General features: G+C 41.4%; 36 protein-coding genes (1 of these 36 running past the window's edge). 13 read left to right on the top strand and 23 right to left on the bottom strand.

Annotated features, from left to right (window positions below):
- The 3 genes from OQX61_RS15270 to OQX61_RS15260 form a co-directional block, all read left to right on the top strand.
- Positions 1 to 703, top strand: a 703-nt coding sequence (locus tag OQX61_RS15270; protein ID WP_265842633.1) for a DUF6266 family protein, incomplete at its 5' end; no start/stop codon positions are given.
- Positions 704 to 899: 196 nt separating this feature from the next.
- Positions 900 to 1,883: an aldo/keto reductase gene (locus OQX61_RS15265; RefSeq protein WP_265842632.1), complete on the top strand. Its 984-nt coding sequence runs from the start codon at positions 900 to 902 to the stop codon at positions 1,881 to 1,883.
- A 154-nt stretch (positions 1,884 to 2,037) separates the two neighbouring features.
- Positions 2,038 to 2,430, top strand: coding sequence for an SRPBCC family protein (locus OQX61_RS15260; RefSeq protein ID WP_265842631.1), 393 nt, complete (start codon positions 2,038 to 2,040; stop codon positions 2,428 to 2,430).
- Between the two features lie 170 nt (positions 2,431 to 2,600).
- Here the strand turns inward: OQX61_RS15260 and ccsA are convergent, their stop codons facing one another.
- Positions 2,601 to 6,047, bottom strand: a complete 3,447-nt coding sequence (gene ccsA, locus OQX61_RS15255; RefSeq protein WP_265842630.1) for a cytochrome c biogenesis protein CcsA — start codon at positions 6,045 to 6,047, stop codon at positions 2,601 to 2,603.
- A 561-nt stretch (positions 6,048 to 6,608) separates the two neighbouring features.
- Between ccsA and OQX61_RS15250 the strand changes: the two genes are divergently transcribed.
- Complete coding sequence (locus OQX61_RS15250) at positions 6,609 to 7,592, top strand: glycoside hydrolase family 43 protein (protein WP_265842629.1); 984 nt, start codon at positions 6,609 to 6,611, stop codon at positions 7,590 to 7,592.
- A 61-nt stretch (positions 7,593 to 7,653) separates the two neighbouring features.
- On the opposite strand, the gene OQX61_RS15245 is transcribed toward OQX61_RS15250, so the two are convergent.
- On the bottom strand, positions 7,654 to 8,865 hold the full coding sequence (locus tag OQX61_RS15245) for an aldose epimerase family protein (protein ID WP_265842628.1): 1,212 nt from the start codon (positions 8,863 to 8,865) through the stop codon (positions 7,654 to 7,656).
- A gap of 146 nt (positions 8,866 to 9,011) precedes the next feature.
- Here OQX61_RS15245 and OQX61_RS15240 point away from each other — a divergent pair, with 146 nt between their 5' ends.
- The 4 genes from OQX61_RS15240 (at position 9,012) to OQX61_RS15225 (ending at position 13,409) form a co-directional block, all read left to right on the top strand.
- Positions 9,012 to 9,533 (top strand): hypothetical protein, encoded by a 522-nt coding sequence (locus tag OQX61_RS15240; protein ID WP_265842627.1) that lies wholly within the window; start codon positions 9,012 to 9,014, stop codon positions 9,531 to 9,533.
- A 188-nt stretch (positions 9,534 to 9,721) separates the two neighbouring features.
- Positions 9,722 to 10,057 (top strand): zf-TFIIB domain-containing protein, encoded by a 336-nt coding sequence (locus OQX61_RS15235; protein WP_265842626.1) that lies wholly within the window; start codon positions 9,722 to 9,724, stop codon positions 10,055 to 10,057.
- Between the two features lie 412 nt (positions 10,058 to 10,469).
- Positions 10,470 to 11,765 carry a hypothetical protein gene (locus OQX61_RS15230; protein ID WP_265842625.1) on the top strand — a complete coding sequence of 432 codons (1,296 nt, stop codon included), beginning with the start codon at positions 10,470 to 10,472 and terminating at the stop codon, positions 11,763 to 11,765.
- Positions 11,766 to 12,002: 237 nt separating this feature from the next.
- Complete coding sequence (locus OQX61_RS15225; protein ID WP_265842624.1) at positions 12,003 to 13,409, top strand: DUF3472 domain-containing protein; 1,407 nt, start codon at positions 12,003 to 12,005, stop codon at positions 13,407 to 13,409.
- Between the two features lie 149 nt (positions 13,410 to 13,558).
- Here OQX61_RS15225 and OQX61_RS15220 read toward each other — a convergent pair whose 3' ends face one another.
- From OQX61_RS15220 to OQX61_RS15210, 3 genes are all read right to left on the bottom strand, one after another.
- Complete coding sequence (locus OQX61_RS15220; protein ID WP_265842623.1) at positions 13,559 to 14,812, bottom strand: DNA cytosine methyltransferase; 1,254 nt, start codon at positions 14,810 to 14,812, stop codon at positions 13,559 to 13,561.
- Positions 14,813 to 14,884: 72 nt separating this feature from the next.
- A complete protein-coding gene (gene vsr / locus OQX61_RS15215; RefSeq protein ID WP_265842622.1) occupies positions 14,885 to 15,313 on the bottom strand; it encodes a DNA mismatch endonuclease Vsr in 429 nt (142 codons plus the stop codon).
- A gap of 121 nt (positions 15,314 to 15,434) precedes the next feature.
- Complete coding sequence (locus tag OQX61_RS15210; RefSeq protein ID WP_265842621.1) at positions 15,435 to 16,406, bottom strand: NAD(P)H-quinone oxidoreductase; 972 nt, start codon at positions 16,404 to 16,406, stop codon at positions 15,435 to 15,437.
- Positions 16,407 to 17,014: 608 nt separating this feature from the next.
- Here OQX61_RS15210 and OQX61_RS15205 point away from each other — a divergent pair.
- The gene (locus tag OQX61_RS15205; protein ID WP_265842620.1) at positions 17,015 to 17,179 is read left to right on the top strand and encodes a hypothetical protein; all 165 of its coding nucleotides are present in this window, start codon (positions 17,015 to 17,017) and stop codon (positions 17,177 to 17,179) included.
- On the opposite strand, the gene OQX61_RS15200 is transcribed toward OQX61_RS15205, so the two are convergent.
- From OQX61_RS15200 to OQX61_RS15150, 11 genes are all read right to left on the bottom strand, one after another.
- Complete coding sequence (locus OQX61_RS15200; RefSeq protein WP_265842619.1) at positions 17,172 to 19,232, bottom strand: carboxy terminal-processing peptidase; 2,061 nt, start codon at positions 19,230 to 19,232, stop codon at positions 17,172 to 17,174. The genes OQX61_RS15205 and OQX61_RS15200 overlap by 8 nt on opposite strands.
- Before the next feature lie 111 nt (positions 19,233 to 19,343).
- Entirely contained in the window at positions 19,344 to 20,558 is a 1,215-nt protein-coding gene (locus OQX61_RS15195; protein ID WP_265842618.1) for a thioredoxin domain-containing protein, read from the bottom strand.
- 23 nt (positions 20,559 to 20,581) lie between these two features.
- Positions 20,582 to 22,318 carry a S8 family serine peptidase gene (locus OQX61_RS15190; protein WP_265842617.1) on the bottom strand — a complete coding sequence of 579 codons (1,737 nt, stop codon included), beginning with the start codon at positions 22,316 to 22,318 and terminating at the stop codon, positions 20,582 to 20,584.
- 93 nt (positions 22,319 to 22,411) lie between these two features.
- The gene (locus tag OQX61_RS15185; RefSeq protein ID WP_265842616.1) at positions 22,412 to 23,635 is read right to left on the bottom strand and encodes a hypothetical protein; all 1,224 of its coding nucleotides are present in this window, start codon (positions 23,633 to 23,635) and stop codon (positions 22,412 to 22,414) included.
- 27 nt (positions 23,636 to 23,662) lie between these two features.
- Positions 23,663 to 24,826: a retropepsin-like aspartic protease gene (locus tag OQX61_RS15180; RefSeq protein ID WP_265842615.1), complete on the bottom strand. Its 1,164-nt coding sequence runs from the start codon at positions 24,824 to 24,826 to the stop codon at positions 23,663 to 23,665.
- On the bottom strand, positions 24,823 to 25,806 hold the full coding sequence (locus tag OQX61_RS15175) for a TlpA disulfide reductase family protein (RefSeq protein ID WP_265842614.1): 984 nt from the start codon (positions 25,804 to 25,806) through the stop codon (positions 24,823 to 24,825). Before OQX61_RS15175 ends, OQX61_RS15180 begins: the two co-directional genes overlap by 4 nt.
- A 39-nt stretch (positions 25,807 to 25,845) precedes the next feature.
- Positions 25,846 to 26,760, bottom strand: a complete 915-nt coding sequence (locus OQX61_RS15170; protein ID WP_265842613.1) for a hypothetical protein — start codon at positions 26,758 to 26,760, stop codon at positions 25,846 to 25,848.
- An 18-nt stretch (positions 26,761 to 26,778) separates the two neighbouring features.
- A complete protein-coding gene (locus OQX61_RS15165) occupies positions 26,779 to 28,332 on the bottom strand; it encodes a RagB/SusD family nutrient uptake outer membrane protein (RefSeq protein WP_265842612.1) in 1,554 nt (517 codons plus the stop codon).
- A 10-nt stretch (positions 28,333 to 28,342) separates the two neighbouring features.
- Positions 28,343 to 31,921: a SusC/RagA family TonB-linked outer membrane protein gene (locus tag OQX61_RS15160; protein ID WP_265842611.1), complete on the bottom strand. Its 3,579-nt coding sequence runs from the start codon at positions 31,919 to 31,921 to the stop codon at positions 28,343 to 28,345.
- Positions 31,922 to 32,200: 279 nt separating this feature from the next.
- A complete protein-coding gene (locus tag OQX61_RS15155; RefSeq protein WP_265842610.1) occupies positions 32,201 to 33,394 on the bottom strand; it encodes a FecR domain-containing protein in 1,194 nt (397 codons plus the stop codon).
- Between the two features lie 105 nt (positions 33,395 to 33,499).
- Positions 33,500 to 34,111: an RNA polymerase sigma-70 factor gene (locus OQX61_RS15150; RefSeq protein ID WP_265842609.1), complete on the bottom strand. Its 612-nt coding sequence runs from the start codon at positions 34,109 to 34,111 to the stop codon at positions 33,500 to 33,502.
- A 292-nt stretch (positions 34,112 to 34,403) separates the two neighbouring features.
- Between OQX61_RS15150 and efp the strand changes: the two genes are divergently transcribed.
- On the top strand, positions 34,404 to 34,964 hold the full coding sequence (gene efp / locus OQX61_RS15145) for an elongation factor P (RefSeq protein ID WP_265842608.1): 561 nt from the start codon (positions 34,404 to 34,406) through the stop codon (positions 34,962 to 34,964).
- A gap of 144 nt (positions 34,965 to 35,108) precedes the next feature.
- On the opposite strand, the gene OQX61_RS15140 is transcribed toward efp, so the two are convergent.
- Positions 35,109 to 36,281 carry an MFS transporter gene (locus OQX61_RS15140; protein ID WP_265842607.1) on the bottom strand — a complete coding sequence of 391 codons (1,173 nt, stop codon included), beginning with the start codon at positions 36,279 to 36,281 and terminating at the stop codon, positions 35,109 to 35,111.
- Positions 36,282 to 36,454: 173 nt separating this feature from the next.
- Here OQX61_RS15140 and OQX61_RS15135 point away from each other — a divergent pair, with 173 nt between their 5' ends.
- Positions 36,455 to 36,658 (top strand): hypothetical protein, encoded by a 204-nt coding sequence (locus OQX61_RS15135; protein WP_265842606.1) that lies wholly within the window; start codon positions 36,455 to 36,457, stop codon positions 36,656 to 36,658.
- A 12-nt stretch (positions 36,659 to 36,670) separates the two neighbouring features.
- Here OQX61_RS15135 and OQX61_RS15130 read toward each other — a convergent pair whose 3' ends face one another.
- Positions 36,671 to 38,455, bottom strand: a complete 1,785-nt coding sequence (locus tag OQX61_RS15130) for an SGNH/GDSL hydrolase family protein (protein WP_265842605.1) — start codon at positions 38,453 to 38,455, stop codon at positions 36,671 to 36,673.
- 29 nt (positions 38,456 to 38,484) lie between these two features.
- Positions 38,485 to 40,038, bottom strand: coding sequence for a sulfatase (locus OQX61_RS15125; RefSeq protein ID WP_265842604.1), 1,554 nt, complete (start codon positions 40,036 to 40,038; stop codon positions 38,485 to 38,487).
- Positions 40,039 to 40,178: 140 nt separating this feature from the next.
- On the opposite strand from OQX61_RS15125, the gene OQX61_RS15120 reads away from it, so the two are divergent.
- Positions 40,179 to 42,452: a family 20 glycosylhydrolase gene (locus tag OQX61_RS15120; RefSeq protein WP_265842603.1), complete on the top strand. Its 2,274-nt coding sequence runs from the start codon at positions 40,179 to 40,181 to the stop codon at positions 42,450 to 42,452.
- 69 nt (positions 42,453 to 42,521) lie between these two features.
- On the opposite strand, the gene OQX61_RS15115 is transcribed toward OQX61_RS15120, so the two are convergent.
- The 3 genes from OQX61_RS15115 to OQX61_RS15105 are packed head-to-tail and all read right to left on the bottom strand — an operon-like array spanning position 42,522 to position 46,126.
- Positions 42,522 to 44,681: a peptidase domain-containing ABC transporter gene (locus OQX61_RS15115; protein ID WP_265842602.1), complete on the bottom strand. Its 2,160-nt coding sequence runs from the start codon at positions 44,679 to 44,681 to the stop codon at positions 42,522 to 42,524.
- Positions 44,682 to 44,683: 2 nt separating this feature from the next.
- The gene (locus OQX61_RS15110) at positions 44,684 to 45,859 is read right to left on the bottom strand and encodes an HlyD family efflux transporter periplasmic adaptor subunit (RefSeq protein WP_265842601.1); all 1,176 of its coding nucleotides are present in this window, start codon (positions 45,857 to 45,859) and stop codon (positions 44,684 to 44,686) included.
- A gap of 60 nt (positions 45,860 to 45,919) precedes the next feature.
- Positions 45,920 to 46,126, bottom strand: coding sequence for a hypothetical protein (locus OQX61_RS15105; RefSeq protein WP_265842600.1), 207 nt, complete (start codon positions 46,124 to 46,126; stop codon positions 45,920 to 45,922).
- Between the two features lie 615 nt (positions 46,127 to 46,741).
- On the opposite strand from OQX61_RS15105, the gene OQX61_RS15100 reads away from it, so the two are divergent.
- Entirely contained in the window at positions 46,742 to 47,653 is a 912-nt protein-coding gene (locus OQX61_RS15100; RefSeq protein ID WP_265842599.1) for a patatin-like phospholipase family protein, read from the top strand.
- Here the strand turns inward: OQX61_RS15100 and OQX61_RS15095 are convergent.
- Positions 47,650 to 48,642, bottom strand: partial view of a hypothetical protein gene (locus OQX61_RS15095; RefSeq protein ID WP_265842598.1) — the 3' portion only. Its footprint extends 615 nt past the window's final position; 993 of the gene's 1,608 nt are visible here — the last part of the coding sequence; its start codon lies off the right edge, out of view; it ends in the stop codon at positions 47,650 to 47,652. The two genes, OQX61_RS15100 and OQX61_RS15095, sit on opposite strands and share 4 nt — an antisense overlap.

The raw sequence follows: 48,642 nt of genomic DNA, 5'->3' as shown, positions 1-48,642 counted from the left end.
TGACCGCATGACCATTGTTAACAATTTTCTACGTCCCATTCAAAATTTCATTAAACCCGGATTCAGGCTGAAAGTAGTGGGTACCGACAGAAACTACTATAACGAAGCCGTTTCCTATAATAAAAAACACGCGGTAAGCGGCGAATTTCCTAATGCGCAGCTGGATTATCCTAAAGCAATGTTGAGCATGGGAACACTGTTAAAAGCAGAAAAACCGCAAATCCAGGTTATAGGAACTGAAATTGAATTCAGCTGGGAAGTCCCTGCTGATCTCCCATGGCGAAATCTAAACGACCGTGCTATGGTATTGCTCTACTGGCCGGATCAGCATCAACACACCCATTGCCTCAGTGGATCCCACAGAAAAGATGGAAAACACAGGATCCAGATTGCCGCTAATCTGGCCAATCAAAGCGTAGTGGCCTACATCTCCTTTATCAATGATGATGCTTCAGAAATTTCAGACAGTGTTTATGCAGGAAGTATAGCTAAGCAAGAGCTGTTAACTATACCTGTATTAGAAGTTGCTGATTCCAATCCAAAAGAAGCCAAAACCCTGAGAAAACACCTTACAGTTAAGGTAAACACGGCAACCAGCTCTAAAACTACGCTTAAAAACACAGGAACTGGCAGACTAAACACAAAGTTAAGAGCTCAGCTACAGCCTCATCCAAAGGTCAAAATTCCCGACAAACCGAATTAGCTATAATTTCGGCAGCTTTAATGGACTGAATATGAATTGACAAGACAAGCATTTCCTTGTTAGCTGGCGAAGCTATGGAAGAAATCTTTCATTTAACCTGAGTACTATCATTTAAATGATACAAAGCTAGAAGTTATGTTATTTTGACGATAGCACAATTTTGAGGATTTTTGTGCCTTCAATAAACAATAACAAAATGGAATATAGAAAATTAGGAAATACAGAACTTGAATTGTCGACGATTACTTATGGTGCTTTTGCGATTGGTGGTACCATGTGGGGTGGAAATGAGCAGAAAGATTCTATTGAAGCCATCCATGCTTCACTGGATAATGGCGTGACAACTTTAGATACCGCTCCTTTTTATGGTTTCGGATTAAGTGAGGAATTGATCGGCCAGGCTTTGAAAGGAAAAGACAGGACTAAAGTGCAGCTTTTAACCAAATTTGGTTTAGTATGGGATGGTAGCAATCAAGGTAAAGGAGAACATTTTTTCGATATCCCTGTAGATGGAAAGAACGTTCCGATCTATAAATTATCATCCAAAGCGAACATCATTAAGGAAGTAGAAGAAAGCCTGAAGCGTTTAAACACAGATTATATCGACTTAATCCAGCAACACTGGCCTGATGCAACTACTCCTATTGATGAAACTATGGAGGCTATGGAAAGCTTAATCCAGCAAGGAAAGGTTCGTGCGGCGGCAGTTTCGAATTATAGTTTAGATCAATTGAAAGAAGCAGGAAAGACTTTTGTTCCGGCAGCAAATCAAGTGGCTTACAGTATGCTGAACCGCGGTATTGAAAAGGACCTTGTCCCATATACGGTAGAAAACAACATTGGTATCATTGTATACAGTCCGATGGAAAGAGGTTTGCTATCCGGTAAATATTTCCAGAATGAGAAGCTGAAAAGCGACGACCATAGAAATGGATATTTCGGCCAGTTTGACCTGGATAAAGTGAAAACATTCCTGGAAAGTATTCGTCCGATTGCAGAAAAGAAAAACGCAAGTCTGGCACAATTGGCTTTACGTTGGACAACTTTGCAAAAAGGGATTACGATCGTATTGGCTGGTGCTAGGAATGCTGAACAGGCGATTTCTAACGCACAGGCGATGAGCTTTGATTTAAGTGCAGAAGAGTTGAGCTTTATCGATGCTGAACTGAATAAGATCTAAGTTTATTTGTTTACATAAGAAGAAGGCATGGAGCAGATTTGTTCCATGCCTTCTTTGTTTATAAGTGTATTTATACACACCCTTTACGTTTCTATTTAGATTTTCATTAAGTTCAACCGATGAACGTACCATCAGGTCACCTAAAACAATTACGATGCCTACCATTTATCTAAACACCTTTATTCTGGCAAAACCAGGTGTTGTATTTGACCTTTCAAGAAGTATTGATTTACATCAGTTATCTACAAAACACACCCATGAAAAAGTAATCGCAGGAAGGATGTCCGGCTTAATAGAATATGGTGAATCTGTTACCTGGCGGGCAAAGCACTTCGGTGTTTTTCAGGAGCTAACCTCCCGGATTACTGCTTTTGATAAACCACGTTCATTTACTGATGAGATGGTGAGCGGCGCATTTAAATCTTTTGAGCACCTTCATAAATTCGAGCCTAAGGATAATGGAACAAATATGATTGATATCTTTTCTTATGTATCCCCATTAGGGATTTTGGGAAAACTTGCGGACGCTCTGTTTCTTAAGAGCTAAATGGAAAAGCTGCTGGTGAAACGTAATTTAATCATCAAGGATTATGCAGAAAATGGAAATCTAATACTTTAAGGCTCTCCTATTCAATTAGCGTACATATTGTTAAAAATGTATAAAAAAAAGGCATGGAACTAATTTGTTCCATGCCTTTTTTACGAATGCTTGCTTAATTATTTCTTGCGCATCTTGTATCTCTTATAAGAGATAAAGGCCAGCACAAAAATCACCCCTACTGTTACATACACCCATGACGGGATTGGAACAGGATCACCTTGTGCATAAGAATGCAGTCCGGTTAAATAGTAATTTACGCCGAAATACGTCATGATAATCGTGGAGAAACTCAGCAACGACAATAGATTAAACAGGTATTTGGTTCTTAAACCTGGAATCAGACGAACGTGTAAAACGAAGGCATAAATGATCACAGAGATAAATGCCCATGTTTCTTTAGGGTCCCAGCTCCAGTAACGTCCCCAGCTTTCATTGGCCCATATACCGCCTAAGAACGTACCTACAGTAAGTAAAAACAGTCCTACTGTTAAGGACATCTCGTTCACAATCGTCAATTCTGTGATAGAAGATTTCACTTTCGCAGAGATCTTATTATTGTCAATAATGTATAAAATTAAAACTACCGTTCCCATCAGGGCACTTAGTCCGAAGAAGCCATAACTAGAGGTGATAATTGCTACGTGAATCATCAGCCAGTAAGATTTAAGTACCGGAACCAGTGGCGTAATCTGTGGATTCATCTGTGATCCACCATGTGCAAATCCCATTAAAATCACGGCGATTAAACAACCTGCTGCAGGGATAAAAGCATTACTGTTTCTATACATTCCAAGGCCGGAAAGCACGCCGATCCAACTGATAAACAAGACCGCTTCGTAACCATTACTCCATGGCTCGTGACCGGAAATATACCATCTTGTCGCTAATCCAAATCCTTGAAGAAATGCAGCAATACTGATTAAAATCAACACGAATGTCACCAGTTTATCCAGCATTTTGGAGTTCTTAAACAATTTAAAGAACGCTAATCCAAGAATTACCGCACCTAACATGGCATAAGTAATCATCAGGTTCAGGAAGATGTTCCATGAGTTATAGCTCACTTCCCAGAACACTTTGGTATCGGAAGGCATTACTTCTTTACCGAACTTCAATTGAATGTCTTTGATTTTATCTAAAGCTGCATTTGCCGCATCCCAGTTTCCGGTTTGCTGGCCATCTTTAATGCTTTTAGCATAGCGATCAATCGGGTTTAATTCCCCTACTAATGTCGATCCCGGAAGCGCAGAAGGCATAGCGATCCAGGTATTATTCGCGTCACCTGCAATAGGAAAGATGCGTAAATATTGTCCGTTGATTAGGGATTGCATCGCCTGTAACTTATCATTCAGGTCGATAATCTCTTTATCGTAGTTGTTTTGCTCTGCTGGTTTCTTAGCGAAAGCTTTTGAATAATCGTCTTTAAGGATAAATTGAAGCGTTCCATCTTCACCTACCTTTAACAGGTTAATCATGGAAGTATAACCTCCTTCGTTTGCTTTAACCGCTTTTAGTAGGCCCGGACCACCTTTTGCACCGATTTTAATGATCGGAACATTCACCCAGATGAAAGGCGTTGTAGACACAGAAAGGAAGAATTGATTGGCGTTTAAGCTGTGGAAACGATCCTTACGGTGGAGTTTTCTCAGGATTTCTAAAGCCATCGTATTGATTGGCTCTACCCTTCCGTCGATATTTTGAACAGGCAAATGACCGAATTTATCGGCGTGTGCCAGGTCGATTTTTATAGAAGCTGCAAACTGAACCGGGTCTACAGATTTTGCAGACAACAGCATTTGCATTTCTGCTTTGCTTGGTTGTTCGTGGTTGTGCGCTTGTCCGACAGGTGCTGCTGCATCTGCTGAATGGTCATGACCATCGCCAGGGGCATGATTATGTCCATCGTCCGCAGGCATTTGCGCTTGTCCATTGGCAGCTGCATGATTATGTCCGTCATCTGCTGAATGATCGTGCCCATCGCCTGGTGCATGATTATGACCGTCGTCCGCAGGCATTTGCGCTTGTGGTTTTACAAGGCCAGGAATCGCGGTTGATCCGTTTTTGCCGTGCATATCGATCTTTTGACTAAACGCTGCACCTAAAGGAAGGAATAAAAACGCCAGTAAAAGTGATTTTGATTTTGCTGATTTAGAGATGGCTCTCAATTGCTCATTTAGTTTAGAAAAATGAGTGCCTTTCCAGAATAAGGTAACGAACATGCCCAGGAATAATAAGGTATAACCGATATAAGTAACGTTTGTACCCAGTTCGTCATGATTTACAGAAAGAACTGTTCCTAGCTCATCGTCGTCAAAACTGGCCTGGAACAAGCGGTATCCTGCTTTATCCAACACGTGATTCATGTATATTTTGTAAGGTGTATCTTGTCCGCCGTCCTGAATTAACACATCAGAAGAGTAAGATGCAGGGCTGCTACTACCTGGATATTTCTCCATTTTAAAATCTACCAGCTTAATTGAGAAAGGCGTTTTGTAGATTTTAGAACCGTAGGCCATCGAGATTCTTAGTCCGCCGATTTCACTTTGGTGCTGGAAATTAGTGATTCCTTTTCCGCCGTAGAAAGAAACGGTGTCGACTACATTTCCAGTCGTAACCTGTACTTTAACCAGGTCCAGATCATGTTCATGTTTGATTTTATCACCTTCCAGATAGATGATATCACCTGAAACCGGTGCTTCCGGAACTACAAATCCTAGTCGGCCGAAAGTATATAAGCTTCTTAAATTGAAGGGTTGTGCAGGGCTTTCCGCAGGGACAGTATTCTTTTCCTGAGTGGCCATGATCATATAATTACCTTCAAAAGGACTTGAAATTTGCAAGGCTCCATTTGCATCGGAAATATTGATTGCGCCCGCTGTTTCTTTATTATAGCTGACCAGCATATTTGAGATCAACTGTACTGTTCCTGAAGGAATGTATTTATTTACTCTCTTTTCATTTTCAGAAATCACCAGGTGTAGCGTCGGTTTTCCGGTAGCGCTGCGAACTAAAGAGTCTTGTGCTCTGGCGTAAAAATCGATCACTTTGATTTTAACCCGTTGTCCCTGGTAGTCGTATTCTCCTTTAAAGGTCTTTTTGAAAGGCTTCAAATAGCTTGGAATGCGGTTAGAGATTAGAATTGCCGGTTGATCATCGTAAGCTAATGCCTCATCACCTTTTCCGATTTGCATTTTGAAAAATGTTGCATCCGAAATGATTTCATCCGTAGACTCCCCTTCTCTGATGTGCATCGATCCTTCAAAACTCACATATCTGGTAATGTATCCACCGATAAAGATGACAACAAATGCAAGGTGAAACACCAATAGCGGCCATTTCTTACGTTGTGTCAATTGGTACCTACCGATATTACCGATAAAGTTGAGGACCAATATGACCATGACCAGTTCGAACCACCAGCAGTTGTAGATCAATGCTTTGGCGACTGCCGTCCCATAATCATTTTCAACAAAGGTGGCCATGGCCATGGAGAAAGCGTATAACAATAACATAGCACCCATCATTCGGGTGGAAAAGAGAATTTTGCCTAACCTTGTAATCATTCGTGTGTTTTTCTTTTTCTTTTGTACCGGTTTATTCACCAGCATAAGGAGCTGTTCCTTATCAATTCCGACAAAGATGACCCGAGAGATTTAGAAAAATGAGGGTTAGTAATTTTATGGCAAAAAAAAGACGAAACTAAATAGGAATTGAAGCTGAGCAGTGCTTATTTCAGTGTTTTTGTTACAGTTGAAAGTGCTGTGATCCGGTTTGCCGGGTTTTCTTATGATTTTTGCTCCTTGCTCCTTCCGGTTGTCCCCCATTGCCTGTTGCATTTGTTGCGATGAGCGTACCCGTTTTTGAATTGTCGGATACTTGTTACGCTTCTTCAATGATTTTTATATTATACTTGTTTAAAGATAATGCTAAATTGTTTTTCTATGCCTTGAAGATTGATTTTTTCGCTGTGAGTCTGCTTGTTAAAGCAGTGTTGATTTTGATCACAGCTGATATTGACCCTCTTTGGATACTATACATTGAATTGAGAAATGATGATTGAACCACAAAAGTTCCGGCAAAGCAAAGTATCAAATTGTTAAAACAACCTAATATATAACCATAGCATGAAGAAATTACTCCTGGCGCTAATTTTACTTCCAATTGTAAACAGCGTAGACGCTCAGACTAAAGAATCAAAAACCCATTCCGGAAACCCGGTATTTAAAGGCTGGTATGCAGATCCGGAAGGTGTCGTTTTTGATAAGAAATACTGGATTTATCCTACTTTTTCTGCGCCTTACGAAAAGCAGGTATTTTTCGATGCCTTCTCCTCACCTGATTTGGTAAACTGGACCAAACATCCGGGGATATTAGACACTGCAAGCATCAAATGGGCAAAAAAAGCAATTTGGGCACCCTCCATCATTAAGAAAAAAGACCAATACTTTTTATTCTTCGGGGCAAATGATATTCAAAGCGACAAGGAATCCGGGGGAATTGGAGTCGCAGTTGCAAATAATCCAGCCGGTCCATTTAAAGATCATCTGGGAAAACCTCTGGTAGACAAATTTCACAATGGTGCGCAACCGATAGATCAATTTGTTTTCAAAGATAAAGACGGCAAATATTACCTGATTTATGGTGGCTGGAAACATTGCAATATTGCCAGGCTAAATGAGGAGTTCAGTGGCTTTTTACCGATGGCAGATGGCAGCACATTTAAAGAAATCACTCCTGATAATTATGTGGAAGGGCCTTTTATGTTCATGAAAAACAACAAGTATTACTTTATGTGGTCGGAAGGTGGATGGACAGGACCAGATTACAGTGTAGCTTATGCCATTGCTGACTCTCCTATGGGACCATTTAAAAGAGTAGGTAAGATCTTGCAGCAGGATTCAAAAATCGCTAATGGCGCTGGCCATCATTCTGTGATCAGGAATGAAAAAACCGACGATTGGTACATTGTGTATCACCGGAGACCGTTAGACCAGACCAATGGAAATGCAAGAGAAACTTGCATAGATAAAATGTATTTTGATAAAGATGGATTCATTAAACCGGTCGTGATGACTACAAAAGGGGTTTCTTCTAACTCTTTGCGTTAACACCAAAAGCAAAGCGCCATAGGACTGTCTGGTCATATGGCGCTTTAATTTACCCCCCGTTTTATGGAGCTGTTGTGAATTTGTATATAGATTCAGATTGGTACTGCTCCCCTGGTTTCAATATTGTGGTTGGAAATGAAGGTTGATTCGGGCTATCCGGGAAATGCTGAGTTTCCATGGCGAAAGCCGTTCTGTAATCATCCTTATGATTGCTTTTCATATTGTTTTTACCCTTCATAAAATTACCGGTATAAAACTGTAAGCCCGGCTGATCGGTATAAACACTCATGACGATTCCGCTTTGATCACCGGTCACAATCGCGACAGGCTGATCCGCCTGATGAGGATTCAATACAAAGTTATGATCATAACCTTTTCCATTCTCTATCTGTTCGTGCTTCGCATCTATCCTTTCCCCAATGGTTTTAACCGTAGTGAAATCGAATGGTGTTCCTTTTACTGAAGCAAGGATTCCGGTTGGAATTAAGGTCTTGTCGACCGGCGTATACTTATCTGCATTAATTTTCAATTGATGGTTCAGGATAGAGCCTGCATTTTCTCCGTTAAGGTTGAAATATGCATGGTTGGTTAAGTTAACCGGTGTGTTTTTATCTGTTGTTGCCTGATAGCCAATTTTTAACTCATCATTGTCGGTTAAGGTATAAGTAACAATTACGTTTAGTTTTCCGGGATAACCCTCTTCCATGTCTTTTGATAAATAGGTCATCACTAAAGTCTGCGGATCAGGTTGTTTTGCATCCCAAACGACTTCCTGAAATGCTTTCTTTCCTCCGTGCAGGGTATTCGGACCATCATTTTTCGTTAGCTGGTATTCCTTCCCATCAAGCGTGAACTTTCCCTTTGCTATCCGGTTTCCATAACGTCCGATGGTTGCCCCAAAATAAGGCTCTGTAGAATTCTGATAGCCATTAAGGCTATCGAAACCAGCTGCAACATCCAGAAAATTTCCGTTTTTATCAGGTACATACAGGGCAACGAGCCTCGCGCCGTAATTGGTAATCAATGCTTTTGAGCCTTTAGTATTCACCAGCTGGAATAAATCAACTTTTTTTCCTGCTACTTCTTTCTCAAATGAGGATCTTTTGATGGTATTTTCGGGAGTTGCGTGTGCTGCAGATTGGTTTTTCGCGCTATCCTGTTGTTGTGCGTCCTTTTGTGTGGTGTTTTGTGTCCCTGCAGAATTACATGCACTTGATAAGGCAATGCAAGCGATCACCAATGGTATTGCGCCATTTCTAAAATGTGTCTTCATGAATATTAACGTTATGGTTTATTTTGGTTAACAGTATTCAGCTTATAATGAGTCAATTCTGAACCCTGATAAATAAATATAGCAATTACCTCTACTAAATCAGTAGAGTATTATCATTATTACATATTTATCCGGATACTTTTAAGATGATGCACCTAAACAGCTATGGTAAAACTGCAGCGCCTTATAATTCTCATAAAGAAGTCAAATTAGCAGTCCTACCCTCTTCCTTCGGATTTGATAGCCCTTGTGTACTGGAATTGTTGTTATCTTGGAGCAGATTAAAGACCATACAGGATACCATTTTAAAACGACATAGGATACCATTGGAAAAGAAGATTAGTTTAAGAAAGGGTGTTCTCGCCACTGTCATTTTTGTATGGAGTTTATTCTTTATACAAAATGCTTTTTCTGCTGATTCCTCCAATGAAAATACTGGTTTCCTTTACAGCTCTTATTTCCAGGGGGAGCTGCTCGAAGATGTCCCGTTGGATAAGGGTTATACCTCTCCTGTTAAAAAGGCGAAGTATTTTCAACCTCGTATTACAAATCATAGCACCATTGTTAGTCCGATTGTACCTCAGGCTGCAACAAAGATTGCCGTTGCCCCATGGAACTGGCCTCAACATAGTGAATATTCCTTTCTTTTCAGGTTAACTCCATTTTAGATTTTAGCTATTATCAATTGAACAAATGTCACCATTTGATCAATGTTACCAGATTACAATATTTATTCGCTGAATTTTTAGCCTGTGCTCTTTATTGGGTTGTCCATTATTGGTCCAGGTCATTATTCAGGAGGATAAGTGTTCAAAATAATTATGATATCTATTAATACTAAAAGAAAAATAAAGTTATGAATTGTCCAAACTGCCAGGAAACCCTGTTAATGACCGTAAGAAATAATGTAGAAATTGATTACTGCCCAAAATGTCGCGGGATATGGTTGGATAGAGGTGAATTAGACAAACTATTGGCCTATGACCAGGATAATGGGGTAGCTAATCAGGTGTCTAACAAGGATAGCCAACCGTTCAGACCAGAGCATCAGGAGCAGAACTATCGCCATGAAGGTTACCGTGGACAAGACCACCGTAGTCAGGATCAACGCAACCAGCATGGCTATGGAAACAACTCACATGGATATCCTAAAAAGAAGAAATCCTTTTTAGAGGACCTGTTTGACTTTTAATTTTCATTTCCTTTCCAGGATAAGATTAATCCTTTTCCCAGGATAAGATTAAATATTCAGCACCTTCAACAGGCCTGCGCTTAAACGTGCAGGCCTGTTTTTTTCATTCTGAAATTCTCCTTTTATCAGGCATATGCTTTAGAAAACCTGGCCGGAAAAATCTTTCTGCTGTTCATCTTTCAGTTTTCAGCAAATAATTTAAAATGCAGTATCCAGTGTATCAATAAGTTTCATTTACGGACAGCAATAACCGTTTAAAAATCAGGTATTGAAAGCAATAATGCTATTCCAAATTTGCTCAAAAAGACTAATTTTGAAATAGAAGAACCCTATTTAAAGCAACCATAAACCAGGATATCTCCTTTCGAAATCAATCAATTGAGCGCTATCAAAAACCAAAAACCACTTATAAATGAGTATGATCCAACAAGCTGATTTTCTTAGAAACCACAACCTTACTTCAGCAGATTTTAAAGCTACCAACCTTAATTACGACGACCTGTTAAACATCAGTGCTGATTTTGAATCCAAAAGAGCTGCATATGATGAAATTGGCACTGGAGTTGTCAAAATACTTTTCAAATTCAATGCTGTCCATGCCATCAGGTATGAGGTCAGGAATCCGGAAGAACTGATCTATAAGCTGATTGCCTATAAGTTAGAAAATCCAGAGGCGATCCTGGATTTAACCAATTATGAAACACTGATTGAAAACCTGATTAGCATTAGAATCATTCCACTTTTCAAATCCGACTGGGCAAAAATCCATGATAGCATTGTTGATCAGTTTGTCGTAATAGGCACGGTCACAGCGAATGTCAGAGCAGAGGATGCTGAGGCAATCACGAAAGAATTTACAGCTAAAGGTTGTACTGTAAAAACACAAGCCAATGGTTATAGATCCATTGATTATGTCATCAAAACTGCGCCAAGTAAAAAAGAGTACAAAGTAGCGGTCCAGATCCGCAGCATTTTTGAAGAAGGATGGGCTGAAATTGACCGTAGCGCTCGTGATGAGCATAAAACGGACAACATGATCTTAAACGATTTCTCCAGGACGCTGGACAAGTTAGCCAGTAGTGCTGCTGAAATGGGCGAATTTATCTATGGTCTACAATCTTATCTGACAGAAAAGGATATTTTGGTTCAGGAGCAGCAAGCCTTAGTCGAGGAGCAGAAAACCTTAGTTCAGGAACAGCAAGCTCAACTGGCAGATTTAAGGGCTCAGCTTGCTCAGGCCAACCTGGAGAAGAAAGAAAAGGAAGTTATTCCGGCCGGTAAGGAACAATTGTTAAGCAATGGTTCAGATGGTATGATCGGAAAAAGTATCATTGAAGATTTAGCAAAAACAGCAGCCGGTATTGATGGCGGTTCTGTGCCAATCGAAACTCCGGTAAACAAGATCAAAGCACCGGCAGTCCAGAGCCCGGAAAAGAAAGAAAAAACTGTAGAAGTGCAGATTAAAGCGGTAGAAGTTAAAACCGAATCAGCTGAGATCAAAGCTGAGGAAAGCCCGGCTTCTTCCGGAGAAAAACCTAAAACTGTTAAAAACAGAACGGATAAACCAAAAGTAGTCAAGTTAAAAGAAGCGCATCCAAACGAAGGAAAAGCAAAGTTAGAAATGGCTCCTCCGATTGTAGAAGATTTATTCGGACAGACCAGAATCCCTGATGCTCCTCCCCTTAAGCCTTCCAATACCAACGCTTAAAATCACGTTTAACGAAAGTATCAATTGAAATAACAACGATACTTTTCAAGCTCAACACAAAGCCAGCCAGCTCCGGAAACCCGGAGTATTCGCTGGCTTTGGTGTGAGATATGGTGCCTGAAAATGAAAACGGGCCAGCCCTGAATAAAAATAAATTTCCCGCAAACGTTTGTGTAAATAAAAACGACAGGTATTTCCTTTTAAATCGAGTTATTTGGTTAAACAACCAAACACACGATGAAACTAAATTCACTAAATCCTAAAACCGGCCTCGCGACAATCCTGTTGATGGCGGCCGGACTTTCGGGCTTTGCGCAAAGTAAAAACTTCAAAGAAGTATTTACCGTGCCTGCAAACAAAGCCTACATTGAACCTTTTAATCCCAATGACCGCGGGGTTTCTGTGCCTGTTGGCTACCCGGAAGATAAGGGGATCGTTTCCAGATGGAGCGACAAAACTAAAAGCGTAGTCTGGTATCTTTACCAAAAACCGGGACAGTATGATTTTTACTTCGACAATACTGTTGAAAACGGCAAAAACCTGACTTTCGAATTGATCATCACGCCAACTGCTCCTGTTAATGGCTTCAAAAGCATTCGCAAAAAGTTAACGTTTAATGGTACAGGGCAACAGAATTCTCTGTTCGCAGGTAATATTGCGGTGCCGGAAACCGGTTATTTCAGGTATGAATTGAAACCGGTTACTGATCCACAATCAGCCATAAAAATAAAAACCCTTACTTTCAAATCATTGCAGGATGGCGGACAGGTGAATCAAACCGACTATCAGTCCTCTCCTTCTGTGCATTTGAGTTTCAGCGCTACCCAGCCGACCACCAAATCTTACAACTGGATTTACCAGGAGATCATGGTCCCTAAAGGAAGTGATCCATTGGCAACCTATTACATGAGCTTAGGTTTTTACCGCGGATATATGGGCATACAAACAAATTCTACGACAGAACGCAGGGTGCTTTTCTCCGTTTGGGACAGCAAAGATGCGGAAAAAGACAAAACCATTACTGCACATGATTATGTTTCCTTTGTAGACAAGGACAAATCGACTACTGTAAACACTTTTGGTGGTGAAGGGACCGGCGGACAATCCTATGTAAAAACGGCCAACTGGAAAAGCAATGAACCAGTGAAGTTTTTAATGAATGTTTTGAAACAAGATAATAATTCGGTGGTATTATCCGCATGGTATAAGCTGGAAGGTGAAGACTGGAAATATGTGGCCACCTGGAGAGCGCCAAAAGAACAACGTATGTTTGATGGTTTCTATTCTTTCCTGGAGAATTTCGGCTATACCAATGGTCAGGTTCGCAGAGAAGCCTATTATTACAATGCCTGGGCTATGGAAGATCAGACCGGAAAATGGGTGAATATGAACAAAGTAAGATTCTCCAACACAGATGGCAAACCTGGTCAGCGTGTTGATTATGAGCAAGGGGTTTCTGCGAAATATCCGGACATGTTTTACATGGCTTCCGGTGGTTATACGCCTACTTTGAAAACAGCCGATGAAATGCCGGTTTCCAGGCAACAACTCGACCTGAATTTGAAACCTTTTGAAGAAAGAGTGAGTATCGCGCTTAAAAATGAGGAAATCAACAACAAGGATTTTAAGAAAAAAAGTAATTAGTACTATAGGAATAAGGTTAAAAACCCTTTAAAGATTAGAAAGGTCTCACAGCGACGTGGGACCTTTCTCTTTTATACAAACGTACGACAGTTTATTTTACATACCCAATATTATTGATCAGGAATATCCTGATCAACTTTGATTAAGCATTAAGCATTCAGCTCTAGAATTTGCTCACGAATATTTGCTGCCACGGCATGTACTACCGGTACAGTAACACTATTACCAAATTGCTTATAGGCCTGAGTATTCGATTTATTGATCAGGAAGTTATCAGGAAAGCCCTGCAGCCTTGCCGCTTCTCTAGGTGTTAATTTTCTTGGGTTAGCATCATCCTGATGGATCAGAATCTCCCCCCCGTCTTTATAATACCTGGCGGATATCGTATTTGTATAAACAGTATCATGCTTCACAAGACCGAATCCGAAACCTTTTCCAGCTTCCTTGTTTTTCACTTTCCTGTTCTGGTGACCAGCCCATAACTTATCAGATATCGTAAATGATTCAGCCACGTTAGCTTCCAATATCTGACCTACACTAGTTTCAAAAAGCGTTGGCTCCGGGTATTTAAATGAAACCGGTAAATCATTACGCCATAAAACAATATAAATACGTTGTCTATTTTGAGGAACTCCAAATTCTCTGGACTTCATCACCATTTTCTTCGCTTCCTTTTGTAATTTTAAGATATTATCTCCCAGAATGATTTCATCTGGAATAGCGCAGGTATAGCCCTCATTGATTAAAGTCGTCAGTACCACTTGAAGCGTATAGCCCTTGTCATGACTGATCAATCCTTTAACATTCTCCAATACAACCGCTTTTGGGCGTTTATGATGAATGATGGTTGCAATATTATGAAATAAGGTACCCCTGGTATCCTCTATCCCTAATTTTTTTCCGGCATGAGAAAAGGGCTGACATGGAAATCCACCAACCAGCACATCATGATCTGGAATATCTTCCACTTTAATTTTTGTGATATCTCCAAAGGGGTATTCCCCGTAATTCTGTTCGTATGTCTTTTGTGCGTTTTTCTCGAACTCTGAAGAAAACACACATTTTCCGCCTGCTTTCTCAAAACCTTGTCTCATTCCGCCAATCCCGGCAAATAGATCTATAAAAGTAAATCCTTTATCATCTTTTGATGAAGGCTGTTTGAGGTGAATAGCATCAGTTACCTGAGCTTTAAACAGCTCCTGATTTTTATATAAACCAGCATCTTTTAAACAAGTGATTATTTTTTCTTTGTCAACTCCGCGCTCTTCGCCAAATAAATTATGGTTAAATGCAATCGCATGGATCCATTGATGGATTACTGCTTTTATTTCGGACCCTTCAGGTTGGTATGCTTCAGCTAATTCCGCTAACTTTTCTTCTATACTTTTTATTATTTCCTGCATTTTTTTCTAAACACTGACACACTCTCCCAAAAACTCCATATAACGTTTTATTAAATATTTCACATTTAACCGTCAACTGTTGTTAAGCTCCATTAAAGATGAACATAAGGTTTCAAATGTACCAACTATTGTAGCTTTTTTTAGTTGGCATTCCCAAATATTAATCACATTCCAGCCCAATGCTAAGATTTCCTCCCTAACGATCTTATCTTTAGCCACATTCCTATTGATTTTATCCAACCACCATTCTGTTCTGGTTTTAGGGATCACATAATACCGGCAATGTTCATGTCCATGCCAGAAACAACCATTCACAAAAATTACGGTTTTATACTTAGGCAACACGATATCCGGCTTTCCGGGAAGGTCTTTGACATGGAGCCGATACCGAAATCCTTGCTTATGCAGGAATTTCCTGACCAAAAGCTCAGGCTTAGTATCTTTTCCTTTGATCTGGCTCATGTTATACGAGCGGATACCTTTTGAGTGCACATCCGTCATCAGCTGTTTTTTTAATACTTTTCAAATACGATCATACCTTCTAAAATACGACACTATTTAAAACAATAAAACCTGTCAATAGTTCATCATAAGGCTGAGCTGGCAGTAATTGAAAATAAGATTAAGGCATTTCCAGAATGATCTTTCCTAAATGCTGACTGCTTTCCATCAACTCATGCGCCTTATTCGCTTCCTCCATAGGAAAAACCTTGAAAACTGTTGATTTATATTGCCCCTTTGCAAACATTGGCCAGACATTTTCCAGAATATCCTGTGCCAATGCGGTTTTAAATTCCGGTTCACGGTTACGCAAAGTACTGCCGGTAATATGGAGTCTTTTACGCATCATTTGCATAATGTTCAGAGAAACGGTGTTTCCTTCCATGGCATTGATGTAAACCAGTCTTCCATCAGGCCTTAAAACTTCTATGTTCTTTTGAAAATAGGAACCGCCAATCATGTCCAGCACCACATCAACCGGCTGATCTTTCAATTCATGCTCAAAATCTTCTCTTTTGTAATTGATAAAGTGGTCTGCGCCTAGATCCAGGCAATACTGCCCTTTTTCGTCGGAGCCGACAGTAACGATGACTTCCGCGCCTACATATTTTGCCAGTTGAATTGCGGTTGTACCGATTCCGCTACTTCCGCCATGGATCAAAAATCTTTCTCCGGGTTGAAGACGACCCCGCTGAAACACGTTGCTCCAGACCGTAAAAACTGTTTCCGGCAGTCCTGCAGCTTCAACGAAACTTAAACCCTCAGGAACAGGTAAACAGTGTCCGGCGTTAACTTTTACATAGGTTGCATAACCTGCGCCTGCTACCAGTGCACAAACTTTGTCGTTCATCTTCCATTGCTTCACATTTGCACCCAATTCTTCAATCAATCCGGCAACTTCCAATCCGGGAATATCCTGCGGCACATCCGGAGGTGCCGGATAACTGCCTTTTCTTTGAAACACATCCGGGCGATTGACTCCAGCAGCTTTTACCCGAATCAAGACTTCATTTTCATTGATCACCGGCTTTTCTCTTTCTTCAACTTTCAAAACATCTGCTGCACCAAATGAAGTAATTACGATTGCTTTCATAAATGGGAAAGCAACATTTATCCTGCCAGAATCAGAAATATTTTGTTTTCCGGCAGGAATTTGAAATAATAGTTTTCTACCTGTCCACCACAACCAAGAATTAACTACTAATTAACTGTAATGATCCTGTAATCAGGTCAGATTTTTCCTTGTTATACACCTGCTATTGCTTTGCTATTGTTTTGCTCCGGCAACAGCTAAGCAAAACAGTAGCAAAAGAAGAGCAAAAAATTAGCAAAACAGATAGCGTCTAAAGGCCGGAGGTTATACCTCGTGATTACGGCATGACACCAGAAAAATAATTTGATTTTAAACAGGAAAAGGGAGCTCTTCAGAAAAAAAATAGCCTGTTTTGCAGGAATCAATTAAGAAACTTAAGTTTCCGACAACAACAGATTAATTTCTCTATTGATGAAACAAAAACAAAGCCTGGCTGCAGGAATTGTAAAATACAACCATTTTATTGATGCTGTACAATCATTTTTTCAATTGATCAAAACAACTTGGCTAATTAGGTGTTATCTCATTCTATACCAAATCCTTAAGCCTTTCCATTACCATAATATATACGCGCAATTTTTTTTCAACTCACCTTTCAACTACCGAAAATGGAAGATACAGTTCAACAACAAATCAGGTTATCGCTGTTGCAAATGGCATTAGCTAACGCCGTAACTATTGAAGACTATGAAGAATGCCAGCAATTAATAAGTTTAGAGCTTATGCAAGAAGCCCAAAACCCATTATATACTGCATTAGCCGAGGCTAAATGATATGGATTAACTCCGCTGTAATCTGTAAACTCTCCTCCTTCACATAGTCTACCTCTACTGCTTTTACCGAATCACCAGTGGTTATTGATTTCAGTCCCAAAAGCTTTCTTCGCTGATTTACGCGTTTCAAATCCTGCATTTGCTGGTTCTTTCGCGCTTCAAGAAAAGCATTCAAATCTAATTGTAAGGAAGAGTTCGCGCTTCCTTCCTGCAACTTCTTCAGGTCTTCTTTTAAAAAGGAAAACTCCTGATTTGCCTTCATGCGTTGTTTGTGATGTACCTCCAATTGCTGGTTAAGCGCCTTTAATTGCGCAACCGGAACAAAACCCGTCGCTTCAATCTGATCATAAGGAAGTACATTTTTCAGTGTGCTTTCGCCAACTTTCAAGGCGCTGTATTTAGAAGGAAAACTAAGGTCCGGAGTTACGCCACGATGCTGAGTACTTGCACCGTTGATGCGGTAAAATTTGGCGTTAGTCAGCTTTAAAGAGCCTAAATCCTTGTCTTCCGATTTCATCAGACTACTCACCGGATAAACACCCTGAACGGTACCTTTACCAAAGGTCTGCTCTCCAATAATTATTGCGCGACCATAATCCTGCATCGCTGCCGCGAATATTTCAGAGGCGGAAGCACTTAAACGGTTCGTTAAAACGGTTAAAGGGCCGCTGTAAACCACCAGGCTATCTTTATCCGAATGAACAAGCACCTTGTTTTTTGAATCACGAACCTGAACTACCGGTCCGGCGCTAATAAATAATCCACTCAGGTCTATTGCTTCTTTTAAAGAACCACCGCCATTATTACGTAAATCGATCATTATTCCATCAACCCCCTGACTTTTCAGCAGCTCCAACGCTTTTTTCACATCTCCGGAAGTGGAAGCATAATCTTTCTCCCCCTTATCAAAAGCAGCGGCATCAAAGTAAAAATCAGGAATGCTGATGACACCTATCTTCTGTGTTTTCCCGCCTTGCTCTACCAATTTCAGCTCAGATTTCACCTTCTGATCTTCCATCACTACCTTATCTCTGATGAGACTAACCAGCAAAGGACTGGAACTCAAATCTGCACCTGCCGGTAATATTTTAACGCGCAATAGCGAGCCTTTTAAACCGCGCATCTTTGCCACCACCTCTTGTTGTGTCCAACCTGTCACTTCCTCAAACTCTCCGCTTTCACCTTGTGCAATCGCCAGAATCCGGTCGTTAGGCATGATTTTCCTGGTCTTATCTGCCGGACCACCTTTGATAACTGACAATATCAACGGCAGCTCATCCTGAAAACTAAAGGTAATCCCGATTCCTTCCAGGGATTTATTCATCATGACATTAAAATCCTGCGCTTTTGCCGGAGAAAAATAAGTAGTATGAGGATCAATGGTTTCTGTAAAAGCATTCAGGAATAATTCCAATACATTTTCACTCCTCAGGCCTTCTAAACTACTCTTTAGTTTTTCATAACGTTTTCCCAATAACTGATAAGCCTTCTGCTCTTCGCTACCATCCGCTCTTAGTCTGATGAGCTCATACCGGATGCGCTGATTCCAGTACACATCGGCCTCTGCTTCAGATTTGAACCAGGGTAGTTTCTCCCTGGAGAACTCATAGACATCTTTGGAATGTGCGGACTGTAGCTTCGACAGCTCCGTTAATGCGGCATCAATTCTATGGTCCAGTCGCGCGGCATACACATTAAACATGTCAAAAGCAGCACTTAGGTCGCCAGACAACAAGGCATCATCCAGGCGGTAACGGTATTGCTCAAATTCCTGTAGATCGGAGGCCAGAAACAAGGCATGAGACTTATCCAGCTTTGTCAGGTACTGATCAAATATCCTCGCGGATAAAGCATCATCAATTTTCACTTTCTGGTAATGATAGTTGGCAATCGTTTCAGCAATCGTTTTTGTAAGGGCCGGATAATTTGGTAATGGCTGAAAGTGCAACCTTTCCGGAGTCAACTCAACGGACTGCCCATTCACAGAAAAAGACAAGCAGACCCCGGTGATCGCCAGTAGAAACCGGCGTTTATACAATTGATTTAAATTCATTTGGACTAGATAATTTGAGGGGAAAAAATTGTAGTACGATAAAGAGGGCTGTCATCCGACAAAACCCTCCATATATAGTATTAACTAAAAAACTTCATTATTTAAATGGATTTATTGGAGCATCTTTAGAATTCTGGCTTCGATTTTCTCCTTCGTATCTCCTCCTACTTCTCTCACCGCACCATTATTCACACTACCAAAAATCAATAAAGGGATCGCATTTGCATCGAATACCTGACGCAACTCTCCTTCTTTATCTACATTTACCTTGTAAAAAACAACCCGGTCTTTATACTTTGCAGCCAGCTCTTCCATGACTGGCATCAGTTTCAGACAAGGGCCACACCAGGTAGCCCAGAAATCAATGACCACAGGTTTATCGCCAATAGCTTTCCACTCTTTACCAGCTTTATAATCATAAATATGCTTTAGAAAATAAGCACGATCTACCGGATTAATTTTACCCGGCACAATGGCCATGGTTTCTTTTTTAACCACAGGAACGGTTTGATCTTCGCCGTTATTAAATGGCTGAAAGTAATATTTTCCCCGCCCGACATCAAAAGAGATCATCCCTTGTTTTAAGATCGATTTTCCTAATACATTAAAAGCCTGATCTCCGGCTGCCTTAACCACCGGAATCTTTTCGAAATTCTGGTTTGCCAGCTTCAATTCTGCTGTTTTACCTGGCTGCAATAAGTCGAAATCAGTGGCCGTTAACACCAATGGCTGATCCTGATAGAAATCGGCGACCGCTTTAATCGTTTTGCCATTTACCAGAATGTCCATGAATAGTCCGCCGGTTTTCAATTTAGCCTCTTGCCTGTTATTCAATTTCATATAATCCGGACGGTATGGTGAAGAAAGCGTCATCGTTTTCAATTTGGTATTTAATGTGAGTACGGTCCCGATAAAAGCATTAAAACCGATTACGCCATCAACTTTTAGTTTTTCCAATAGCGGACTTGCCTTAAAAACCACTACGCTGATGTCCTTACTATATACGACATTGCCAATAAAGAAGCCAGGGGCCCTTCCTTTACCAGACAATTCATAACCAGCTCTGGAATAAGTATCAAGGGTCTTCGAAATTTTCAGCTGGCGTTTTACAGCCGCAGCTTCGGTTAAACCCACTGCTCCTCTGGAATCCAAAAGGAAATCCCCCTCCGTTCCGCCAACATTGGCCCTGATGATCATGTAACCATCACGTTCCTGATAGGGTAAAACCTCCTGATTTAAATTCGCCTGCGCGAAAACGGCACTGGTAGTGCAAAGCAACAGCAAGCCTAAACCCAGCGAATGCAATAATTTTATCTTCATCATCATTTTCTTATTTATGGCTCTTTAAATTATTTACCAGTGGTTTTACTCAATTGATCGGCAGCAAGTACCGCTTTATAAGCGTTTAAAATACCTCCTGAAACACATAACTGTGAAAAAAGATAAAGGTCAGTATTCATTTTACCACCTACTTTAACTTGTTTTTCCACTTCTACGCTGGCTCTGTCTGTCACATTGCCTACAATCAGTTTGCGCAATTGTGCAGCGGTAATTTCCGGATAATACGCTTTAATTAGTGCCGCAGTACCTGCTACACTCGCGCCGGCAAACAATGGACTTGCACCCATACGGTAAGTTCCGCCCATATAAGTAGTGCTAATATTCTGTCCCGGTGCAAATAGATCCAGTTCTTTTGCACTGAAGTTGGCATCTTTCAATGGCATCCCTTCTTTATCTGAAGCAGCCACAGTGATAAAATTATTGAGCACCTTACCATTCACATGAGCATTAGGATAATATTTCTTTTCAGACAGGTTATCTGATAAATTCCATACGGAAGACACCACTAAAACCCCTTTTTCTTCGGCATACAATAAAGCGTCGTTTACCCATTTCGCCTCATAAGCCGGGTAAATGGTGTTTGACAGACCTAACTGGATCACATCTGCTTTTTGATCTACCGCATAGCGAATCGCCAATGCGATATCTTTATAATAAGGTTCGCCTTCTTTTGGATAGGCACGCAAAGACATCAGCTGCGCTTCCGGCATAATTCCATTCACACCTACACCGTTACTTCTGTCGGCAGCGATAATTCCTGAAATCATCGTTCCGGAAAAAGACCCGTTACTATATAGCTTGTTATTTCCGTAATTTTTATCGGTGATATTGGTCCAGTCGTCACCGGTGATTTTCCTTGCATCGATGTTTTCTGCCAACAGGTTCTCCAGGTTTTTATTAACTTTTTTAGGATTCAGTGTCAGATCTCTAGCCTGTACAAAATTCATAGAGTCTGTATTGTTTTTGCCCGCATAAGAATTATTAACCCCAAAAGTCATTAAAAGGAAAAACTTGGACATCAACTTTAAAGTATCTGCCTTTCCATTTGTATTGAAGTCATATTTAGTAAGATCTGCCTGTTTTATTTTGGTCAGGTCAGGGTTTATTTTCTTCATCGCAGGCTCAATTTCATTAACGATCATGTATTTAAAAATCTTAGAGAACTGGATACCACTCGCTTCCTGAGCGATACGCGACTCTTTATTAAGGCGAGTCCTGAAAAAGGCATACTCCTTTAGATCTTTCGGTGCCGGAACTTTAACCGGTTTTTGCAATAGTTCATTAAACTTAAAATAATCCGTTCCGCTAAAGTAAATACCTTCATATAACCCTCTCAAACGAAAGTACTCACGGTCACCTTCCTGATTTGTCTTTTCGATCATTTCTCCTTTGGAGTTCCCTAAAAAGTTCCAGCCATGGATGTCATCGATATAACCGTTGCCATCATTATCAATCCCATCTTCTTTTTCATTGGGATTGGTCCAGGAGGCATTTTTCAAATCTTCATGCGTAGCATCCATTCCATAGCCGATTACTGCAACAACCGGCTTCTTTTTCAAAGGTTTTCCTTTTAAAAACTCATAGGCCTGATTTACGCCGATCCCATAAACACCCTCTTTCTCAAAAGAAAGGTTGTACCAGTCTTCCGTTTTCTTTTCTGTGGCTGCCTTTTTAACAAGCTGCGCGTTTCCAGCCAAAACGGCTCCCTGTAAGCACAACGCTAGTATTAAAGTTTGTTTTTTCATGTTTTTAGTTTTCTCAATGGTTTATTTAATCGAAGGTATTTCGGGAGCAGATCCGGGATCTGATGAAAGAAAACCTTCTTAAGGGGTTGATTTTTAATCTTTCAGTACGGTTATATTTTTAACTCCGGACTTGGTTTTAAGGGTAAATACAAGTTTGGTATTCTCTTTTAAAATGGGCAGGCCAGTGGTCAGGCTTTCACAAAAAGGAATGGGTTTGATCACCTTACCGTTGATATGAGTTAGTACATCGCCAACGGCCACCTGGCCGATTAATTTGCCCCATACGGTAGCCACCAGATACTGTCCGTCATGAACATATATTTCCAGGTTCCAGTTGTGTTTTGCATTGGTTAAGTCCACTTTGTCTGAAGAAAAAGGACTAAACAGGAACAGTTTATTGACATAATCGATGGTTACTTTTCCATATTTCAGCGACTGATAGCCGAGCAAGGTTTCTGGTGGATTGCCCAACTTGGCTCTGGCGTTCGTAAACATAAATGCGCCGATCAGCAGTTCCGGAACTTGTACCATAGTTTGTTTCCCTGCTCCACCTCTACCGTTTACGCCGATGCTGCCACCACCTTCGCCTTCTCTGATCACCTGTACCAATTCTGCAGTTTTCAATTTTTCGTAAGCGTCATTTTTAAGGCTTAGAAAAGCATCAGAACCGGTATCGAACATCACCCTGATTTCATCATATTTTCCAACATTTAGCGTGACAATCGGGATACCTTTTGCATCATCCACAAAAGGAAGGACCTGCCTGTCGGACATTAAGGAAGAGCGCCCACCTTTAGTGATCCGGATTTCTTTCTTTTGATCGTCAATATCGACGGTGCAATCCTGTAAAAGGTCGCTTCCGATATAGCCCTGCACACCGATACAAGGAAATATTTCGCTATCTAAAACCAGAAAACGCGGGTTTTTAAACACGATAACCCCGTTTTCAAGCCCGGCCTTTCCGGCATTGGGCTCTGCTTTGATCGTATTTACCTCTGATTTGACTGCATTGACAATGTCCTCTCCGATCGGGAATCCAACCGCTTCCAGTTCTACAACCTCAATTTGCTTTCTATTGCTGTTGGCGTCCAGAATGCCCATTGTGCCAACCACAGACGCATTAAATTCTGTTTTCAACGCCGTGCTGATGGAGTTTCGGCCTCCGGTATCAAAAATCATAGGCACCAGTTTCCCATTCAGTTTAATCTGGATTACCATCTTGTTGGCGATCACCTGATAGGGAAACACAACAGCATCCTGTGCCCTGGCTGTTAACGCAAAAAAACAGCAGATCAGGGAGTAGTATATATATTTCATCACTATTCTTTTGTTACGGTTAATCTTTTACTCCTTTATTACAGTTACTTCTTTTACTCCGGTCTTTGTCTGCAAGCGGAAAATCAGTTTATCCTGGCCAATTAATTCGGGAAGCTCATTGGTCAGGTTCTCGCAGTAAGAGAATTGTGTTATTTTTTTACCATTGATATGGGTAACGACATCACCCAATTCCACTTCTCCTTTTAATTTATCCCAAACGCTACTGACTACCATTTGCTGATTTTCGGGGCGAAGCTCCAAATCCCAGTACTTTTTGGTGTTTTCTATCTTCTCCGTTGAAAAGGCTGGAAACGGCTCAAACAAGAACTTCTGATTGACATAGTCGATGGTTACCTTTCCGAAGTTCAAAAGCTGATAGCCAAACAAACTTTCCAGGGCACTGCCAACACCAATCCGGAGCTTAGAGAACTTCCCTCCTGAGATGGTCAATTCCGGAATTTCAAGCAAAATCCGACGACCATTTGGCCCTCTTCCATTTACACCGATACTACCCGTTGACGCGCCTTCGCGGATCATAAACAATGCACCCTGGCTTTCCAATCTTGGATAGTCTGTTTGTCTTAAAGACAAAAATCCATCTGCACCGCTATCAAACACCACTCTTGCCTGATCAAAATCCCCAACTTTTACAGAGAATAGCGGAGCTCCTCCACCGTTCTCTAAAAACGGAATCGCCTTTGGATGATTCAGCATAGCCGAACTACCACCTTCAGTAATAGTAATTACTTTCTTTTGATCATCGATCTCGATGGTATGGTTTTGCCACAAATCACTTCCGATCAATCCTCTTGCCCTATCAAGGCAAGGAAAAAACTCTGTATCAATCACCAGAAAAGGGACGTTTTTAAAAGCCATTTTCCCTTTAGCAATGGTCAGGTTATTGACGGTTACTACATCCATTGACTTTTTTGATCGGCTTACATCAATCACATCCCTGGTATGCGTAGCGGAAAGACCAAGGCTTTCCCTTAATTTTGAATCCATGGCATTTTTACCACCGGTATCAAAAATCATGGGCACCAATTTCCCATTGATGCTGACCTCTACAATCATTTTATTAGCAAGCACCTTATAGGGTAGTTTTACTGTATTTTGGGCCATCACATTCGTGAAGCTGAACAGGCCGAAAACAGCCAGGACCAGCAGTCTTTTAACAGGGGTTATTCTCATTTTGTAATTGCTTTTAATGCGGCTTTAAGCACTTCGCCATTATTGATATCTCTTTGTAGAACTGTCCCGTTTCCGTCTATAATCACACAGAATGGAATCGATTTAAAACCATAGCTCTTTCCTAAAGGTGATTTATAAAACCCTTTTTTATCCCATATGGTCAACCATGGAATCTGCATTTCTTGCAATGCTTTTTTATACTTCAAAGGATCTTCATCCAGAGAAATGCTGATGAACTGCACGTCCTTTTCAAAGTCTTTATAAAAGGCTTTCATGTGTTCCATTTCTCTTCTGCATGGCACGCACCAGGAGGCCCAGAAATCCAGGACTACAATCTTCCCTTTAAAATCTTTTAAGGACAGTAGTTTTCCGTTTTGATCAGGCAATTGAAAATCTGGTGCGGGAATGCCAATCCTATAATGGCTGAGGCTATCTACCCTTTCTTCTAACCATTTTGCTGATTCCGAAACCCGCTCTTTTACCGGTATATTTTCCAGAAAGCGTTGGTTGAAATCATATTTCTCTCCTTTGAAAAGGTAGGCCAAAGCGCTCAGCTGGTTTGGTTTTAAAGCCTTAAAAGCGGCAGGATCCAATTCAAGATCATAGGCTTTTTTGGGGCCAAAGTTTACGATTTCAAGGTGTGCTGTTAATCCGGAAAACTCCAGACTACTGCTGTTGCTATCCTTATCGTCAAAATAACCGTTTATGGTAACCAGACCATTGCTAAAGAAAACCTCCTCTTTTGTTGCGCCCATCGTCAGCACATACAAATCCGGTAGTACCTGAACCGGTCCCATGGAAAAGTCGGGATGATCCTTGTCGATGGTGGTTTTAAAAACCAGTTTACCCGACAAGGTATTCAGGGAAATTAGGACTGGATTTATGGTTGTAATACGGCCTTTTATCAGGAGGCCTTCCGCTGCTTCTGCAGAAATTATGGACAATAAGAGCCCTAAGGCAATGAAAATCTTGCGCATCATTTGAATTGTTAAGAAATGAAATGGTCTGTTTTTTCCTGTCTATTTTCCGTCTCCTATAGTCTGAAGATCAATGCCATATTGCTGTTTATAAAAGCTGATCATGGCATCATATTTTCTTTTGATCAATCCGTTGGTATCTTTTACCGGACTAAGTATACCTTTAGGTGTTGTATCGGAAGCAGTAGTTGCCGGATCCGTCAGGTAAGCATAAGAATTGGAGACAATCACCTGAATGAAAGCCTGCCAATCGAGTGAAACAATTGGCAAATTCGCTGGAAGAACTAAAAACCCACGTTTATAACGGTCTGCTTGTGTGGTACCAACGATGGCATTGGTATAATCAGAGATGCCGGTAAAGGCATCTGATCTTTTCATTTTACCTTCCAGATCCATCATTTTCAGAAAGCTGAAATTGACATTTCCACGGTAAACCGCTTTATTAATACTAGTAACACCTGCATTTCCGCCATTCAGCGCAAAACTCTGGTAACCTCCAAATCGCCCATTAACAAAGGGTAAAAGATAAGATTCTACCTGGGTGATGGTTGTGGTCCCTGTGCCTAATGAACTGCATAAAAACACCTTTCTAGGCAGGAATTGTTTCAGGGTAGCATCACTATAATACTTAAAGAAAGTACTTTCCAATAAATCCAGTTGTGCGTTGATATAATCTGGTAAAGCGGGGACTGATTTGTAATAAGTATCATATTCTACAACCCTCCAGTTGATGTCTTGCTGGCTGAATTTATAGAGCACATAACTATCCCAACGTTTATAATAATCCATAATCCGCTGATCATAATCGTGGTCCCCCTGAGGCAATTGAAAACCAGGTTCAGGGAATTCTGTAGCGGTCAGTTTTTCTTCTGTTTTTTTGCATCCGTTTGTCAGGAAGAGCACAATGCTCAAAGACAAAATCAGTGTAGTCCTTAAAGTTTGATTGAAATTTCTCATGTGTTTCGTATTCAGAATTTATGGATTTTGAGTTAATTCCCCGTTTCTATCTAAAACCACCTGAGGGATAGGCCATGTATAGCGGCTATCGCCTTTGCTCAGGGTAAAAGTTTGTCCGGTACCTGCGGTCTCCAGATACTCATGGGAGATAGATGGCATCCCGTAACGGCGTAAGTCGAACCAGCGATGTCCATCAAAAGGAAGCTCTCTTCTGCGTTCGTCTTTATAGAAATTCAGTAGCTGAGTTTGATCGGTGATGTCTATGGGTACATAAGCTTTTCTGGTATCATACCTTGAAATCCTCAGGGTATTCAGGTCATTTAATGCGGATATTCTTAAGGCATCATTACCAGTCTGGATAAACTTTTGGATGTTCGCTTCTGCGCGATTCAGGTATAGTTCTGCTACACGAATACCGGCGCCGCCCATTCCTCCAGTAATTCCTCTGAAAAAATAAGTCACGGTTGAAGGTGCCGTAAAACCCACATAGGTCGCATAAGTAAAATAAATACGAGGGCGTAGATCGCCAATATAAACCTCATTAGCCTCAAAACCTTTGGAATCGTACAGATTAAGCAGTTCAGGAGAAATACCATAAGGAGGCACATTTACCCTGTTATATCCCGGAGAAAGGCTAGTTTTCAGGATATCATCTTCAAGGCTTTTGTTCGGAACATAGGTCCAGATGACTTCCTTGCTAGTTGCCGGACTATAAATCTTGTTTAAATTCAAGCCATCAGGTCCGTTGTACAAATAGTATTGGGCAGAATTAAACGTACTCAATTGCGTAAGCACTGATTTTTTAGCCAGGGCTTTATTCGCATATTCAATCGCAAGGTCCCATTTTTCCTGATACAAGTACACTCTTGATAAGAGTGCGTAGCCTGCAGTTTCGCTCATTTTGTATACCCCTCTATCCTGAGGATATTGCTGAAAAAGCGCTATGGAAGCCTGGATATCTTGTTCAATCTGGCGATAGACTTCCGCAACAGAGTTTCTTTTGAAAAGTGCATCAGTCACCACCATTTTCAATTTTAAAGGAACACCTGGACTGGTTTCCGGATCTACCCCTGCGGCGTTATATGGTTTCCCATACATGTTCACCAACAGGAAATAATAATAGCCTCTCAATGCTAAAACTTCGGCTTTAATATTGGCTTTATCAGCTTCATTACCGATTACTTTATCTGCATATTCGAGTCCTACATTACAACCTACAATGCGGTTATAAATCACTTCCCAGGAATTTAATCCTACAGTCGAGAGTCCTTCAGCAACTAAAAGCTCTTCAAACATCTGTTTAGACCAGGAGAAAGGTGCTTTTCCCCTTCTCACTACGGCCTCATAAGTTGGTAAACCCTGTCCGCCGACACAGCTGATATCATCTGTCACCAAATTCAAAACAGAACTGATATTGACCGAATAGGGATAGGCTTCCCCCGCCATTAATCCATTGAGATCCTGAACCGTAGAAGGCCTCATCTCATCCTGACTTTTCTCTTCCAGAAACTTTTTACAACCTGTATTGATCAATAACAGTCCTGGAATTAATATATAAAGTATACGTTTCATTTTTAATGCTTTAAAAGGTTACTGACAAGTTTAATACATGGACTTTCGGCAATGGTTGTCCACCGGATGCCACTTCAGGATCTACTCCTTTAAAATCTTTGCTCACAAAGGTGTGCAGGTTGCTCACTGTATAGCCGATGGTCATGCTTTTACTCATGATCCTTTTTACAAATTGTTGTGGCAGGATATAAGATATGTTGACATTATTGATGCGCAGGTAAGAGGCGCTGACCAATCTCGCATTGCTAAAATTATAAAGCGTGTAAGGAGATATGGAGCCTGCCTGAATAATACCTTGTGCCCCGGAAGGTATGGTTACAAAAGGCACACCATTGAAGGGGATGGAAGGGATATTGGTAAAGGCTTCATCACCAGGATTCCGCCACCTGTTCACCAGATCTTTTGACAAGTTCAGGTACTCATTAGGTGCATTATTACTCATCGCATTGTCAAATAAAGGCGCCAGTAATTTATGTCCACCTAAAGAGGCATATAAATTAGTCGAGATACTAACCTGTCTGTAACGGAATGAAGTACTGAAACCACCGGTAAAATCAGCATTGAGTTTCCCTGCATACTTCATAAAGGCGACTGCATCAAATTTAGCATTTGGATTTTCGGCAGCAGTGGGTATGTTATACTCCGGTACTCCATTTGCTGGATTTAAACCTTTCAAATCGAATACCCAGAAAGAAGATACCGGAAATCCATCCACGAAATAACCGCCGGAGACCGCACTGTTCCATGTTGGATTAGGAAGGAGCTTATTGGTTACTTTATTAACGTTTTTCGAACTGTTAACTGAGACGGTCCAGAAGGCCGTTTTAGTACGAAGTGGGATAAAGCTCAGCGACAGTTCAAATCCATAATTGCGTACAGAGCCACCATTCATAGGCATTTGAGTAACGCCGTTTTCAAAAGGCACATCCTTCATCACAATCAGGTCTTTACTGTTTTTGTTGTAATAATCGAAACTTCCGGTAATCCTGTTTTGAAACACACTGAAGTCCATTCCAAGGTTTACGGATTGTGTTTTTTCCCATCTTAAATCTGCATAAGGCAGGGTGCTGATCTTAAGAATCGATTCTCCGGTGTATGGGCTAACCACCTGTGCTCCGCCACCAACCGGAAGTTTCGCAATCAGGTCAGGTCCATAGTTTTCGGCCACATTTCCCTGATATCCATAACTACCTCTGAAACTCAGCTCAGAAAGCCAGGTATTGCGGTCAAAGAAATGTTCGCGGCTTACATTCCACCTGCCGCCCAATGCCCAAATGGGATTGAAGCGTTCGCGGGTATCCTGTCCGAAGCGGTTAGAGGCGTCGCCCCTGATGCTTCCACTGAAAACATATCTGTTGTCGTAAGTGTAAGCACCGGTTAAATAATAGGATAAGTAGTTTGCAGTGCGGTCTGTGATCCCAAAGTTATAGTTATTGGCAAAAATTCCGTTGGCAATTGTTGCTCCCCCGGTACTAAGAATGGTTGCTGCAGGAGTGATGATGGCTTTCCCACGATCAGGTAAATAACCAAAGACGGTACTGGATGAACCTTTATACACGTTACTTCTAATTTCCATCCCCAACATTCCGGAGACCGTATGTTTTTTATTAAAAACCTGTCCATAGGTCAATGCATTTCTCCAGGTATAATTGACATTTCTATCATCTGCCTGCGCTAACTCTCCACCTATTGGTAACATGGATTGCTTATATTCATTGGTAACCGGGCCATATTGCCCATATTCATATTTCCTCAAAATGCTGATTCTATTGGTCAGTTCTGAAGCATAAGATTCTGCATGCGAACTGGTAAAGCCAGCACCCAGAGAAGATTCCAATCGGAAACCTGCCGGAAGCTCATATTTTAAAATAATGGCCGTATTGAAATTTGTCTTTACGTTATCATTTCCTGAATGCTCCATTTCGTTAAGGATATTATACAGGTAGGTATTGCTGTTTCTATAATACGATAAACTACCATCCTCCTCGTAAGCCGGAATCACCCTACTGGTGGTGGTCGCATAACGATAAGGATCAAGGCCAAAATAAGCGGTTGTATTGGTATAGTTACCCGATAAACGTGCATTTATAGAGAACTTTTTGGTCACATTACTGGTAAAATTGAACGTGGCCATATAGCTGTCCATCCCATTTCCCTTTGCTGTTCCCCGTTGGTTGTTATACCCCAGGGAGCCATAATAGGTGCTTTCATTGCCACCGCCACTTACACTCACATTGTGGTTCTGACTCAATGGCCTGTCATAAAGCAGGTCAAACCAATTGGTATTGTTTGTTTCCAGTTTTTTTGCACCGGCATTAAAATCATTAAAGGAAAGTTTGTTCAGCAGGTATTGTTTCAGCAAACCTGAATATCCGATATCATCCAATGAATTGGTAGATGTGAGGCCGCGCTGATAGATTTCTCTCGATACATCTACCCGCTCTTTAGAGTTCATCAGGTTCAGTTTATCATAGTTAGGTGCTGATTGGGTGGAGAAATTGGTGTTGTAACTGATCGATGGCGCACGTCCGGCTTTTCCTCTTTTAGTATTGATGACAATCACTCCATTGGCCGCTTTCACCCCATAAATCGCTGTTGAGGCTGCATCTTTTAATACCGTAATATCTTCTATATCATAAGGATTTAACCAGGAAATAGCACTACCGATAAAATTCTTTAGGGCATCAGCATTGGAAGGATCCTTATTATATCCGTTCAGTTCCGATGCTTTAAACGGCAATGGATCTTCCTGGATCATCCCATCCACTACCCATACCGGTTCCTGACTCCCCAACAGCGTAGAGGTTCCCCTTACCCGTACGGTTTGTCTGGTACCTACCTGTCCGGAGTTATTGACTACTTCTACGCCAGGAAGTTTACCTTGCAGCATTTGCTCCAGGCTCATCGTCCCGTTAATGGTCAGGTCTCTGGCTTTGATGGTTGCAGATGCACCGGTCATTTTCGACCTGTCGATCTGCTGGTATCCGGTAGAAACCACGCCAACTTCTTTTAAACTGCTGGTAACCGGTTTCATGCTTATGGTACCCATCTCTTTTTTTGCGTTGAGGGTTTGAGGCTCATAACCCAGATAAGAGATTTTCACTTTGGCATCCTCTGCAACATTCTGTAATACAAATAAGCCTTGTCCGTTAGAAAGCACGCGGTTTGAAGTACCTACAACGATGATCGTAGCGCCTGGCAAAGCTACTCCGGTTTCATCGGTCACCTTACCCCTGACTTCTATTCTGGCGGCGTTCGGATTGATGGCATTGACCAGTTTGTCGAAGATAGATTTCTCTTCCGGCTTGATCACAATCGTCTTGTCTTCGATCACATAAGTCAGCGATAAACCGTTAAGACATTGTTCCAAAACCGTCTTTAATCCCGTGTTCCGGAAGTTAACGTCTAGTTTCTTTGTGTTGTTGATCTTTTTATCGGCATACAGGACTTCGTATCCGGTTTGTTTGGTAATTTGTTGAAATACTTCCTTGATGGAGGCATTCTTCTTAGTGTAACTAACCGTTTGGGCAAATGTACTGGCATGTGCCTGTAGTAAAAAGCCAGTCATTAATATGATGATGAGTTTCATTATCAAAAATAATTTGTGAGCTCGCCTAAGGTGGGACACACCTAGGTTAAAAGCATAGAATTTCATACTTTAGCAGGGTTTAAGTTGATTCAGGAATGGACAGCTCTATTTTCCCCGATTTATCGGGCTGGTTGGCTTAGACGTTTGCCGGATGGTGTTACGAGCACCTTCCGGCTTTTTTCATGGCCCCCAGGATCTTTGCTAAGTTGGTGGGTAGAAATCTTTGATCATGGTCTGTTTAGTTTGGGTTTATGGTGTGGCGGGCTGATTCTTAATAGGTTATTTAGGCCTTACGGTGATTTTTCCTTCGGAAACTTTAAACTCTACCTCATCGGTAAGTTCCAGTTTAGACAGTACTTTATCCACCTGATCGTATCTGGAAAGTGTTCCGGTAAAGGTCACTTGCTTCAATGATTCATTTTGGTATTCAATGGAGATGTTATACCAGCGGGAGATTTTGGTCAGGATCGAAGCCAGACTTTCATTCTCAAAGATAAATTTGCCATTTATCCAGTCTACCGCAGTTGCTGTGTTTACTTCTTTGATTTGTACTCCTTTTATCCCGACTTGCGCCTGATAGCCTGGTTTTAGCAATTCAGGTTTCCGCTCCACTCCTCCTTTTAAGGTTAATGGGCTTACTTTTACGAGACCCTCCAACAAAGTTGTTTTAACGAGAGCTTCTTCCGGATAACTGCTGATGTTAAAATGTGTACCCAATACTTCTACTTCCTGAAAATTGGTTTCTACCACAAAAGGGTGAGATTTATCTTTGGTGACTTCAAAATAAGCCTCTCCTTTTAAGCTTACCTTTCTGGATTTCCCATTGGCAAAGGTTGTAGGATAGCGGATGGATGATGCAGCATTTAACCAGACATTGGTTCCATCAGGGAGGATCACTTTAAATTGCTCCCCTCGGGAAGTAGCTAAGGTGTTCATCATGCGCTTTCCGGTTTCAGGACTTGTCTTATAAGTCAGCGCCCCGTTTGCGGATTTCAGGATGGTGACACCGGCTTGCTCTGCCAGTTGTCCCTGACCAGCATCGTTTAACACGATCGTGCTTCCATCACCTAAAGTTAAGGTTGCTGAATTTTTACCAGGTTTCATTTGTTTCAGGTAAACCAGCTGTTGCTGGTCTACTGAATGACGGGAATAAAAGTATACTCCTGTTCCGAGTGTAAAAAATAAGGAAGCAGCAATGGCCATTCTTTTCCACATTGGATATGCTGACCTTACAGGAGCAACTGCTGTTGCTTCCGCATGCTGAAAAATATAATTTAGTATTTCCTGCTTTTCTGAGGGCTCAAGGCTATAGCTTGGGGTACCGTTACTGATTTCCTCATCCACGAGTGTTTCAAGTTCCTCCTGAAACACTTCCTGATCGGCCATTATAAAAAATGCTTTCTGCTCCTGCGGAGTCAGTGTACCTTTAATATAGCTGCTGAATAATTGAGAAAATTCTGATTTTATAGCCATCCTTTTATATAACGCTTTCTGAACGTTTCAATAGCTTGACGATCCGAACCCAGGGCTCGGGGTAGTTGAAACATAAATTTATTTTAACATTATTTTAACCTGCGGCTATTTGTGCAGTAAGAGGATCATCAACAACATGGCATCCAGGTTTTTCAAATATACCCTGATGTTTCTCAAAGCGTGTTTCATATGGGTATGAACAGTGCCTTCACTTATACCCAGCTCTTTTGCCGCTTCTTCATATTTCAATCCTTGCTCCTGACATAGCCGGTAAACTTTTTGTTGTTGGGGAGAGAGGCTTTCCACTGCCTGTTGCAGGAGTTTTGCCGTCTCATGGTATTGAATGGTATCTTCGGTATTGCGCACACCGGTCTCCATTTCTGTTTCTTTCAGCTCTACATTGCGCAGGGCTTCTCTGGCAATCTTCCTCAGGACATCAATACTCTGATTCCTGGCGATCCTGTTGAGGTAGGCGCCGAAATTCTCTACGTCTTTTAAGTCCAGCCTTTTCATCCAGACTTTCAAAAACACATCTTGTACGATTTCTTTAGCTTTTGGGCGGGATTGCGTGAGTTTATGGGCGATATTGAAGATGAGTTGCTGATGCATTTCGAACAAAGAATTGAAGGCACGCTCGTCCCCTGCTGCAACCAAATGTAGCAGTTCGCGCTCAGTAAAACCTGGCGCCAATCCGATAATCCTATTCTTCCCCCCCATTATAAAGAAGCCAATAATAAAAAAATAATTCCAGATTAAGGGTTAAAGCCATGTTATTATGTTTCTCCTTTTGAGGAGGATGTTCCGGAAGGCTCTTATTTACCGTCTCTTTTAACCGGGTATTATCGCGTTAATACCAACACTTTAGCCTCCATCCCGGACCATACATCTACGCTTTCATCTTTAATTTAATTGGGGATTATCAGGAGAAAACGCAATTTCTTATCTGCCGAAAGTATAAATAACCAAAAAAGCACATATATTTGGGCACAAAATTTACAATTACATTTATATGGCAAAGGCATCTGAAATTAAAGTAGGAAATATTTTACGTTTTAACAACGAACTGGTAACAGTTATTGAAATCTTACACCGTACACCAGGTAAAGGTGGAGCGTTTTACTTAGGTAAGTTTCGCAATATTAAAACAGGAAAAATTGTGGAAGCCCGCTTAGGAACTGATGAGCAAGTAGAAATTTGCCGTGTAGAGACTAGTGACTACCAATATTTATATGAAGAAGGCGACTATTTTGTAGTAATGGATAATGAGTCTTTTGAGCAGTTTAGTGTTGCTAAAGAATTATTTGGTGAATCTGCAAGGTTCCTTAAAGAAGGAATGAACGTTATTGTTTCTTTTGAAAGCGAAGAACCAATTATGGCTCAGGCTCCTAATTTCGTAGAACTTATGGTTACTTATGCAGAACCAGCTGTTAAAGGTGATACTTCTTCAGGTGCACAGAAAATGGTTACTACAGAAAATGGCATCGAAATCAGAGTACCATTATTTGTTAATGAAGGTGATAAATTAAAAGTAGATACACGCACAGGTGAATATGTGGAGCGTGTGAAATAAGGAATTTCATTTCTGAAAAAGGCGGCTTAAATTCATTTTAGGCCGCCTTTTTTATAGGATGTTTTTTGAGCAGGTCATTTCAATGCGCTGAGGTCGGAACTGACAGGTGATTCATCAAATTCCCGAAGCCAAAGATGGCGGTAATTATTTCGGTTTTCTAAAGCTGTAGGAGATCGAGACCATAAACAACAACATGGCTGTAAAACCAAAAGCGATAGGTAGTGAAAAGGAATAAGCAATGAAGCCAAGTATGGCGGGTCCGGCTAATTGTCCGGCATAACCGATGGTGCTGATTACAGGAATCGCTACTGTTGCAGGTACGTCTTTTAGCTTCCCTCCTTCACTGATAAACACAGGTACAATATTAGCTGCCCCTAAACCTAGTAAAACAAAGCCAAGGATTGTTGTGCCCAACCAAGGCGTAGCTACCGCAAGCAATATCCCTAAACCGGCAACCAAACTGCCTGCAACCACTACGGTCTTCCCATCAAATTTAGACACCAGTTTATCACCGGTCAGGCGCATAAAAGCCATGGCAATGGAGAAGGCGGCATAGCCGATTCCTGAAAATTCCTCTGTAATCCCGCGGCTTTCTTTAAGAAACAAAGCGCTCCAATCCAACATTGCACCTTCTGATAAAAACACGGCAAAACACATCAGGCCAAGAAACAAGACACTTCCGGTAAACCAGGAAGTCTTTTTATCTGTTGCTACATGGGAAGAGAATTTCTGAATAGCAGCCTTTTCTGTCTGCATGTCGAGCAGAGATTTATAATTTAAAGAGACTATAATGATCAGTAAAATGGCGATGGTAATCGCAGCGGCTTCCGGTGCCAATCCCAGCCTCATCAGGAAACCTAAACCTAAAGACCCCAGTAATCCGCCAACACTAAATAAACCGTGTAGGGACGACATAATTGGCTTTTCAGCAATATTTTCTACCTGTACCCCCTGGGTGTTCATCGCCACATCTACCGTTCCAACTGCTGCACCAAAAATAAACAGTGCAATTCCCATTTGAACCGGCGTATTGGTTAACATTAACAATGGCAGTACAAAGGCCATGAGTAATGCCGCGCCTAAGATCACTACCCGACTGCCGTAACGATGGGATAAGATCCCGCTGACAGGCATCATCGCAATCGCGCCGCCACCTAAAAGCAGGAGTAACAAGCCCAGATTGGCATCATTTAGTCCGAGTCTTTCTTTTGCATAAGGCACCATCGGTGCCCAACTGGAAATACCCAATCCGCAAACCAGAAAGATGAATTTAGTCGCACTTTGTGCCTTTAGTGGTTTTTGTAGTCCTGCTATCATAATACAAAGTAAGGTTATTTCGCATATATCTGCAATTATTTGCAACATTTAGCCGGAAACTTGCCAGATATAGAGAAAATCGGCATCATATTGCCGTTACCAATGGCTCCTGATTAAAGTAAATCAAAACAAGGACGGCAGTTCCTTGTTAATCAATTCATAAACAATTCACCATGGAACCATATAATATAGATCTTAGTGGCCGAATATTAACTATTCAGCCACTACATGATGGGAGCTTCAAGGTTATTGAAAGCGGTCATGAGGTTGGTCGTCTTTTTCCGGAAACCAATGAACTGGGCACGGTATGGACGAGTTTTGGCCTAATCGATCATGATCAGGCGCAAAAAATCGGCGCTTTAATTGAAGAGAATTAAATCCATCAAAATCTAATTTGTCATTTGTAATCTGCTGGACAGGAATTTCCCTAATTTACTATATCCTATCGCATTTGGGTGTAAACCATCAGAAAACAGGGATTCATCAATGCGTTTCTGGTTGTTCAGGAAAATCCCTGCTGCATCTGCATATTTCAAATCTTTTCCAACACCAATCTTTGCAATCTCCTGATTCAGTTTTGAAATCCTGGCTTCCATTCCTTTTCGCGGTAAGATCCCGACCAATAACAACTTTGATTGAGGTTGTTTTGCCCTGATCGCTGATACCAGCAGTTTTAATCCTGATACAATTTCTTCATCTGTGTTGATTTCCAGATTATTGGTTCCGATCATCAGTACAATTTGCTGGGGAGTAAAACCATCCAGTTCACCATGATAAACGCGCCAGAGCACATTTTCAATGCGATCCCATCCAAAGCCCATGTTGATTGCGTTTTTATCCCCAAAGTATTTCGTCCAGGAATCCTTGCCATTTGCCCTGGGATCAATAGGTTGTCCTCCCCAATAATGGGTGATAGAATTTCCAATAAAAACAAGTTTAGGCTGCTGTGCTGCCGCATAATTTAGCACCTGGTTGTGTCTGGTCTCCCAGTCGTAAGAAGCAGCATCTCTTCTTTGGCTAACCGGTATAGTCGTGGAAGCATGACCTTCCTCCTCTTTAAATATCTCTTTTATCCGCTGCTCATAGGCTCTTGCATAGTTCATCATTCCGATATCATTTGGATGAACCCCATCTACCATACTTTCGATATCCTGGCCGATCGCTTGTTTAGAAAGCAGGTACAAACCTTTAGTACCGGCTTTTGTGAGGGAATCTACCGCATCCCGAAGCACTTTGTTGATCGTTTCCTGTTCGTTTTTCCGGATGGGCTGCATTTCGGCCTCCCCAAATCCATCATGTTCTGTCAGTAAGATCGGTATTCCGGGTCTTTTAGCCTGAATCTGAGCGACTGCATCCGCTATTTTTTTGCGGAGAGAACCGTTGGTCATAGCTGCGGAAATCAGATTAGGCAAACAGTCTAAGACGTACAACTTTGCATCAATCCCGGTGATATAATCCAGCACTTCCGGCTCCAGCTTTCCGTTTCCTGAAAACCCAAGATTAACCATCGTTCTGTCCAGCTTTCTGCCAACAATGGAGGTCCAGGCTAAACCAGGTCTGGTAGCACAGGCCCCCTGAGCGATAGAAGTGCCATAGACTACAATTGGTTTTTCCTGCTGTTGCACCGGAATTGCGCTAAAGCTGGCCTCCTTTGGAACCGCAACCTCCATCCATTTTACAGTATTGTACAACGGTAAATATAACCGGTATTCTCTGTCCTTAATCTGTCGGTCTTTCCCGGAAACATTAAGGAAGCGATAGGTAATCGTATCCCCAAAATCAAATTTACCGGCGCACCAAAGCCATTTCCCATCTACATCTTTCACATAAAGGTCTACTCCGCTAACCCCTGTTGCGGGCATATGTGGCATTTGAAGGGAGCCGGATTCTTTCAGTTTAACTACTATTTCTGCGGCATCGGATTTGAATCTCAGGTTTAGTCCGGCGCTATTTTCTGCCAGATTCCATACAGCTTTGCGTACCTTTTCCTCTGCTCCGGCGGGTAAACGGTCATAACTACTTTTATAGCCATTTGCCCAGCCTCTGCCATGGATTACGTTTAGACTGTCTTTTGCAGGGTTCCAGGTCTTGAATGTTTTCTTTTCCTGAGCAGTTCCAGATTGGAAAAAGATAAAGGTCAGCAGGCTGGCCATCGTTAAAATACGTTTGTTCATTTAGATATTAAGGTTTAGGTGTGTTCATTTTATTTTATTCCTGCCTGATCTGGCATAGGTACCGGCTTACCTGTGCTCTTAACAATTGGCATTGGTGCATCCCATTTCTTCAACTGAGCAGCGAGTAAGGCCGACAATTCCTCTACCTTTTCCGGGTTTTCTGCTGCCTTATTTTCAAGCTCTCCAATATCAGCTTTCAGGTCATAAAGATCTTTGCTGCCATCGCGCATGTTATAGATTAATTTCCAGTCTCCTTTTCTGATGGCCGACTTATAATTAATGCCTGGACCATCTTTTGAAGTCCATTTATTAGGCGTATGCCAATATAAACTACGTTGATTGTCTGTATAATTTACATTCTTTAAGATCGGAACCATGCTTTTACCATCCACATGCTGAACAGTTTTATAATGCTTTATCCCTGCCATTTCCAGAACTGTTGGAAAAAAGTCTTCGATGATCACATATTGACTGGCTGTTGTTGCAGGCTTCGCTACCCCTGGCCATTTCACAATCATTGGCTCACGGATACCCCCTTCATTGACAGAGCCCTTACCTGCTTTCAAAGGAAGGTTTTGTGTATGTGCAACACCTCCTCTTGGTGGCGTCATACTGAGTCCACCATTGTCGCTCATAAAGATAATGATGGTATTTTGATCTACCTGTTTCGCTTTTAAATAGTCCATCACATCGCCAAGGCTCTTATCCATCCCTTCTAATAAGGCTGCATATTTTGCTTCCTGTGGGTCGAGGCCCTGATCAATATACTTTTGATAGAAACGGGGATCTGCCTGTAGTGGATCATGAACCGCATAGTGTGCCAGATTTAAATAGAATGGCTGCTTATTCTTTATGGGCGCCTCCAATGTTTTTATCGCTTCCAATGTCAGGGCTTCCGTTAAAAAAGTATCACTTCCATAATATTCTTCCAGATCCGGCACCGACTGCATCGTGCTTTTACCAGGTTTGTTGCCATAGTAATCCTGCGCAAAGTAACTTTGTGGATGTCCGGCAGCATGACCGGCAATATTCAGGATAAAACCAAGGTTGTAAGGGCTTGCACCCGGCGTACCTACAGATGCCCAATGTGCCTTGCCTACATGAATCGTAAAATAACCTGCATCTTTTAGCAATTGCGGATAAGAGGTCGCGTGGATGGTATTTGGAATGCCTGCTTTAGGGCTCAGCCCGGTATAATTCCAGCTGGCAGGCGCAAATTGCTCATCAGCATTGTCAGAAGAAACATGGTATTGCGGGGAAGTCCAGTTGGTCACTTTATGGTGTGCGGCGTTCATTCCGGTAATCATGCTCACCCTACTTGGTGTACATACCGGAGTGGCATAGGCGTTCGTAAATTTCACACCATCCTTTGCTAATCTTTCCATATTTGGCGTATGGTAGCGTGCATTCAAGGGTGTTTTCTCTGTCCAGAAAGGCAAAGAAGTATCTTGCCAACCCATATCATCGACAAGAAATACAATAATATTTGGCTTTTTCTGAGCATAAACGCTGCTGCTAATACTGACAAAAATCAGGGAGAAGTTTAGGAGAAAACGCTGGAGTTTCAGGCGACTAAGTTTCATGTTCTAAAAATAGCGGGATATTTTATAAAAAAAAGGATAATACTTAATAAATAGCCAATTACGCTGAAGACAAACTGCATGACTTTATAAGCTTTCATCAGATATTTTTAGTTAATTTGAAAACACACAACTCGAATTCAATGAACCTAAAACGATTTTTATTAGTTTCTTTCCTAACTGTCAGCACTGCTTTCGGTGTGAGGTCACAGGAAACTAATTACCCGATTATTCCGAAACCTGCGCAGCTAGAAACCATGCCCGGTCAATTCAACTGGTACAAGAATACGGTCATCCGTAATGCCGCAGGCTCCGGTTTTGCAGATGCTACAAAAGAACTGCAACTGATTACAAAAGGTTTAAAAACCACCACTAAGCAACCTAACTTTATCCTGATTAAGAAAGATCCTTCGATTCCTGCTGCTGAAGGCTATCAGCTTCTGGTAAAACCGGGTCAGGTAACTATTCTGGCTGCAAATCCGGAAGGCGCTTTCTGGGCCATCTCGACCTTAAAACAATTAATTGGTACACCTGCTTTAAAGGCTGGCACTGCTTCTTATGTGGTTCCGGCGGTAAAAATTGCTGATGCACCGAAGTTTGCCTGGCGCGGTATCCACCTGGATGTGTCCAGACACTTCTTCGACATGGCCTATTTAAGAACTTTCATCGACCGCATGGTCCTATATAAATTCAACAAATTCCACATCCACCTGACGGATGATCAGGGATGGCGTATTGAGATTAAAAAATACCCTGAGCTGACTTCAAAAGGTGCCTGGAGAAAATTAAACGGCCAGGATTCAGCCTGTTTAAAGCTGGCAGTAGATAACCCGGATTACGCCCTGCCGGAGAAACATTTTAAAACCATCGATGGCGAACGTATGTATGGTGGTTTTTATACGCAGGAAGAAATGCGCGGATTGATTCGCTATGCGACTTCAAAAGGTGTAGAAATCATTCCGGAAGTAGACATGCCGGGTCATATGATGGCCGCTACGAAACTGATGCCCTGGTTAACGGCTTCAGGAATCAGTCAGCAGGGTAAAACCTTCTCTGAGCCTTTATGCCCATGTAAAGAGACTACTTTCGAGTTTGCGGAGAATGTGTTTTCAGAGATTTTCGCGCTTTTCCCAAGTAAGTATGTCCATTTAGGGGCCGATGAGGTGGAAAAAGACAGCTGGCAGAAATCTGAGGAATGTAAGGAAGTCATGAAACGCGAAAACTTAAAAAGCGTGGATGAATTACAAAGTTATTTCGTGCACCGTATGGAGCGCTTTTTTAACAGCAAAGGTAAAAAGATGATCGGCTGGGATGAGATCCTGGAAGGTGGGGTATCTCCTACCGCCACCATGATGTACTGGAGAGCATGGGTGCCAAAAGCACCAAAACATGCTGCAGAAAAGGGCCTGGATATGATCATGATGCCTGGTGAATTCTGTTATTTTGATGCCCAGCAGGATGGCGGAACTTTGAAAAAAGTATACAGCTTTGATCCGTATAATTACAACTTAACGAAAGCAGAAGAGAAATTAGTATTAGGTGTTCAGGCAGGGATCTGGACGGAATACATCCCTTCGGAAGCACGTTTAGAGTACATGGTTTTCCCTAGAATGCAGGCGCTTTCTGAAGTAGCCTGGAGCAATGCGGATAAAAACTGGACTGAATTTGAAAAAAGAATGAATGCTCATTATCCGTTATTGGATGCAATGAAAATCAATTACCGTCAGCCGGACCTGACTGGCTTTTCTCCGAAAAGTGTGTTTGTGGATCAGACGGTATTGAAAATGATCAATCCTTTGGCTGGTTCGGTATTGCGTTATACTACAGATGGCACTAAACCAACGGTAAATTCTACGGTTTACAAGGATCAGTTGCTGATCAATAAACCTACTCAGGTAAAAATTGCAGCCTTCCGTCCAAACGGGTCAATTGGCGAAGTTTACACTATAGACTACGATCAGCAGTCTTATGCAAAAGGAATATCCTTAGCAAAAGCTGAAAAAGGATTGAAATTCTCTTATTATCCTAAATCTTATAAATTGGTGACTCAGATTAATGAGGCTGATAAAAAATCAGATGCCATTACTGCTGCAATTGAAATTCCGGTTAAGGATCAGGCACCAACGTTCGGGACTAAACATGAAGGTTATTTTTATGCTCCGGCGCAAGGTGTATATACCTTTTACTTAAGAGCCGATGATGGTAGCAACCTGTACCTGAACAATAAATTACTGGTCGACAATGATGGTTTACATAGTGCGATTGAAAAGTCTGCACAGATTGCTTTAGATAAAGGTTACCATCCTTTCAAATTGTTGTTTATTGAAGGTGGTGGCGGTTACACACTTTCCTTAGAATATGTGGGCCCGGATGGTCAGCGTAAGGAAGTTAAAGCAGCTGATTTTGCCCACGAATAAGCTCAGCATAACCTAAAAAGAAGGCTGCATCATTTTGAACAATGATGCAGCCTTCTTTTTATAGACAAATTACAAAACCTCTTCCGGCATTTGCAGCTTCCATAAGTTCGCATAGGCAGAATTTGGGTCATGCCGCAGTTCCTTATGGCCACCCTGCTCTACCACCCTACCTTTATCCAGTACAATGATTTTATCGGCATGACTTAAGGTGCTTAAACGGTGGGCAATCACAATCACCGTCTTATCTTTTTCTTTTAAGATATCAATCATTTTCTGCACATACTTTTCGGATGCCGAATCCAGAGAAGAGGTAGCCTCGTCAAGGATCAGGATTTCCGGTTCACGATACAACGCCCTGGCAATTGCAATGCGTTGTCTTTGTCCGCCGGACAGGCTGGTTCCATTCTCCCCCAGGTAAGTTTGAAATCCTTTAGGCAAGGACTCGATAAAACCAATCAGGCCAAGCTGCGTCGCTATATCAATAATTTTCTGCATATCAGGCTCATCATCGCCAATGGCAATATTTTCAATTACATTACCTGCAAACAGGTCTATTTGTTGCGGCACCACAGATACCAGACGACGTAGAGAAGAATTACTGATGTATTTCAGGTCATACTTACCGATGCTGACATTCCCGCTTTGAATCGGATAAATATTCTGAAGGATCGACATTAATGTCGATTTTCCGGAGCCACTTTCGCCAACAATTGCCGTGAACTTCCCTTGCGGAATGCTTAGATTTAAATCGTCAAAAACGGCCAGCCTTGTTCCATAACGGAAAGAAACGTTTTCGAAATGTATATCTCCTATTTTATCCGGACTGAGTTCAATCTGATGTTCATCATTTTCTCTTTCCAGATCCATGATTTCGAACAACCTGTCGGCCGCAATAACAGCATCCTGAACGGTTTTGTTCATCCCGATCAGGGAGGAAACAGGGCCGGTAAAATAGCCAATCAGCGTATAGAACGACAAAAGTTCTCCGGGCGTAATTTTACTGTCTATCACATACCCGGCACCTACCCATAGCAATATAATGGTGAGTAAACGGGAAGTAAGTTCGGAAGAAGTTCCGGAGAATACCGAGTTTATGTTCGACTTAAAACTATCTTTAAGCAGCTTTATAAAGCGTACTTCCGTTTTTTCATTGGCAAAAGACTCCAGTCCGAAGCGCTTAATTGTGCCTATCGCATTGAGGCTCTCTACCAACTGAGATTCCAGTTCTGCCGAATCTTCCATCAATGTTCTTTGCGCTTTCTTATTCAGCTTATCTGTGATAAAATAGATGAAAAGATACAGAGGAATCACCGCCAGCATCAATAGCGCCAGCTTCCAATAGTAGGTAAACATCATGATAAATGAAAACACTACAATGAAAATATTGACGAGGAAGTTAATGCTGACATCATTCAGAAAAGTCCTGATTTTTACTGCATCATTAATTCTGGAAATGATTTCTCCGACACGCATGGTATCGAAAAACTGTTGTGGCAGCCGCAGTAAATGCTTGTAATATCCTAATATCAATTGAGCATCAATCATCTGCCCGGTCTTGAGGGTAAAGATTGTTTTTGCCGTTCCAATAAAGAGTTGGATGGCGAGAATAACCACCATGGCAATGCTCATCAGGTTCAGCAGATTCCGGTTACCATCTACCAATACAAAATCCACCAGTTTCTGGACAAAAACCGAGGTAGACAAACCCAGAATAGTATATACTATGGCACCAAAAAGGGCTTGCAGTAAAATCCCCTTATGGGGTTTAACCAGGCTCCAGAACCGACCGGAGATCGAGGCCTTTTCATTGCCCGTCTGAAAGTCTTCCGCAGGCAGCAGCAACACCAGCGCACCGGTCCATTCTTTTTTAAACGTTTCATGTGATCTGCGCTGCATTTGTCCGTCAATAGGGTCCATGACCTCGATGTACTTACTGGTTACCTTATAGATCACCACATAGTGCTGAAGAATGTCCTTGACAATCAAATGCGCAACCGCAGGTTTAGGAATCTTAAAAAGGCTATCAAACGGCCCCTTTACACCTTTTGCCTCGAAGCCTAACTTCCGGGCGGCTTCCACCATTCCCAGAACATTAGTTCCTTTTTTATCTGTACCCGCAAATTGCCTGATCCTGGCAACGGGCAGATCTAATTTATAATGTGATGCAATTGAAGCCAGACAAGCGGCCCCGCAATCAGTGATATCCCGTTGTTTTACTTTGATGCTCATAATTAAATTGTCTTTCCGCTAACATTAGGATTCACCCAGTCATCGACCTTATCGTACAACAACTGATACAAACTCCGGCTGGTGACGGTAAAACGGGCAGTAAAATTCATCCCCTTTTTTAAATATCCTTTATAACCATTCTTCAGCTGAAGATGATCTTGAGATAAACTACATTTCACTTTAAATACCGGTTGATTTCCATTCAGAATGATGATGTCATCAGAGATGTCCATCACCTTACCCGATGCCGATCCCCATTGATTATAGTTATAGGCATCAACCTGGAAGCGGACTTCCTGTCCTTTTTTGATTAAGCCAATATCTGCCGGCTTAATGTAGCAGAAGGCCGTCAGACTCGCATCCGGAGAGATCTCCGCAATCTTCTGATTCGCAAAAACGTAGGCACCATTCTGCATCCCTAAAAGGTTCTGCACTGAGCCGCTTACCGGAGCTCTTAAGGTGTATTGCTTTTTCTGTTCGCTTAACTCCGCCTGCTGGCCGGAAAGCTGGCGAAGCTCGTTACGGTATTGATTGGCTTCCGTTTGCCACTGGGTTTTATATTTTGTCCGAACCATCAGATAAGCTGATTCGGCTTGCTCAAGTTCATATTTATACTTTTCGTGCTCAGCGTCTGTGACTGCCTTATTTTGATACAACTTATTGTAGCGTGCAAATGTATTTGCCGATTGTCGTTTTACAATACCGGCATTATCCAGCTCCTGCACAAACTGCTGCCAGGAAGCACTGTATTGGCCTGTTTGCAGAGTTGGTGAATTAGATTTTTCCAGCGTGTTAAACGCCAGCAAGGTAGAAATGTCTGTCAGGAACTGACGAAGTTGCCCTTCTCGCGTATGTACCAAAGCGCTCTGCTGACTTGGTAAACCAGCATCAATTACTAATAGGATATCGCCGCGCTCCACTTTTTTATTATCAGAAAGATGGTACTTAATGAGCCGCCCGTTAATAGGGATGTTCAGTTCCGTTTTTTCAAGCGCAGATTGTAAAATACCACTCCCCTTCACCGTGATTGGTGTTTTTATAAAAGGCAATGCCGCGAAAGTCAGGAGAATCACCAGGACAGTAACCTGGTAAATGATTTGGGAAGATTTACTGATTTGTGAACGGTAGACAATGGAGGTATCCGATATTGTTTCGGAGGAATAGGTAGAAATGGCCATAGTTTAAATAGTATTACAACCGCTACCCTGAAATCAGGATAGCAGTTGTAAATAAATTTATTACAGGCTCCAAACTAATTTCAAAACATTAGTCAATGTTTTGCTAAGGAACGCAGAAGTATCAGTACCAAGTGTGTTTAAAGTACCAGCAATAGAAGTCAAAAGACCATCTAAAATACCACCTACTAAACCACCACCTTCAACTTTTGTCATTTCTTCTGTATTCATTTCCTGAACACCAAGGTTTTTTAATTCTAAATTTTTCATAATAGGGATTATATTGATTTAAATTCCTTACTCTTTTCAAGGCTTTTCAGGATACGCCTTAGTAGTTTTGGCCAAACACTGGCCGAATATAACTATAGAATCGAAAAACAAATCAGGGAAAGAAACAGAAGAAATGCCGCTGTTCAGTAGAAATAACACAAAAAACTAGCGGCATTTACTAAACAAATAGGATTTATGACCGAAATAATGAGGTATTTCCCGCCATTGTTCAATCTATTCATTTTATTCATAAGAAAAGTCAACTGAACTTAAACAAAAACCGAGTAAAAACACCCTTTAACAAGCATATGTGAACTATTTAATCAAATAAGCAGCCCAACACCCACACTTAACACATTCCTGTAATCAAAAAGTTAAATAATCAACAACATACTACACTTTATACTTACGGTATTTGTTTTTTTTTTGAAATTGAACTCTTTTAAAAAAAGAACGTAAAAACTATAAAACAGCGAAAGCTGAGCTATCTTGTTCTCACAATAATCAGCATTTTCAGGAACTGTAAAAAAGGAAAACCCGGGACCTAAACCAGAGGTCTCAGCAGTAAATTTCCACCAGATCAGAAAAAATCATTAATTTAATACTCAAAAAAATATGGTTAGAGCATTGGTGATTTCCGGAGGTGGCAGTAAGGGCGCATTTGCAGGTGGCCTTGCTGAGTATTTGATTACGGTATGTAAACACGATTACAAAATTTTTATAGGCAGCTCTACCGGGAGTCTGTTGGTACCCTTACTTTCCATTGCTGAAATCCCCAAATTGAAAACTGTCTTTACTGCCGTCACCCAGGAACAGATTTTCAACATCGATCCATTTATTATTAAAAAAAGGAAAAATGGATTATTCAGGACCAGCATCAATCATCTGGGGATATTGAAGATGTTCCTGAAAAAGCGGATGACCTTTGGAGAAAGTAAAAATCTTAGAGAGCTGATCAAAAAAACCATTACTCCTGATGACTACAAAAGGATACTGAATGCTGACCGTGATGTGATCGTTACCGTCTCTAATTTAAGTAAAATGACCGTAGAATATAAGCTGGCGAAAGACTGTAGCTATGAGGATTATTGCGACTGGATCTGGGCCTCTACCTCCCTGGTCCCATTTATGAGTCTGGTAAGAAAAAACGGCGATGATTATGCTGATGGTGGGATGGGCGACCTGATCCCTATTTACGAGGCGATACAAAGAGGCGCAACAGATATTGATGTCATTGTATTAAAATCAGACAGAAGTCTGCTGCAAACCCCCGCAATCCATAATGCGCTGGATTTAACCTACCGCATTTTCGGTTTCATGCTGAACCAGATCGGTCTGGACGATTTGACTATCGGGAAACTGGAAAGCTTAAATAAAAAGGTGAAGCTCCATTTTTACCATCCACTGGAGGTACTCACTTCCAATTCCCTGATCTTTGATCCGGAACAAATGAAACTCTGGTGGGATTTAGGCTTTAAATGCGGAGAAGCCAGTGCATTGAATCCAAAAGTGGTTGAAATCAATTAGCTTTCCATTCTGGATTTCATATATTGATTAGCCGAGTTGATCACTACTGAAGGATAACCAAATAGTTCCAGCAGCCGGATCGCATTCTTCGTTTGAAGGACTCCCGCTTTGATTTTATAATCGAAAACATATCCCCCATGCGCTACCTCCTCTGCGAAATGGAAAAGGCTGTATTCCGGGCTCAGCAAATTCGCCAGCTCCAGATCATGCGTGGCAACCATCACCATGTTTTTGTTTTTCACCAGATATTCGAGTACACCCTTTGCTCCTGCTATCCTTTCCAGGGTATTTGTCCCTTTAAACAATTCATCGATGACAAATAAATTACGGCTTTCCGTGTTTTTCGATTGATCTATAAAAGCGTGAATCGAACAGATTTCCTCTAAATAATAGCTCCTTCCCGACAGGATATCGTCCTGGATTCCAATTGAAGTAAAAACGTTAAAAAACGAAGCTTTGTATTGAGTTGCGCATACTGTATAAATGGTTTGAGCCATGATCACATTCAGCGCGATTGTTCTCATAAAGGTTGTTTTTCCGGACATGTTTGAACCTGTGATGACCAGTCCCTGTGCTTCTGTTTTAAGGTTATTTGGCTCACAATTCACCAGCAAAGGGTGATAAGCATCCTTGATGTCCAGATGCGTGTAAGTATCATCAAAGTCGGGCACACAGAAATAGTCCAGCCCGGTCCGGTAAGCGGCAATAGATTGACAGCTATCTAAATTCCCGATAAACTTATACAATACATGAATTTCCGGTCTTAAATTATTGGTAATCGCAATACACTTATCCAGTAAATTATTTTCAACCAGAAAGGTGACCTTAATATATTCCAACAGTAACCAGCCTACACTAGAAAAATCATTTTGATCTGGCTTTTCCGAATGCAGTAAAAACTGATACCTGACAAGGGGTTTTAATTTATTGCAGGCTTTTAGTGCTTCCTCATCCAGTAGATGCGGATCTAACCCGGATAAACTTTGCAC

Origin of the sequence: Pedobacter sp. PLR (assembly GCF_026239675.1) — a bacterium.
In the GTDB taxonomy this organism is placed as follows: Bacteria; Bacteroidota; Bacteroidia; order Sphingobacteriales; family Sphingobacteriaceae; genus Pedobacter.
The sequence above is the reverse complement of the archived record's forward strand: the minus strand, read 5'-3'. Positions and strand labels throughout refer to the sequence as shown.

Coding starts and splice junctions, on each gene's coding strand:
- OQX61_RS15265 (WP_265842632.1), top strand. CDS start 900: ATGGAATATAGAAAATTAGGAAATACAGAACTTGAATTGTCGACGATT.
- OQX61_RS15260 (WP_265842631.1), top strand. CDS start 2,038: ATGCCTACCATTTATCTAAACACCTTTATTCTGGCAAAACCAGGTGTT.
- ccsA (WP_265842630.1), bottom strand. CDS start 6,047: ATGATTACAAGGTTAGGCAAAATTCTCTTTTCCACCCGAATGATGGGT.
- OQX61_RS15250 (WP_265842629.1), top strand. CDS start 6,609: ATGAAGAAATTACTCCTGGCGCTAATTTTACTTCCAATTGTAAACAGC.
- OQX61_RS15245 (WP_265842628.1), bottom strand. CDS start 8,865: ATGAAGACACATTTTAGAAATGGCGCAATACCATTGGTGATCGCTTGC.
- OQX61_RS15240 (WP_265842627.1), top strand. CDS start 9,012: ATGATGCACCTAAACAGCTATGGTAAAACTGCAGCGCCTTATAATTCT.
- OQX61_RS15235 (WP_265842626.1), top strand. CDS start 9,722: ATGAATTGTCCAAACTGCCAGGAAACCCTGTTAATGACCGTAAGAAAT.
- OQX61_RS15230 (WP_265842625.1), top strand. CDS start 10,470: ATGAGTATGATCCAACAAGCTGATTTTCTTAGAAACCACAACCTTACT.
- OQX61_RS15225 (WP_265842624.1), top strand. CDS start 12,003: ATGAAACTAAATTCACTAAATCCTAAAACCGGCCTCGCGACAATCCTG.
- OQX61_RS15220 (WP_265842623.1), bottom strand. CDS start 14,812: ATGCAGGAAATAATAAAAAGTATAGAAGAAAAGTTAGCGGAATTAGCT.
- vsr (WP_265842622.1), bottom strand. CDS start 15,313: ATGACGGATGTGCACTCAAAAGGTATCCGCTCGTATAACATGAGCCAG.
- OQX61_RS15210 (WP_265842621.1), bottom strand. CDS start 16,406: ATGAAAGCAATCGTAATTACTTCATTTGGTGCAGCAGATGTTTTGAAA.
- OQX61_RS15205 (WP_265842620.1), top strand. CDS start 17,015: ATGGAAGATACAGTTCAACAACAAATCAGGTTATCGCTGTTGCAAATG.
- OQX61_RS15200 (WP_265842619.1), bottom strand. CDS start 19,232: ATGAATTTAAATCAATTGTATAAACGCCGGTTTCTACTGGCGATCACC.
- OQX61_RS15195 (WP_265842618.1), bottom strand. CDS start 20,558: ATGATGATGAAGATAAAATTATTGCATTCGCTGGGTTTAGGCTTGCTG.
- OQX61_RS15190 (WP_265842617.1), bottom strand. CDS start 22,318: ATGAAAAAACAAACTTTAATACTAGCGTTGTGCTTACAGGGAGCCGTT.
- OQX61_RS15185 (WP_265842616.1), bottom strand. CDS start 23,635: ATGAAATATATATACTACTCCCTGATCTGCTGTTTTTTTGCGTTAACA.
- OQX61_RS15180 (WP_265842615.1), bottom strand. CDS start 24,826: ATGAGAATAACCCCTGTTAAAAGACTGCTGGTCCTGGCTGTTTTCGGC.
- OQX61_RS15175 (WP_265842614.1), bottom strand. CDS start 25,806: ATGATGCGCAAGATTTTCATTGCCTTAGGGCTCTTATTGTCCATAATT.
- OQX61_RS15170 (WP_265842613.1), bottom strand. CDS start 26,760: ATGAGAAATTTCAATCAAACTTTAAGGACTACACTGATTTTGTCTTTG.
- OQX61_RS15165 (WP_265842612.1), bottom strand. CDS start 28,332: ATGAAACGTATACTTTATATATTAATTCCAGGACTGTTATTGATCAAT.
- OQX61_RS15160 (WP_265842611.1), bottom strand. CDS start 31,921: ATGAAACTCATCATCATATTAATGACTGGCTTTTTACTACAGGCACAT.
- OQX61_RS15155 (WP_265842610.1), bottom strand. CDS start 33,394: ATGGCTATAAAATCAGAATTTTCTCAATTATTCAGCAGCTATATTAAA.
- OQX61_RS15150 (WP_265842609.1), bottom strand. CDS start 34,111: ATGGGGGGGAAGAATAGGATTATCGGATTGGCGCCAGGTTTTACTGAG.
- efp (WP_265842608.1), top strand. CDS start 34,404: ATGGCAAAGGCATCTGAAATTAAAGTAGGAAATATTTTACGTTTTAAC.
- OQX61_RS15140 (WP_265842607.1), bottom strand. CDS start 36,281: ATGATAGCAGGACTACAAAAACCACTAAAGGCACAAAGTGCGACTAAA.
- OQX61_RS15135 (WP_265842606.1), top strand. CDS start 36,455: ATGGAACCATATAATATAGATCTTAGTGGCCGAATATTAACTATTCAG.
- OQX61_RS15130 (WP_265842605.1), bottom strand. CDS start 38,455: ATGAACAAACGTATTTTAACGATGGCCAGCCTGCTGACCTTTATCTTT.
- OQX61_RS15125 (WP_265842604.1), bottom strand. CDS start 40,038: ATGAAACTTAGTCGCCTGAAACTCCAGCGTTTTCTCCTAAACTTCTCC.
- OQX61_RS15120 (WP_265842603.1), top strand. CDS start 40,179: ATGAACCTAAAACGATTTTTATTAGTTTCTTTCCTAACTGTCAGCACT.
- OQX61_RS15115 (WP_265842602.1), bottom strand. CDS start 44,681: ATGAGCATCAAAGTAAAACAACGGGATATCACTGATTGCGGGGCCGCT.
- OQX61_RS15110 (WP_265842601.1), bottom strand. CDS start 45,859: ATGGCCATTTCTACCTATTCCTCCGAAACAATATCGGATACCTCCATT.
- OQX61_RS15105 (WP_265842600.1), bottom strand. CDS start 46,126: ATGAAAAATTTAGAATTAAAAAACCTTGGTGTTCAGGAAATGAATACA.
- OQX61_RS15100 (WP_265842599.1), top strand. CDS start 46,742: ATGGTTAGAGCATTGGTGATTTCCGGAGGTGGCAGTAAGGGCGCATTT.